General features: G+C 47.4%; 59 protein-coding genes, 1 tRNA gene and 1 pseudogene (1 of these 61 running past the window's edge). 15 read left to right on the top strand and 46 right to left on the bottom strand.

The features are described from left to right. Positions 1 to 238: 238 nt before the first annotated feature. From Q0117_RS09195 to Q0117_RS09165, 7 genes are read right to left on the bottom strand one after another with little or no spacing between them, the layout of a single operon-like run. A complete protein-coding gene (locus tag Q0117_RS09195; RefSeq protein ID WP_005869553.1) occupies positions 239 to 1,456 on the bottom strand; it encodes a PilT/PilU family type 4a pilus ATPase in 1,218 nt (405 codons plus the stop codon). Further along, complete coding sequence (locus Q0117_RS09190) at positions 1,456 to 2,463, bottom strand: transaldolase (RefSeq protein WP_297924803.1); 1,008 nt, start codon at positions 2,461 to 2,463, stop codon at positions 1,456 to 1,458. The genes Q0117_RS09195 and Q0117_RS09190 overlap by 1 nt, the downstream gene beginning before the upstream one ends. After that, complete coding sequence (gene serB, locus Q0117_RS09185; protein WP_297924801.1) at positions 2,456 to 3,079, bottom strand: phosphoserine phosphatase SerB; 624 nt, start codon at positions 3,077 to 3,079, stop codon at positions 2,456 to 2,458. The genes Q0117_RS09190 and serB overlap by 8 nt, the downstream gene beginning before the upstream one ends. Before the next feature lie 31 nt (positions 3,080 to 3,110). Continuing rightward, entirely contained in the window at positions 3,111 to 3,845 is a 735-nt protein-coding gene (locus Q0117_RS09180) for a metallophosphoesterase (protein ID WP_297924799.1), read from the bottom strand. Between the two features lie 43 nt (positions 3,846 to 3,888). After that, positions 3,889 to 4,896, bottom strand: a complete 1,008-nt coding sequence (gene argC, locus Q0117_RS09175) for an N-acetyl-gamma-glutamyl-phosphate reductase (RefSeq protein ID WP_297924797.1) — start codon at positions 4,894 to 4,896, stop codon at positions 3,889 to 3,891. Between the two features lies 1 nt (position 4,897). Next, on the bottom strand, positions 4,898 to 5,389 hold the full coding sequence (greA, locus tag Q0117_RS09170; protein ID WP_177388511.1) for a transcription elongation factor GreA: 492 nt from the start codon (positions 5,387 to 5,389) through the stop codon (positions 4,898 to 4,900). 48 nt (positions 5,390 to 5,437) lie between these two features. Continuing rightward, on the bottom strand, positions 5,438 to 6,625 hold the full coding sequence (locus tag Q0117_RS09165) for a lipid-A-disaccharide synthase (RefSeq protein WP_297924795.1): 1,188 nt from the start codon (positions 6,623 to 6,625) through the stop codon (positions 5,438 to 5,440). Between the two features lie 68 nt (positions 6,626 to 6,693). On the opposite strand from Q0117_RS09165, the gene Q0117_RS09160 reads away from it, so the two are divergent. The 11 genes and pseudogenes from Q0117_RS09160 to Q0117_RS09110 all read left to right on the top strand — a co-directional run bounded on the left by Q0117_RS09160 (position 6,694) and on the right by Q0117_RS09110 (position 16,200). Continuing rightward, a complete protein-coding gene (locus tag Q0117_RS09160; RefSeq protein ID WP_297924791.1) occupies positions 6,694 to 7,194 on the top strand; it encodes a hypothetical protein in 501 nt (166 codons plus the stop codon). 418 nt (positions 7,195 to 7,612) lie between these two features. Further along, positions 7,613 to 8,392 carry a 5'/3'-nucleotidase SurE gene (surE, locus tag Q0117_RS09155; protein ID WP_297924786.1) on the top strand — a complete coding sequence of 260 codons (780 nt, stop codon included), beginning with the start codon at positions 7,613 to 7,615 and terminating at the stop codon, positions 8,390 to 8,392. Continuing rightward, positions 8,385 to 9,053, top strand: a complete 669-nt coding sequence (locus tag Q0117_RS09150) for a tRNA threonylcarbamoyladenosine dehydratase (protein WP_297924780.1) — start codon at positions 8,385 to 8,387, stop codon at positions 9,051 to 9,053. Before surE ends, Q0117_RS09150 begins: the two co-directional genes overlap by 8 nt. 675 nt (positions 9,054 to 9,728) lie before the next feature. Then, on the top strand, positions 9,729 to 10,226 hold the full coding sequence (locus tag Q0117_RS09145) for a nitroreductase family protein (RefSeq protein ID WP_297924775.1): 498 nt from the start codon (positions 9,729 to 9,731) through the stop codon (positions 10,224 to 10,226). A 2-nt stretch (positions 10,227 to 10,228) separates the two neighbouring features. Next, on the top strand, positions 10,229 to 11,080 hold the full coding sequence (gene modD / locus Q0117_RS09140) for a ModD protein (RefSeq protein WP_297924769.1): 852 nt from the start codon (positions 10,229 to 10,231) through the stop codon (positions 11,078 to 11,080). Positions 11,081 to 11,197: 117 nt separating this feature from the next. After that, positions 11,198 to 11,899, top strand: a complete 702-nt coding sequence (modA, locus tag Q0117_RS09135) for a molybdate ABC transporter substrate-binding protein (protein ID WP_297924764.1) — start codon at positions 11,198 to 11,200, stop codon at positions 11,897 to 11,899. Further along, positions 11,896 to 12,564 carry an ABC transporter permease subunit gene (locus tag Q0117_RS09130; protein ID WP_297924759.1) on the top strand — a complete coding sequence of 223 codons (669 nt, stop codon included), beginning with the start codon at positions 11,896 to 11,898 and terminating at the stop codon, positions 12,562 to 12,564. The genes modA and Q0117_RS09130 overlap by 4 nt, the downstream gene beginning before the upstream one ends. Before the next feature lie 65 nt (positions 12,565 to 12,629). After that, on the top strand, positions 12,630 to 13,175 hold the full coding sequence (locus Q0117_RS09125; protein ID WP_297924756.1) for a superoxide dismutase family protein: 546 nt from the start codon (positions 12,630 to 12,632) through the stop codon (positions 13,173 to 13,175). A gap of 391 nt (positions 13,176 to 13,566) precedes the next feature. Further along, a complete protein-coding gene (locus tag Q0117_RS09120; protein WP_297924754.1) occupies positions 13,567 to 13,962 on the top strand; it encodes a DUF1104 domain-containing protein in 396 nt (131 codons plus the stop codon). A gap of 460 nt (positions 13,963 to 14,422) precedes the next feature. Then, positions 14,423 to 15,084: pseudogene (locus Q0117_RS09115) on the top strand (response regulator transcription factor). 18 nt (positions 15,085 to 15,102) lie between these two features. Further along, positions 15,103 to 16,200 (top strand): HAMP domain-containing sensor histidine kinase, encoded by a 1,098-nt coding sequence (locus Q0117_RS09110; RefSeq protein ID WP_297924815.1) that lies wholly within the window; start codon positions 15,103 to 15,105, stop codon positions 16,198 to 16,200. Between the two features lie 665 nt (positions 16,201 to 16,865). Here the strand turns inward: Q0117_RS09110 and Q0117_RS09105 are convergent. From Q0117_RS09105 to Q0117_RS09075, 7 genes are all read right to left on the bottom strand, one after another. After that, positions 16,866 to 17,024, bottom strand: coding sequence for a hypothetical protein (locus tag Q0117_RS09105; protein WP_297924752.1), 159 nt, complete (start codon positions 17,022 to 17,024; stop codon positions 16,866 to 16,868). A 57-nt stretch (positions 17,025 to 17,081) separates the two neighbouring features. Then, positions 17,082 to 17,678, bottom strand: a complete 597-nt coding sequence (locus Q0117_RS09100; RefSeq protein WP_297924750.1) for a phosphoesterase — start codon at positions 17,676 to 17,678, stop codon at positions 17,082 to 17,084. 84 nt (positions 17,679 to 17,762) lie between these two features. Beyond that, positions 17,763 to 19,256 (bottom strand): RNA ligase, encoded by a 1,494-nt coding sequence (locus Q0117_RS09095; protein WP_297924749.1) that lies wholly within the window; start codon positions 19,254 to 19,256, stop codon positions 17,763 to 17,765. A gap of 453 nt (positions 19,257 to 19,709) precedes the next feature. After that, a complete protein-coding gene (locus Q0117_RS09090; RefSeq protein ID WP_297924747.1) occupies positions 19,710 to 20,075 on the bottom strand; it encodes a tetratricopeptide repeat protein in 366 nt (121 codons plus the stop codon). Next, positions 20,059 to 20,418: a hypothetical protein gene (locus tag Q0117_RS09085; RefSeq protein ID WP_297924745.1), complete on the bottom strand. Its 360-nt coding sequence runs from the start codon at positions 20,416 to 20,418 to the stop codon at positions 20,059 to 20,061. The genes Q0117_RS09090 and Q0117_RS09085 overlap by 17 nt, the downstream gene beginning before the upstream one ends. 372 nt (positions 20,419 to 20,790) lie before the next feature. Beyond that, a complete protein-coding gene (locus Q0117_RS09080) occupies positions 20,791 to 21,831 on the bottom strand; it encodes an isoaspartyl peptidase/L-asparaginase family protein (RefSeq protein WP_297924743.1) in 1,041 nt (346 codons plus the stop codon). Positions 21,832 to 22,246: 415 nt separating this feature from the next. Further along, positions 22,247 to 22,864 carry a DUF417 family protein gene (locus Q0117_RS09075; RefSeq protein ID WP_297924741.1) on the bottom strand — a complete coding sequence of 206 codons (618 nt, stop codon included), beginning with the start codon at positions 22,862 to 22,864 and terminating at the stop codon, positions 22,247 to 22,249. 105 nt (positions 22,865 to 22,969) lie between these two features. Between Q0117_RS09075 and Q0117_RS09070 the strand changes: the two genes are divergently transcribed. Further along, positions 22,970 to 24,073, top strand: a complete 1,104-nt coding sequence (locus Q0117_RS09070) for a PQQ-binding-like beta-propeller repeat protein (RefSeq protein WP_297924739.1) — start codon at positions 22,970 to 22,972, stop codon at positions 24,071 to 24,073. 300 nt (positions 24,074 to 24,373) lie between these two features. Here Q0117_RS09070 and Q0117_RS09065 read toward each other — a convergent pair whose 3' ends face one another. Then, positions 24,374 to 25,849, bottom strand: a complete 1,476-nt coding sequence (locus Q0117_RS09065) for a thiamine-phosphate kinase (RefSeq protein WP_297924737.1) — start codon at positions 25,847 to 25,849, stop codon at positions 24,374 to 24,376. A 451-nt stretch (positions 25,850 to 26,300) separates the two neighbouring features. On the opposite strand from Q0117_RS09065, the gene Q0117_RS09060 reads away from it, so the two are divergent. After that, complete coding sequence (locus Q0117_RS09060) at positions 26,301 to 26,771, top strand: hypothetical protein (protein ID WP_297924734.1); 471 nt, start codon at positions 26,301 to 26,303, stop codon at positions 26,769 to 26,771. A gap of 102 nt (positions 26,772 to 26,873) precedes the next feature. On the opposite strand, the gene Q0117_RS09055 is transcribed toward Q0117_RS09060, so the two are convergent. The 27 genes from Q0117_RS09055 to rplU form a co-directional block, all read right to left on the bottom strand. Further along, positions 26,874 to 28,340 (bottom strand): aldehyde dehydrogenase family protein, encoded by a 1,467-nt coding sequence (locus Q0117_RS09055; RefSeq protein WP_297924732.1) that lies wholly within the window; start codon positions 28,338 to 28,340, stop codon positions 26,874 to 26,876. 1,051 nt (positions 28,341 to 29,391) lie between these two features. After that, positions 29,392 to 30,141, bottom strand: a complete 750-nt coding sequence (locus Q0117_RS09050; protein ID WP_297924730.1) for an ATP-binding protein — start codon at positions 30,139 to 30,141, stop codon at positions 29,392 to 29,394. Continuing rightward, positions 30,138 to 30,836 (bottom strand): 5'-methylthioadenosine/adenosylhomocysteine nucleosidase, encoded by a 699-nt coding sequence (locus tag Q0117_RS09045; RefSeq protein ID WP_297924727.1) that lies wholly within the window; start codon positions 30,834 to 30,836, stop codon positions 30,138 to 30,140. Before Q0117_RS09045 ends, Q0117_RS09050 begins: the two co-directional genes overlap by 4 nt. Then, positions 30,833 to 31,777, bottom strand: a complete 945-nt coding sequence (gene fabD / locus Q0117_RS09040) for an ACP S-malonyltransferase (RefSeq protein WP_297924724.1) — start codon at positions 31,775 to 31,777, stop codon at positions 30,833 to 30,835. The genes Q0117_RS09045 and fabD overlap by 4 nt, the downstream gene beginning before the upstream one ends. Positions 31,778 to 31,785: 8 nt before the next feature. Next, the gene (locus tag Q0117_RS09035) at positions 31,786 to 32,436 is read right to left on the bottom strand and encodes an FKBP-type peptidyl-prolyl cis-trans isomerase (protein WP_297924722.1); all 651 of its coding nucleotides are present in this window, start codon (positions 32,434 to 32,436) and stop codon (positions 31,786 to 31,788) included. A 51-nt stretch (positions 32,437 to 32,487) separates the two neighbouring features. Continuing rightward, positions 32,488 to 33,306: a tetratricopeptide repeat protein gene (locus Q0117_RS09030; RefSeq protein WP_297924720.1), complete on the bottom strand. Its 819-nt coding sequence runs from the start codon at positions 33,304 to 33,306 to the stop codon at positions 32,488 to 32,490. Position 33,307: 1 nt separating this feature from the next. After that, positions 33,308 to 33,781 carry an OmpA family protein gene (locus tag Q0117_RS09025; RefSeq protein ID WP_177389412.1) on the bottom strand — a complete coding sequence of 158 codons (474 nt, stop codon included), beginning with the start codon at positions 33,779 to 33,781 and terminating at the stop codon, positions 33,308 to 33,310. A 55-nt stretch (positions 33,782 to 33,836) separates the two neighbouring features. Continuing rightward, positions 33,837 to 35,084, bottom strand: coding sequence for a Tol-Pal system protein TolB (gene tolB / locus Q0117_RS09020; RefSeq protein ID WP_291938295.1), 1,248 nt, complete (start codon positions 35,082 to 35,084; stop codon positions 33,837 to 33,839). Positions 35,085 to 35,099: 15 nt separating this feature from the next. Next, entirely contained in the window at positions 35,100 to 35,492 is a 393-nt protein-coding gene (locus Q0117_RS09015; RefSeq protein WP_297924718.1) for a TonB C-terminal domain-containing protein, read from the bottom strand. An 18-nt stretch (positions 35,493 to 35,510) separates the two neighbouring features. Next, the gene (locus Q0117_RS09010) at positions 35,511 to 36,485 is read right to left on the bottom strand and encodes a TonB C-terminal domain-containing protein (protein WP_297924716.1); all 975 of its coding nucleotides are present in this window, start codon (positions 36,483 to 36,485) and stop codon (positions 35,511 to 35,513) included. Further along, the gene (locus Q0117_RS09005; protein WP_005869629.1) at positions 36,478 to 36,876 is read right to left on the bottom strand and encodes a biopolymer transporter ExbD; all 399 of its coding nucleotides are present in this window, start codon (positions 36,874 to 36,876) and stop codon (positions 36,478 to 36,480) included. Before Q0117_RS09005 ends, Q0117_RS09010 begins: the two co-directional genes overlap by 8 nt. After that, positions 36,876 to 37,451 (bottom strand): MotA/TolQ/ExbB proton channel family protein, encoded by a 576-nt coding sequence (locus tag Q0117_RS09000; protein WP_291938301.1) that lies wholly within the window; start codon positions 37,449 to 37,451, stop codon positions 36,876 to 36,878. Before Q0117_RS09000 ends, Q0117_RS09005 begins: the two co-directional genes overlap by 1 nt. Positions 37,452 to 37,453: 2 nt before the next feature. Next, positions 37,454 to 37,858 carry an ATP synthase F1 subunit epsilon gene (atpC, locus tag Q0117_RS08995; RefSeq protein ID WP_291938303.1) on the bottom strand — a complete coding sequence of 135 codons (405 nt, stop codon included), beginning with the start codon at positions 37,856 to 37,858 and terminating at the stop codon, positions 37,454 to 37,456. Positions 37,859 to 37,868: 10 nt separating this feature from the next. Then, entirely contained in the window at positions 37,869 to 39,266 is a 1,398-nt protein-coding gene (gene atpD, locus Q0117_RS08990) for a F0F1 ATP synthase subunit beta (RefSeq protein ID WP_297924713.1), read from the bottom strand. Between the two features lie 11 nt (positions 39,267 to 39,277). Continuing rightward, the gene (atpG, locus tag Q0117_RS08985) at positions 39,278 to 40,186 is read right to left on the bottom strand and encodes an ATP synthase F1 subunit gamma (protein ID WP_297924711.1); all 909 of its coding nucleotides are present in this window, start codon (positions 40,184 to 40,186) and stop codon (positions 39,278 to 39,280) included. A gap of 12 nt (positions 40,187 to 40,198) precedes the next feature. Next, positions 40,199 to 41,713, bottom strand: a complete 1,515-nt coding sequence (atpA, locus tag Q0117_RS08980) for a F0F1 ATP synthase subunit alpha (RefSeq protein WP_297894466.1) — start codon at positions 41,711 to 41,713, stop codon at positions 40,199 to 40,201. Between the two features lie 11 nt (positions 41,714 to 41,724). After that, positions 41,725 to 42,255, bottom strand: a complete 531-nt coding sequence (locus Q0117_RS08975) for a F0F1 ATP synthase subunit delta (RefSeq protein ID WP_297924709.1) — start codon at positions 42,253 to 42,255, stop codon at positions 41,725 to 41,727. Then, positions 42,255 to 42,770: a F0F1 ATP synthase subunit B gene (locus tag Q0117_RS08970; protein ID WP_297924707.1), complete on the bottom strand. Its 516-nt coding sequence runs from the start codon at positions 42,768 to 42,770 to the stop codon at positions 42,255 to 42,257. The genes Q0117_RS08975 and Q0117_RS08970 overlap by 1 nt, the downstream gene beginning before the upstream one ends. A gap of 10 nt (positions 42,771 to 42,780) precedes the next feature. Then, positions 42,781 to 43,203, bottom strand: a complete 423-nt coding sequence (locus tag Q0117_RS08965) for a F0F1 ATP synthase subunit B' (protein ID WP_297894462.1) — start codon at positions 43,201 to 43,203, stop codon at positions 42,781 to 42,783. A 74-nt stretch (positions 43,204 to 43,277) separates the two neighbouring features. Then, positions 43,278 to 44,141 carry a ParB/RepB/Spo0J family partition protein gene (locus Q0117_RS08960; RefSeq protein ID WP_297924704.1) on the bottom strand — a complete coding sequence of 288 codons (864 nt, stop codon included), beginning with the start codon at positions 44,139 to 44,141 and terminating at the stop codon, positions 43,278 to 43,280. Beyond that, the gene (locus Q0117_RS08955; RefSeq protein WP_177389424.1) at positions 44,129 to 44,920 is read right to left on the bottom strand and encodes an AAA family ATPase; all 792 of its coding nucleotides are present in this window, start codon (positions 44,918 to 44,920) and stop codon (positions 44,129 to 44,131) included. Before Q0117_RS08955 ends, Q0117_RS08960 begins: the two co-directional genes overlap by 13 nt. Continuing rightward, a complete protein-coding gene (locus Q0117_RS08950) occupies positions 44,917 to 45,552 on the bottom strand; it encodes a biotin--[acetyl-CoA-carboxylase] ligase (protein WP_297924702.1) in 636 nt (211 codons plus the stop codon). Before Q0117_RS08950 ends, Q0117_RS08955 begins: the two co-directional genes overlap by 4 nt. Before the next feature lie 532 nt (positions 45,553 to 46,084). Then, the gene (gene fmt / locus Q0117_RS08945; protein ID WP_297924700.1) at positions 46,085 to 47,005 is read right to left on the bottom strand and encodes a methionyl-tRNA formyltransferase; all 921 of its coding nucleotides are present in this window, start codon (positions 47,003 to 47,005) and stop codon (positions 46,085 to 46,087) included. 114 nt (positions 47,006 to 47,119) lie between these two features. Beyond that, positions 47,120 to 47,461 carry a hypothetical protein gene (locus tag Q0117_RS08940; protein ID WP_297924698.1) on the bottom strand — a complete coding sequence of 114 codons (342 nt, stop codon included), beginning with the start codon at positions 47,459 to 47,461 and terminating at the stop codon, positions 47,120 to 47,122. Positions 47,462 to 47,587: 126 nt separating this feature from the next. Further along, positions 47,588 to 48,643, bottom strand: a complete 1,056-nt coding sequence (gene obgE, locus Q0117_RS08935) for a GTPase ObgE (RefSeq protein ID WP_297924696.1) — start codon at positions 48,641 to 48,643, stop codon at positions 47,588 to 47,590. A gap of 110 nt (positions 48,644 to 48,753) precedes the next feature. Continuing rightward, positions 48,754 to 49,011, bottom strand: a complete 258-nt coding sequence (rpmA, locus tag Q0117_RS08930; protein WP_291938329.1) for a 50S ribosomal protein L27 — start codon at positions 49,009 to 49,011, stop codon at positions 48,754 to 48,756. Between the two features lie 10 nt (positions 49,012 to 49,021). Further along, positions 49,022 to 49,330 carry a 50S ribosomal protein L21 gene (rplU, locus tag Q0117_RS08925; protein ID WP_040303368.1) on the bottom strand — a complete coding sequence of 103 codons (309 nt, stop codon included), beginning with the start codon at positions 49,328 to 49,330 and terminating at the stop codon, positions 49,022 to 49,024. Positions 49,331 to 49,550: 220 nt separating this feature from the next. On the opposite strand from rplU, the gene Q0117_RS08920 reads away from it, so the two are divergent. Both Q0117_RS08920 and Q0117_RS08915 read left to right on the top strand, forming a co-directional pair. Further along, complete coding sequence (locus Q0117_RS08920) at positions 49,551 to 49,979, top strand: hypothetical protein (RefSeq protein ID WP_295151029.1); 429 nt, start codon at positions 49,551 to 49,553, stop codon at positions 49,977 to 49,979. Positions 49,980 to 50,138: 159 nt separating this feature from the next. After that, complete coding sequence (locus Q0117_RS08915) at positions 50,139 to 50,600, top strand: DUF411 domain-containing protein (protein WP_297924693.1); 462 nt, start codon at positions 50,139 to 50,141, stop codon at positions 50,598 to 50,600. Positions 50,601 to 50,766: 166 nt separating this feature from the next. On the opposite strand, the gene Q0117_RS08910 is transcribed toward Q0117_RS08915, so the two are convergent. From Q0117_RS08910 to rpsI, 4 genes are all read right to left on the bottom strand, one after another. Beyond that, positions 50,767 to 50,840: transfer RNA gene (locus Q0117_RS08910), tRNA-Gln, on the bottom strand. 916 nt (positions 50,841 to 51,756) lie between these two features. Continuing rightward, a complete protein-coding gene (locus tag Q0117_RS08905) occupies positions 51,757 to 52,815 on the bottom strand; it encodes an HAD family hydrolase (RefSeq protein ID WP_297924691.1) in 1,059 nt (352 codons plus the stop codon). 66 nt (positions 52,816 to 52,881) lie between these two features. After that, the gene (locus Q0117_RS08900) at positions 52,882 to 53,904 is read right to left on the bottom strand and encodes an OmpA family protein (RefSeq protein ID WP_297924689.1); all 1,023 of its coding nucleotides are present in this window, start codon (positions 53,902 to 53,904) and stop codon (positions 52,882 to 52,884) included. A gap of 99 nt (positions 53,905 to 54,003) precedes the next feature. After that, a protein-coding gene (gene rpsI / locus Q0117_RS08895; RefSeq protein WP_005869670.1) for a 30S ribosomal protein S9 crosses the window boundary here: on the bottom strand, positions 54,004 to 54,148 show its 3' end. It continues 245 nt past the right edge of the window; only the last 145 of its 390 coding nucleotides appear in the window; its start codon lies beyond the right edge, outside the window; the stop codon is at positions 54,004 to 54,006.

The following is a 54,148-nucleotide window of genomic DNA, read 5'->3' as shown; positions in this document are numbered from 1 at the left end:
TTTGTGAAAAAATGAAGCGTGATAATAGCTAAATGTTGCTTTAAATCTATTTAAGCGCCGCGATGAAATTTAGAAGTAAAATCGCACGGAATTTAGCCGATTAAATTTACGCTAAATCTTTCAGGCACGACATACTTCTACACAAGAGGATGGACGAATTAAATTCCACCCGCCTAGCGGCAGGCAGAATTCTTTAAAATTTTAAATTGCAAAAATTTAGAATTTTAAAATTTATGACTTAGCGGATCTCTTTTAACTGTACGACTTCGCCGGCGAGCATCTCTTCGGCGCTCTCTCCGGATTCTGCTGCTAAATCCCTTTTTTTGGCAAGATCGACGTTTTTGATCTGTAGATCGAGGTCGTTTCGTTTAGAGGCCTTATCCAGCGCCTCCTCGCGGGTGATGACGCCGTCTCTGTAAAGATCAAGCAGGTGCTGATCGAAGGTCTGCATGCCGTAGGTATTGCGACCGTCGGCGATCGCGTCTGGAATTTCATCGTCGCGCGCATCAAGTATCATATCCTTAATACGGGTGTTTTTGCGTAGAATTTCAACGACGGCTACGCGCTTGCCCTCGATAGTACGAGCAAGGCGCTGAGAGATGACCGCCTCTAGGACGGATGCTAGCGTCATTCGGATACGCTCCTGCTCGGCCTGCTCAAACATCGCAATGATTCGGTTTACCGTCTCTTTTGCGTCAATAGTGTGCACCGTCGAAAATACTAAGTGGCCCGTTTCTGCGGCGTGAAGTGCGGTCTCGATCGTCTCCAAATCGCGCATCTCGCCCACGAATATTACGTCTGGATCCTCTCGCAGCGCGGCGCGAAGCGAATCGGCGAAGTTGTTGCAGTCCTCGCCGATAGCGCGTTGATTGATAATGCATTTATCGTCTTTAAATACGAACTCGACTGGGTCTTCGATTGTAACGACGTGGCTGGTTCTTTGCCTATTTATGCGATTGATCATGCTTGCGATCGTTGTCGTCTTTCCGCTTCCCGTAGGCCCCGTAAGTAGCACGACGCCGCGCATAGCCGTGTCGCAAATATCTTTGATCGAAGGCGGCAAACCTAGATCGTCGATCTCTGGAATTTTAACCGGGATCGTTCGGAAAACCGCGCTGATACCGTCGATTTGAAAGAAAATATTAACGCGGAAACGATAATCTTCGTTTAGCTTATAGGTAAAATCCACGCTCTTTTTCTCGATAAGCTCCGGAAAGCGCGTGATGAGAAGCTCCTTAGCTAGCGTCATCGCATCTTCTTTCAAAAATGGCGTTTTGCTAAATTTTACCAGCTCGCCATGGATACGACCCCTGATAACCGCGCCCGATTTTATATGAAGGTCGCTACCGCCGTTTTGGATTAGAAATTCCAGATATTTATTTAGCCTGTCTCGCTGCTTAAAATCCAGTGTAGAAGCGTCAACTTGATACTGCGAATAATCTATAGAACCCGCCATCATTTCTCCTTTTTAAGTGTTTTTATTATCTCTTTAAATGCCTCTTCAAAAGCCGTTAGTCCGTCATCCAACAACTTTTTATACGCCTTTTTCATATCGATCTTCGCATCCGCTACTCGGGCAAAAAAATGCTCTATCTCTTCATCGCTCGGCGGCATTTTAGGTTTTTGATCGCCGCTTATAAAGGCCTCTATCGTCTCAAGCGGCGCGGTATTTACGCAGCCCGGATACATCAGCTCGCTTACGTAGTAATCCTTCGGCAGATCGTCTCCTTTTACGCCCGTACTCGCAAACAGCGGTTTTACGTAGTTTAAATTTTCTTTAGCGATGATATTGTAGCATTTTGAAGCGTTCATCGTGCCGATTTTGCCGGTAGGAAGGCCCGACGCGGCCATTTTTTCATCCAGTAACCTATCGAAGCGGCTAACGAAGATGCTAATTACGGTTTTTGGTAAATTTGCTTTCGGAAAATAGCGTCGAAAGCCCGCGATACCCTCTTTTATAGCCTCGATACATTTTACGGTCTGCTCAGGCGAAAAAACCAAGGTCGCGTTTACGCTGATCCCCTTTTTCAGTAGATCGCGCATCGCTTCGTAGCCTGCCTTGGTCGCAGGGATTTTGATCATAACGTTTGGCATGCCGATCGTGCCATATAGGTGTTTGCCTTCGCGATACATCGCCTCGGCGTCGTCTGCGAAATATGGATCGACCTCGATGCTCACAAAGCCGTCATCGCCGTTGATAAAATTTTTAAGCAGGCTCTCCGCCGCGCTTCTGATGTCCGCGGTAGCTAAAATTTCATACAGCTTTTTAGGTTCTTTTTTTCTAAATTCCTCTTTGGCCGCATCGTATGCTGGGGAGCTTAGGATCGCGTTTTTAAAGATCGCGGGATTGGAAGTCGCGCCGTTAATTATCCCTTTTTTGATCAGCTCGTCGAAATCTTTATCGATAAAATCGCGCTCCAAAAAGTCGCACCAAAGGCTGAAATTTAGGGCTTTATCATACATATTTCATAATCTCCTTCAAATCCTTTTTTTCAATGCAAACGCTTGCGTGTTCTTTTAAAATTTCATTCGCGCAAAAGGCGATTCTAAGTCCTGCCTCGCGAAACATCGAAACGTCGTTCGCGCCGTCTCCCACGCACATTATCTCGCTAGTATCTAGCCCCATCAGAGATTTAAGCTGCGCAAGCAGCGCGCCTTTTGAGTATCCAAACATCATCTCGCCGCCGAAAAGCCCGGTTAAAATTCCGTCCTTTTCATGCAGATAGTTCGCAAAGCTCGCGTCAAAGCCTAGTTTTTTCTGCGCGGCATCGGTAGCAAGATGAAATCCGCCGCTAAAGACGATCACCTTTATGCCTTTATTTTTCAGATACGCGATGATCTCGCTAGCGCCGCAAACAAAAGGCAGGCTTTCCGCGATAGCTTTGGCATCGCTAAGCTTCATCCCCTTTATAAGCGCCACGCGCTCGCTAAGGCTCTCGAAAAAATCAAGCTCTCCCGCCATCGCGCGCTTCGTAATTTCGCTAACTTGTCGCTGCGTGCCCATTTTAGCGGCGAAAAAACCTATCGTCTCGCCGTCCATCAGCGTAGAATCAAAGTCGAAAACACAAAGCTTTATCATAAATATCCTCGCAAAAATTTAGGAATTATAGCTAATTTAAGTTTAAGTTTTTTGGAATTAGCATAAATTTTTCGCTTTTTGCGACCTCGTAAATTTTGCTCCCAGCCCCGAACGAGCATAAATTTATATATTTTTTCTTGCCGAAATATAAAATCTCATCTTGATGATAGTGCCCCTCGACGATTAAATTTGCCGCGTAAAAATCGATCTTCGGCGCGATTATGGCCTTGAAATCCGGCATTTTTCTGTATAGATTTTTCCCTTTTTGCGATTTTAAGATTATCTTTGAAATTTTAAATTTTAAAGCGCGATCTAGCAGATCCATAAATTTCAGAAAAACTCTATTTCGCAGCGAAAGCAGCGCAAACTGCGTCAGACGCGGCAAAAACAGATCGCCGTGCGCGATCTGCACCGCCTCGTCGCTCTCGTAGATAAATTTAACGGGCTGCGCGGCGTTTGGATAAACTATTGCGCGGGGGAAAATTTCGCGCAGATTAAAATCGTGGTTGCCCTCAAAGTAAAAAATTTCGCATTTTTGCGACAGCTCGTTTATTAGCGCGATCTCCTCTTCGTAGAAGCGCTGCACGTAGGTCGTGTTTGCCAAAAAATCAAACATATCGCCCATCATAAAAATTTGGGGTGGCGGCGTAGGCTCAGCCTTCAGCGCGCGCAGAAATTTCAAAAATTGCGGTCTGCTCGCGCCCGCGTGCGCATCGCCGATAAAGATCGCGCCCGGTTTTATCGCCTGAATTTGATCATTTTGCATCTAGGCTCCCGCGCGTAACGACTTTTGCAAAAAAGTTCATCGCTTAAATTCCGTGTGCGATACGCGGCAACGCCGTAGCTTCGGCGAATCCGCACATTAAATTTGCGTTTGCGACCGCCTGCGACGAGGCCCCGCGCAAAAGATTATCGATCGCCGAGTTGATCCAAATTTTATCGCCCGTAGTTTTTACAAAAATATCGCAAAAGTGCGTCCCTGCGACGTTTTTTATACTCACGGGCTCGCTTCGGACGCGCACGAAAGGCTCATTTGCGTAAAACTCCCGCAGCACCGCCTCTGCATCCACGCTCTTTTGCAGTACGCCAAACGCGCTAACCAGCATTCCGCGCGTAATCGGCAGCAAATTCGGCACGAAAAGCGTGCTAAATTCGCCGCCTTTTAAAATTTGCAGCTGCTCTTTGATCTCGTCTGCGTGGCGATGCGAGATCGGCGAGTAGGCATTTGCGTTTTCGTTCGCGCTTACGAAATGGCTGCTCGTTTTAAGAGCCTTGCCTGCGCCGCTTACTCCGCTTTTTGCGTCGATAAATACGCCGATACCGGGATCGAGTAGCTGCACGAACGGCGCGAGCGCCAAAATGGAGCAGGTGGGATAGCAGCCCGGATTTGCCGTAAGCCGCGCCGCGCGGATCTTCTCGCGATTTAGCTCGGGCAGTCCGTAAACGGCGTGAGATAAATTTTGCGGGTCTAAATGCGTGGTGTAATTCTTCTCGTAAAGCTCGCGGCTTAGGCGGTAATCAGCCGATAGATCGACTACCTTGACGTTTTTAAATTTTAAAATTTCGCGGGCAAATTCCATCGCTTTTTCATGCGGCAACGCTAAAAAAATAAGATCACATCTTTGTGCCGCAACGCGAGCATCCGCGGCTTCTACGCGCATCTCAAACACGCCGCGAAGCTGCGGAAAAATTTCGCTTATCTCGCCCTGCGTAGAGGCGCCCAAATATGAAATTTCAAAGCTCGTATGGGAAAGTAGAATTTTAATCAGTTCAAGCCCGGTATAGCCGCTAACGCCGATGATGCCTACTTTTTTCACGCTAATTCTCAAATTTAATCGGCTTGTATTCGACGCTTAGAATTTCCACGTCGCGCGTGCCTGATGGTAGCTGAAGCACAACCTCATCGCCCTCTGCTTTGCCTAAAAGCTGGCGTGCAAGCGGCGTATTAATATTGATGAGCTTACGCGAGATATCTGCCTCGCTAAGGCCTACGATCGTGTAAACCTCCTCCCGCTCGGTCTCCACGTCCATAAAGGTAACGGTGGAGCCGAATTTTACGCGGTCGTGCTCGTAGGTCGAGGGATCGATGATTTTTGAGCGAGAAACGATATCGCTAAGCTCGGCGATACGCGAGAGCAAAAACGCCTGCTCTTCGCGCGCTGCGTGGTACTCGGCGTTTTCTTTCAGATCGCCGTGTCCGCGCGCGATGTCGATCTGCTGCACGATGTGAGGCAGCTTCACGCTCTGAAGCTCCTTGAGCTCGGAGGTGATCTTTTCATATCCGTAAAGCGTCATTGGTTCGGTCGTCATAATCTTCCTTTCTTTTTATCAAATTATATAAGCTTTAGCCTTAAAATTTTAGCTCGCAGGCTGCGTTAAAATTTTTGCCACGTTTTCGCTGGAGCCGAATTTCAGATAATCTCGCAGCTTCTCGCTCGCAAGTTTAAATTTAGCGGCGTCGCAGCGCTCGTATGCGGCGAGTAGGTTTTGCGCGCTTACCTCGGATTGCAAAAGCTCCTCGTGCAGAGGCTCCTCGCCCAAAAAATCAAAAATAATATTCGCAAGCCCCACGTGCTTTAGCTTTACGAGCTTTCGCGCGAGCCAAACGTCAAACGCGCGAGCCTTGTAGCACAGCACGAACGGAGTGCCGATGAGCGCCGCCTCAAGCGTCGCCGTACCCGAGCAGATAAAGGCAAAATCGCAATCCTTAAGCGTGGCGGGAGTATTGTTTGCGATGCTAAAGCCGTCCAGAGGCCCGTAAATTTCATCTCTTTGATCCATCAGATGCGGCGGGATTATCAGAGCTCGCTTGCTATTTTCAAATTTAGGCGCAAGGGCTCTAAAAATCGGCATCAGCCTTGAAATTTCAGCCCTACGCGAGCCCGGCATAAAGGCGATCTTGCCTTGCTTTTCGTAGCTTTGCTTTCGCAGCGTTATCTCGTCTAATAGCGGATGCCCCACGAAAGAGTACTTTGTGGTTTTGGCGCTTTGCTTGCTTGGGTGCGCGGCATCCTCTTTCGGCGCAGCGTCTTTATCTTTTGTTTCTTGTAGTGCAGAGTCTTTGCTCTCCGCTTCTTGCGGCACGGCGCCTTTATCTCCCTTGCAATCCGTGCCGAAAAATTTCGCCTCAAAAGGCCAGATGGAGAGCAGATTGTCGCAAAACGCCTTCAGCTTCTCCGCTCTGCGCGGCTTCCACGCCCAAACCTGCGGCAGGATATAATATGAAATTTCCGCGCGCGCGCCGCTTTCTTTGATCGCGCGAGCAAGCGGCAGATTAAACGCGGGCGAATCAATCAAAAGCACGCGATCGCACTCCGCCGCAAGCCGCATCATCTGTGCTATCGCGCGCTTGGCTTTTAAAATCAGCGGCAAAATTTCTATAAAGCCCATCGCCGAAAATTCGCTGCTTTTGTATATCGGCGAACCCAGCTTTTCATCGAAAATTCCGCAAATCTCGCAAGCGGGATCGAGCCTTTTAAGATGCACTAGAACCTCTTTAAAATGCAGGTTCGCAGAGGGTTCTAGACAAGAGATTAAATATTTCAAATTTAGCCTTTTAAATTTTTGTTAATTATAGCAAAATGTGCTAAAATTAAGCCGACAAAGGATTTAAGATGAGAAATTTTAAAATTTTAGCGCTATGCGGCGCGTTCGTGATGTTGCTAGGCGGTTGCGGCGCGGCTAAATACCAAAAGCGTCAAGTCACCGAGGATCCCGCAGTAACAGCGCGTTTTGAGGCGCTTAGTAAGTTAGGCTCGCCCGCACTCGTCGCTAAAGCCGCAGCTAGCGAGATCGCAGCGGACGTAGGCGGCACCAAGCCCCACGTTAAGGTCGCGCAGTTTGCCTTCCTCGAAGAAATTAGCGCACAAGGAAGCGATCTGATCTATGCCTACTCGCTAAGCCCCGGCTGGGCGAGCCTGAAAAACTCCGATCGGCAAAAATATCTCAAATTGCTAGCCAAGGATATTACCGAAAATGACTGCAACGCACCTAGTACGCGAGCTTTATTGCGAAGCGGAGTGCGTGAAGTGCACCGATTTTTCTACGATTATCCAAGCTCGCACCTACTTGATTCGCAGGTAAGCGAGGAGATATGCCGCAAAGCAGGGTTATAGATAAGTCTAGCGTAATTTTATGCCGCGGATTTGCATCGGCGCGAAAGCAAAATTTCGTGGTGTAAAATTTTACGATAATTTAAAAGACAAATTTTGCGGCGAGTTGCGGAGTGCGACCACCAAATTTAAGGAATTTCGAAAGCGAAATTTAGGCGATGAAATTACGTAGCAGGCTATAAAAAGCTATAAAAATTTGTAGCGAAAAAAGATAAAATTTCGTAGCAAAAAAGCGGAATTTTTCTATGAATTTTGCGATTTAAGTTCGCATGGAATTTTATTGAAAAATTTGGCGCGACGGAATTTTATGCCACGCAAGCTAAATAGCAATTTTTGCATAGTAAAGAATTAAGCGCTAAAATTTTACAGACAGAATTCCGCTCTGATAGGTCTGTCATGAAATTTTAGCTAAAGAGAGAATATGAAAGAAATTTTAATCACCAACGACGACGGATTCGAAGCGCGCGGGCTTTTAGAGCTCGCAAGCGCGCTAAGAGGGGTCGCAAACGTCACTATCGTAGCGCCGAGCTCGGAGAAATCGGCCTGCTCGCACTCACTCACTCTTACGCGTCCGCTTAGATTTATCAAGCTTGACGACGGATTTTTCAAACTAGATGACGCTACGCCCGCAGACTGCGTGTATTTGGCACTCCGCGCGCTGTATAACCACAAGCCCGATCTGGTGATAAGCGGCATAAATCACGGCGCCAACGTCGCGGAGGACGTGACCTATTCGGGCACGTGCGGAGGCGCGATGGAGGGGGTTTTACAAGGCATTCCTGCGCTTGCGGTGAGCCAGTTTTACGTCGCGGACTCGCTGCAGCGATACGGATTTGATCTAGCGTGCGAGCTCGCGGTGGAATTGGTCGAGAAAATCTTTAAAAAAGGCTTTCCTCTGCCGCCGAAGCAGTTTTTAAATTTAAACGTCCCTGCCGTCTCAAAGCAGGATTTTAAGGGGCTTTCGGTTGCGCCCTGCGGCGAGAAGCTCTACGATACCGACGCGCAGCTAAACCGCAATCCGCGCGGAATAGAGTATTATTGGCTCGGCAAATCTACGCTCAGTTTTGATGCGAGCAGGAACGAAAACAGCGATATTTCGGTGCTGTTTGAGGGGCGAGCGACATTAAGTCCGATCAAGCTAAATTTAACCGCGCACGAGCAGATGAGCGCGCTAGAAAGGTGGATGAAAAACGATGAGTGAGGTCGTAGTAGACCGCTTTTCGCGCTCGCGCCTGCTTTTCGGCGAGGATTTTGCAAGGCTGCAAAGCGCTAAAATTTTAATCTGCGGCTGCGGCGGCGTGGGCGGAGCGGCGATAGAGGCGCTGTACCGCAGCGGCGCGGTGAATCTAAGCGTGATCGATTGCGATCGCTTCGAGATAACCAATCAAAACCGCCAGCTTGGAAGCGAACACGTAGGCGAGCTAAAATGCGAGGTTTTCGCGCGCAAATTTAAAGGCGTGACGCCGATCGCCGCCAGGATCGATGAGGAATTTTTGTCGGAATTCGACCTCGGCAAATTTGATTTCGTAATCGACGCGATAGACGACGTGAGCGCCAAGATCGCTCTTGCGCTACGCTGCAGCGAGGCGGGCGCGGGCTTCATAAGCTCGATGGGCAGCGCAAAGAGGCTCGATCCCGCTAAAATCAAAATCCGATCAATCTGGCAGACGCAAGGCGATCCGCTCGCGCGCAAGATCAGATATGAGCTGCGAAAGCGCGGCTTTGCGGGCGATTTTGACGTCGTCTGCTCGAGCGAGCCGCCGCGCGTCAAATCGATGGGTAGCTTCATGGGCGTGACCGCGAGCTTCGGGCTTTTCATCGCAAGCTACGTCGTGCGCAGGCTGATAGGCGAGCAGGTTTAACGCTTAAATTTCATAGCGTTTCGGCGTGCGGCTCCGGCTAATCGGGCTTTGAGGTTAAATTTTAGATATTTTGAGCTTTTGATCTGAGCGCGCTTTGTATGCGGTACGGCGCGGCAAGTGCTTTGCGGACGCGCATGCGGTTAAAATTCAAAAGCGGCGAAAGCGGAATTTTACCTAGCGACGAAGATAAAATTTACTCGGCGCAAAGGTGAAATTTCATTGCTGCGAAGGATAAAATTTTATCCGCAAAGACCAGCACAGGCTCGGCGCGAGATGAAATTTAAGGACCACGCAAGCTACGCACGTAGGTCAATGTATACGGCGCGCAGTTTTAACAAGCGCATATAGCAAGCCTAGGATTAAAAATCTAAATAGGCGGATCGCAAGCTTGCTCGTGAGCGAAATTTAAGCAAGCCAAGTTTACGCAAATGTTCTTTGCGGCGAATTTTCATAGCAGCGCGATTTGAAATTTTATCGCGACTTTGCGCTTTTTGATGCAAGAAAAGGCGCGCTCAGGCAAGCAAAACCAAATTAGCGCGCATCGGTCGCCGCGTAGCGACTAAGCGTAAAGTGTAAGCAGGGCTCAAGCAAACGCAGCGGCAAGCTTACTTCTAAATTCCATTTTTTACCGCTCGCAAAAAGCGGAATTTAGAAATTTAATTTAAAGGAGCAGCGATGAATGAAATTTTTACACGCACGAGCGTGCGGAATTTTACCGGAAAAATGCCGAGCGACGATCAGATCGAGCTTGTGCTAAAAGCCGCGATGCAAGCCCCTAGTGCGGGCAACCAGCGCTCATGGGAATTTTACGTAGTACGCGACCGCACCACGCTTACGCTACTTAGCAGCGTCGGCACCTACGGCGGCTGCACGAAAGATGCGCCGCTTGCGATCGTGGTCTGCACGCGCAAAAGCGGCTTAAAATTCCAGCCCTACGCTCGCTACGACTGCGCTTGTGCGGCAGAAAATCTTTGGCTGGCGGCGCACCATTTGGGGCTTGGCACCACGTGGCTGGGCGTAGCGCCCGATATTTACGCGATGGAGCGCGTAAGAGAAATTTTGGATCTGCCTGGGCATTTAGAGGCGTTTTGCATTATGCCTTTGGGCTTTCCGTCTCGCGTCACAAAGGCGCATTCACGTTTTGAGCCCGCTAAAATTCACTTCGTAGGCTAGATATGTTTATTTCACAGAGTAAAATCGACGATCTAATCGCTAGCGACGGCGCGTTTTTGGACCTTACGACCGAGCTTTTACAGGACTTCGTGGATTTAAACGCGCCCGCGCGGCTTTCGATCGTAACGAGGCAGGATCTGATCTTTAGCGGCGGAGGAATAGCGCGCGAAGTAGCGGCGCGCTTTGGTTGCGAGACGCAGCATCTAGCGCGCGAGGGAAGCGCATTTAGCGCAGGGGATGAAATTTTTAGCGCGCGAGGGAGCTTCGAGAGCCTCCATAAGGCTTGGAAGATCGTTCAGATCGTGTTTGAGTACTCCTGCAAAATTTCTACTTACGCACACGAGATGGTTGCGCTGATGCGAGAGGCGAATCCGCGCTGCGTGCTGGGTGCGACGCGCAAGAGCCTTCCTTTTGCGAAGGAGCTTTGCGTAAATGCGCTGATTGCGGGCGGCGGGAGCATGCACCGCCTGGGGCTGCACGACAGCATCTTGTTTTTTTCAAACCATATCCGCGCGTTTGCGAGTTTTAGCGAGTTTTGCGCGCAGATCGCTAAATTTAAAGAGCGCGCGCCCGAGCGAAAGATAATGATCGAAGTGGCGAGTGAGCGCGAATTTAGCGAGCTTTTAGGTTATGCACCGGATGCGATAATGTGCGATAAGATGAGCGCTGGCGAGCTTAGAGCCTGCGTTTTGAGACGAGATGAGACGGCGCCGCAGATTAAAATTTGCGCCGCTGGCGGTATAAATAAAAATAACTGCGCAGAGTTTGCGGCTACCGGCGCGGACGTGCTCGTAAGCTCGGCGGTTTGGAATCAGGGCGCGTGCGATCTGGGCGGAAAGATAGAGCTTATCTAAATATTAAATTTTAAATTTTAAGACATAAAAGTCTAAAACAGGGCATAAAAACGCGATTTATTAATAAATAAGAGTATATTTTGTAAAATTCTTAAAATTTCAAAAAAAAGGATTTTCATGAAAAAAATTGCTTTTATTTTAGCGCTTACGGCAAGCGTTTCGTTTTGCGCGGATCAGCTGATAATCGCGGCCGGCGGCGGATACAAAAAGCCCGTCTCGGCCGTGATCGAAAATTTGAAAAAAGAGGGCATGGACGTGGCGGGATCGTTTGCCAACCTCGGCCAGCTCGTCATTCAATCGCGCGAGAATAAAATTTCATTCATCGTGGGCGACGAGGCGTTTTTGAAAAAAAGCGATCTAAATATCACTAAATTTGAGCGTATCGGCCGCGGCACACTAGTTTTAGTAACGCCGAAAAATATCAAAATACAGGGCGTATCGGGGATCGCAAAGTTCGATAAAATCGCGATGCCAGATCCTAAAAAGGCGATTTACGGTATCAGAACGAACGAGTTTTTACAAAACGCCAAGATGGATGGGGTAAAAGATAAAATTTTAGCCGTCGCGGGCGTGCCGCAGGTGGTCGCATACGTCATCAACGGCGAGGTGCAAGCAGGCTTTATCAACAGCACCGAAGCGGTCGCCAAAAAAGATGAGTTCGGCTCGATAATCTACATCGACGAGAGCCTCTACAGCCCCGCATATATCGGCATTGCAAGACTAAGCGCGTGCAGCGAGCAGGCGCTTTGCGAAAAGGTGATGAAGGAATTTCAATCGGATCGCTCAAAAGAGATTTTTTCAAAATTCGGCCTTAAATGAGCGACATAGCTTGGATCGCGCATCCTTTGCTTCTAAGCGTCAAAGCCCTATTTTGCAGCTTTTTGCTGCTGATTTCAATAGGGCTGGCAATTGCGTATTTTTTGGCTTTCAGCAAAGCCAAATTTAAAAAGATCGTCGAAATTTTGGTAATTTTTCCGCTCATCTTCCCGCCGATCGCGACGGGATTTCTGCTTCTTTACATCTTCGGAAAGAGCGGATTTATCGGTTCTGCGTTAAATTTAGACATCGTTTTTAACTTTTCTTCATTGGTAATCGCCGCATTTTTGGTGGGGCTGCCGCTGTTTGTAAAGCCCGTGTGTGCGAGCTTTGAGCTCTTTCCGAAGAGCCTAATCGAAGCCGCGCAAATTTTGGGCAAAAACAGAGCTCAAATTTTCCTCTTCGTAATCCTTCCAAGCTCGCTTAAAACACTCGGCTCCGCGCTTATTTTAGCGCTCTCGCGCGGGCTTGGCGAAGTGGGTATCACGCTGATGTTGGGCGGAAACATCGTGGGCAAAACCGACACGTTAGGCCTTGCGATCATGGGCGCCGTGTATGACGGAGAGAACGAGCGGGCGCTGATTTTAAGCGTTTTGCTCGTAATTTTCAGCTTGATCTTATTCTTCGCGATAAGCCTTTTAGATAAAAAGCAAAATTTATCTAAATAAGAAAAATTATTTTTTAAGTATTTTTGGATAAAATTGCACTCGCATTTTACTTTAAAGGATTTTTCATGAAGAAATTTCTAATTTCATCAATTTTAGTCGCAAGCGCCTTGATCGCTCACGAACACGGCGATATGCAAAATTTCGACCCTAAGTCTGGCAAGCACCTCGTCATCACTATGGAGCAGCTGGGCGAGAAGGGCAACGTAACCGTCGGCGAGGTCGTAGCGGTCGAGACGAACTACGGCGTGGCGTTCTTTCCAAATTTAAAGGGTCTTGCTAGCGGCGTGCACGGCTTTCACGTGCATCAAAACGCTGACTGCGGCGCTACCGAGAAGGGCTTAGGCATGAAAGCTGGCGGTCACTGGGATCCGAGCGATACCAAAAAGCACTCGTTTGCTTGGGACGATAGCGGCCACAAGGGCGATCTGCCTGCACTTTTCGTCGATGCTGAGGGCAATGCGGTCTATCCGGTGCTGGCTCCGAAGATCAAGAGCTTAGATGAGCTAAAGGGCCACTCGCTGATGGTTCACGTAGGCGGCGATAACCACAGCGATCATCCGAAACCGCTCGGCGGCGGCGGCGCTAGAATGGTCTGCGGCGTTATAAAATAAGCCTCGTTGCGGATGAAATTTAATCATCCGCAATCTCTAAGTATGTCCGCTCTGCGGTTAAATTTACGCGATGAAATTTCGCCGTTCGCAGCGCCGAGATACGCCCGCTTTGTCGTTAAATTTACGCATGGCGGGCTTTAATATAATCTATGCAGCGCAAAATTTATGTTAAATTTACGCGCAGCACCCCTCTCCCGCTTAAATTTTAAAATTTTAACTCCGTTTGCGCGCATTACGCTCTGTTTTTGCCGCAGCAGCATCGCAAAATTTTCCAAATTTAATCAAAGTTCTAAATTTACGGCGCCGAGCTATTTTGGCAGCGCGAGCTTCATTTAACTTTTTCTTCACGACTTTTTCCTACAATCACGCTAACTTTCACAAAGGAGAGAGAATGAAAAAGATTGTTTTAGCAAGCGTTTTAGTCGCGGGCGTGCTGTTCGCCGCAGATTTTAGCTCAAGCAGCCCCGAGCAGATCAATGCCGCAGTCGCCGGCGCGGACGCCAAGAGCTTAAGCGAAGCGGCGTTTGAGATCGATAAGCGCGCGGGCGAGCTAAGAGCGCAGGCAAGGGATCTCAAGCGCGGATTTAAGACGGAGTTTAAAAAGAAGCTGGACGCTATGAGCGTCGAGGATCGCGAGAAATTCCTAGACGAGTTTAGAAAAAACTATAACGCCCAGGCGGGCAAGCTAAGCGTTGAGCAGGCGGATAGGCTGGATATCGAGCTTAAAGACCGCGGCAATTTCGGCAAATTTAAAAGGCCCGCTCACGGGTTTGGTCCGCATAGATAGCAGGTGGCTCCCGGCGAATGCGGCCATATGCCGCATAAAGGAATGGGCGGCGGCGCGGGTCTGGCAATGCCGCCAAGAGGCGAGATGCCGTGCAATCAAAACGCGGGCGCCGCTCCGTGTCCTATGACGCAGCAATAGCTGCCCGCGCGCAAGCTACGTAGTTCCGCGCAGCACTTGCGCAGAATTTTATTTTATCGAAATACGGTGCGAGAATTTTAGAATTTTAGCTTGAAATTTATGCGGCGCGAAAATTTTATATCGTAAAATTTTAGCCTCTTGCGCCGCTTTGCTCACTGCGTAAATTAATTACCAGGCGAGCAATCTAAATTTACGAAGCGTGCCTTAGAGCCAAGACGCGCCGTTTTCGCCACGATAAAATTTTGCTGCGAAATTTTGCAATTAAATTTTACGTGGAATTTCACAGGTATAATTTCAAAAATTCTACGCAAGGAGGCGGGCTATGGCAAGGGTTTTGATCGTCGAGGACGAGGGGATGCTGCTAGATATGATGTGCACCTATATGCGCGGCGCGGGGCACGAGGTAAGCGGCAGTAAAAGCTACGACGAGGCGCTTTCATTAGCATACGAAAAGAGCTTCGATCTGTGGATCTTCGACGTCAAAATCATCGGCGGCAACGGCTTTGCGCTACTTCGCGAGCTGCGCGAGGCCGGGCGCGGCGCACCGTGCATTTTCACGACGTCGCTAAACACTCTGCAAGACGTCGAAAGCGGCTTTAGAGGCGGCTGCGACGACTACCTCAAAAAGCCCTTCGAGCTAAAAGAGCTGGCTCTGCGCGCGGATAATCTACTAAAGCGCACCTTCGTCCACAACGCCGCCCTGCGCGAAAATATCGGCGGAGGTTTTAGCTTCGATATGGCTCAGCACACGCTTTATCGCGACGGAAGAGCCGTGCCGATGCCGCAGAAGCAGGCGCGGCTTCTTGCTCTGCTTCTAAAAACCGCGATAAATTCCTTAGCAAAGATGAAATTTTCGCCGCGCTATGGGACTACGACGAGAGTCCGAGCGAGCTTAGCCTGCGCGTTTATATCGCGGAGCTGCGAAAAATTTTAGGCAAAGATCGCATCATAAACGCCTCCAAGCTTGGCTACAAATATATCTAGGAGCGCACCGTGTCCAAAATGCGTCAAATTCTACCTATTTTTTTGCTCTACACGCTTACTAGCGTCCTGTTTTTGGCGCTGGTAAGCAGCGTATTTTACGAGCGGGAGAAGTTTTTTATCGCGGATCGCGATGCCTTTGCGATCAGAGATTTCAAGCACGGCTTAGAGGCCAAGCTCGCGCGCGGCGGGCGCCTAAACGAGGGCGATTTCGACGCCATGCAGGCATACGCGGCGGATCTGAATAGCAGCGATGAGATCGCGCGGGATTTTGAGCCGAAGGATGACGCACCGCGCGTGTATATGGAGGGAAATAGCAGGATCGAGCAGTTTAATCTCACCGGCAAGGACGGCACGGAGTACTACGTAGCGATCAAAACGGATGCGCTTGAGGGCAAGCTAGCCGCACTAAAGCTTAAAATTTTAGCTGCGAGCGCACTTGTTTTGGCGCTTATTTTGCTGATCGCGTATTTTATCATCCGCCTTTCGCTGCGCCCGCTTTACGAAAAGATCGAGTTTTTAAACGGCTTCATCCGCGACACGACGCACGAGATAAAAACCCCGCTTAGCGTGATTTTGATGAGTATCAAGCTTTTCGATACCGATGCGAAAAAATATCTGGGCAATATCAAGGCGGGCGCAAATACGATAAACGCGCTATTTGAGGATCTAACCGCGCTAAGCTTAAACAAAAGCGGCAGCGGGCGAGAGGTAAATTTAGGCGAGCTGCTGCAAAGCCGCATAGAGTATTTCTGCGTCTCTGCGGAGCAAAAGTGCATAAGCTTAAGCGTAGATCTGCGCCCGGTAGCCTTTTGCGCGGATGAGTTTAAGCTACGAAAGATCATCGATAATCTGCTTGGCAACGCGATAAAATATTGTGATGAGCTCGGCTGCGTCGAGGCGAGCTTGAGCGAGCGCTCGCTTCGTATAAAAAACAGCGGCGCGGGCATCGCGCGGCAAAATTTGCCGCATATTTTCGAGCTTTACACCCGATTTGACGAGCGCAACGGCGGTTTTGGCATCGGGCTTTTTATCGTGAAAAAATACTGCGACGAGCTTGGGCTTAAAATTTCGTGCAGAAGCGAGCCGGGCGAGACGGAGTTTCGGCTGGAATTTTAACTTTACCCAAATGAAATTCTGCGCGAATAAAATTTTAGCAAGCGGGCTTGCTAGGCTTAACCGCGTGGGTTTAAATTTAGCTAGCGATTCCATCCACGAAATTTGCGCCAGATTATAATTAATGGCAAAATTCACGCATGCAATTCGGTCGCGTCCATAAAATTTTGCCCGTCGGTTTGCAGAATACACAGCGTAAAATTCTACGGAATTTCGTGAAATTTTATTTGGACGCGAGCAGAATTACGGCGGCTAGGGATAAAATTTGCAGCAGCTTAGATAAAATCGCACGCGACAATTGACTAAATTCCGCGAATTTCGCCCGCGCACCGGTTGGGTTCGCCCGTGCTCTGCTATCTCATACATACCGTATTCATAGCCCGCACAAAAGGCGCGCATTTTGGGTTTTGATACTCGACGGAAGCTATCCCGCCTCCCATTCTTGCCGCTCGGCGAGTTGGCGCGGACTACACGCGGATAAATTTTAAAATTTAGATAAGCTCTGCCCTGCCGAAGCGAAGCTTTATTAAAACGTGCGGCAAATTTTAAAATTTACGCGGGGTCAAAGAGCAAACGAGACAAAAGAGGCTAAATTTGATCATCTCTCGCTGGGCGCTCCTACGACCTTTGCGCTATTCGCCGCCTGCTTAAATTTTATCATTTCTCGCCTAGCGGCAGTAGACGATCGGTTTGGCTCCGAGCCTTGCTTCGCCGTGATACATTCCGAGCTTATCTTTCGTCCACGTAAAGCCCGTGTGTCCGTGCTTGTCGATAAAGATGCTGTCGAGCGCTTTGCCTATCCCCGTATTATGCGGGTGCTTTTGCAAGATATTGCGGCAGGCTGCGCTTAAATCAATGCTGCGGCTGTCCGTGTTTAGCCAGGATCACAAATATCTTGCCGCGATTTGCCTTTGCCCTAAAATTTGCACGATCTCATCTAAGCTTAAAATTTTGCCGTGCGAGTCAAAGCCTACGTTTAGTATGCGCCCCTCTAGGCTGGAAGCGCGGTCGTGCAAGTGTCCGTGAAGCATAAAAGAACCTTTCTGGGCGCGGTTGTGCTCCTCTACAGGATAGTGAAACATACAGATGCTCATACCCGCTTTGCCGTCCTTTATCGCGCCCGCACCGCCGTCAAAATTTAGCTCCTTGTAGTGCAGGATATCGCTAAAAATAGGATTTCCGTCGTCTTTTAGCTCGCGTAGCAGCGCTTCTTTGTTTTGGCTAATGAGCGTATCGTGGTTGCCTAAAATCAGCACATGCGAGCCGTTTAGTCTACGTGCGACGCTTTTTAGATCCTTTAATTTATTACAAAATGCAAAATCGCCCAGATCATAAACCGTATCCTCAGGCCCCACTACGGCATTCCAGAGCGCTATGAGCTTTTCGTTCATCTCGTTTACGTCGTTAAAAGCCCTAAATTTAGGGCAGTATTTCATGATATTGGCGTGATAAAAATGCAAATCGGAGGTAAAAAATATCATCATTTTTCCTTTAAGCTTTAATCGCCGCATCGAATTTACGCTTTACGTAAATTTACGCGGTGCCAAATATTCGCACGATAATCGTTAAACTTTTTCTAAAAATTCTTTTATAAAGCCTAGCTTGCCCTGCTCGTCAAGGGATCTGAATTCTCGCTCATTTGCTTTGATGTGATCAACCAATGGGTGAAATTCCTCATCGAGCTTGGTTTTATCCAGTTTGCCGGAAAGCGCCTCGTTTTTACTGCGAGCGAAAAATTTATTCACGAGATAATAAGGCGTTTTCATCTTAAAACAAAAATCGTTTTGGCTCGGGATATACACCATAAAGCCCTCGAATTTCGCCTCTTTGACTATATTTTTAAGCTCCGCAAAGCTCGTTTTTAGATACTGCTCGTCCTCTTTATAAAAAGGTCTTTTTAGCGCACCAGCGGTGCTTGCTGCGATCTTATCCAGCTCAAATTCGCTCTCTTGCGCGCCGGTTTTAACGTCGATAAGTCCGATAAAAGTCTCTCCAAGCTCCTCTTCTACGATGTGCGGGTCGCTCTCGTCGGTGATCTCAAATAAAAAAGTTTTATTTGGATAGCGTTTGAAAATCTCTTCAAATTTGCAGCAGTGCTCGCGCGCCATCTGTGCAAATCTACTATCGGTCGATCCTGTCGTGGAGTAGATGACGCGGCGGTTAAAGCTAGCGCCGCTTTCGTGGATATCTACGTAGGTGCAACACCCCAAAAAGCCGTTTACCTTTCGCACGGCAAGCACGGGCGTATCGTCTTTGATATCGATAGGATAAAGGCTTTTGCGCGAGGTAAATTCCGAGTAGTTATAGACCTTTTTAAACGGACGCACGATGATATTTAGATTCTCATCCATTATGAGCCCGCGCATCTCAAGCAATGCCTTATCCCAATCGGCTTTGAAAAAGACGCGTTTTGAGTATTTGTAGGTGCGAAGCTCGGGATAAAGCTCGCTTTGACGCGCACTCCAGAGCCTTTTATCCTGCGTGGCGGCGATATATTTTTTCGTTACGTAGGTGTTTTGCGCCGCATCAAAGGGCAGATCGCGCCTGTTTAGAGCCGCCGCGTCTTTAATCTTTTGCGCTACGCTTTGGCTCATAGGATTAACGGGCGGGATCAAAATTTCGCCCTCTATTTTGTTATTTGCGACCTTGATAAACATCGCTATCACGGTATCTTCATCGACGCCGTGCTCGGAGGCGAAGAAATTTTGCATTCTAAAGCACTCGAAAATAAATCCATTCTGGGCGGCTTGCTCTTTTAGGCTTAGCAGCTCTTTGGTGCGCGCACTCACGTTGCTAAGCACGATAATAACGTCTTTAGCTTTGTTTTCCAGGGCAAATTTATACGCCTGCTTTATCTCGCGGGCGACCTTGCGCTTCGCATCCTCCAAAAGCTTTGGCGACCAAGTATAAACCCCCGCCTCATCGGTTAAGAACATATCGTTTTCCAGATGATAAATTTGCGCCTGCGGATATTCGTTTTTAAATTCTTTAATTTTCTCTTTTGCGAAAGTCGTTTTACCAGAGCCCGCGTGTCCGCGAACGACTATAAATTTTCTCATTTTACCGCCTTAATTTTATGTGGCGATATTCTACCTAAAATTTTAGCGCCTTGGTATCAAGAAATATGGATTTTGGTAAAATTAAATTTACAGAGCCGATTTTTGCCACTTAGCTCGCGCAGTTTTGAGCGCGAATGAGGCGGCACGGCTTCGTATCTACGCAGGCTCGCCGCCGATGCGCGCTTTCGGGCACGAAATTGAGCGAGGATAAAATTTGTGGCGAGCCGCCCAGCGACTTAAATTTAAACCTCAAGGCATCAAATTCGTATGCCGTTCGTTTCGCAAGTTGTCTAAGCAGAGGCGGGATTAAGCGAGCGTATCCGCTGCGTCTAAGTCCCGTCTATGTCCAAGCCGTAGTAGGCGCAAATTTTATCAATTCGCCGTTTTATTATTTGCCGATTTCATACATATCGCAGGATTTTTGCCAAATTTCTTTAAACTCCGGCGATAGTTTTATAAGAGAGGCATTTTTTTGTTTTTACCGAGATCACAAGCTTTTTTATAATACTCGGTGGCCTTCTTTTTGTCGTTTGCGATATAGTAATTAAAATTTGCAAAGTTAGAGCAAGATAATAAGGAGTTTAGATCGCAGCCTTTTTTATAATAGACCGCCGCTTTTGTTATGTCCATTTTAACGCCTTTTCCTGCTTGATACATATCCGATAAAAGACCGCACGATAGTTCATGCCCTCCGTTGCAAGCTTTGTCGTAATAGAGGATCGCTTTTGATATGTCCTTTTGTATTTTCTCTCCGTCATTATATAAAGCCCCTAAAAATCCGCAGCTACCCACATCTCCATCGTTACATTTTTTTTTCAAGACGCTCGACTTCCTTTTGGGGATCATCCTGCATCCCCATATTGCTTAACATTATGCAGCCTACTTCATTGCCGTCGTTGCAAGTTTTTTGATAAAGTTCGATGGCTTTTTGGGGATTTTCTTCTAATATTTCGTTGCCTAACATTACGCAGCCCGTTCCATAACCGCCGTCGCAGGATTTTTGAAGCAGTTCGATTTTCTTCGTTCTATCTTCGTATCGTACGGCGGCGCTAGCGCAAGAGTCCATATTGCCGCCATCGCACTCCTTTTCGAATTTCTCAAGCTCGGACGCCGCAAATACAAAAGAGGCGATAAACGCCAACGCAAACAGTGATTTTTTCATTTCATATCCTTTCCGGGTAAAATTTGGTTAATTTTACCCCCCCCTTAGAAATTTATGAAATTCTCCATCTTTTTTATACAACGGCGCCTAAAAGAGGCGAAACAACATTTGATTTTAAAAATTTTTTCACAAAATACGTGAGGCAGCGATGTTTAAATTTGCATCCATAAAAGATAGCAGTGTGTGCGGTTTAAAATTTAATGATAGAAAATTCGCGCTTTGCCGAGGTGCTAAAAGTAAAATTTGACCGAATTTAGCCGCGCCGAGGCGCTTGATCGACGAAGGCGCCAAATTTGATAGACGTGTGATAAAAAGCGTATTATCCTCGCTATTTGATTTAAATTTAGCCCCGCAAAGGGGCTAAATTTACGTTTATTTCTCCCCTAGCGGCCAGTAGACGATCGGTTTGGCTCCGAGTCTTGCTTCGCCGTGATACATACCGAGCTTGTCTTTAGTCCATGCAAAGCCCGTGTGTCCGTGCTTGTCTATCGAGATGATGCCGCCGCTACCACCGAGAGCTTTGACCTGAGCTACCGCTTCTTCGGCTGCTTTTTGCACGTCTTGCGTTTTGTATTTATAAAGAGCCGAGACCTCGTGTGCGGCGTTTACGCGCATATAGATGTCGCCTGTGCCGGTGCAAGAAACCGCCACCGAGTCGTTGTCGGCGTAGGTTCCCGAGCCGATTATAGGGCTATCGCCGATGCGGCCGGTCATTTTATTGGTCATACCGCCGGTACTGGTCGCTGCGGCTAGGTTGCCGTTTTTATCCAGCGCGATCGCGCCTACGGTGCCAAGATACGGACGCTCGTGTAAATTTAGCGACGTCTTTTTCGCCTTTTCGCTATCAAGTAGCAGCTTTTGCTTCTCTTTGGCTTTTTGTAGCGCATCGTATCTAAACTGCGTGAAAAAATACTTCTGATCGACCATCTCTAGGCCGTTTTCTTTGGCGAGCTTGTCGGCTCCCTCGCCCGCAACTAGCGTATGCCACGTCTTATCCATCACGAGTCTGGCGCCTAGGATCGGGTTTTTGATATGCCTCGCCATCGCGACCGCGCCCGCTTTTTTGGTTGAGCCGTCCATGATCGAGGCATCAAGCTCGTTAAATCCGTCGGCGGTAAATACCGCGCCCTTGCCCGCGTTAAAATTCGGATCGTCCTCAAGCACCATTATTGCCGCAGTTACCGCATCCATCGCGCTGCCGCCCCGTTCAAGCACGGCCTGACCTGCTAAAAGCGCTTTTTTCATCGGCTCTTCGCGGATTTTAAATTCCTCCTTGGTTAGATCAAGCCCGCTGGTGCCGCCGTGAATGACGATAACCGGGGAAAATTTCTCCTGCGCATTCGCAGCCGTTAGCCCGAGCAGGACCAAACTCGCCGCCATAAAAACGGCCTTTGAGAGTGAAAAGTGCTTCATATCTCGCCCTTTCGAAAAAATTGCAGAATTTCTAAGAAATGATATAACTTTGCGCTTTTCATTTCGCTTAATCAAATGCGAATTCAGCCGGATATAAATCTAATACTTTGAGATTAGAATTAAGCTTTCGCTGTCAAATTTAACGCGACTCAATTTGTAGCACAATCTGATAGGTCGATTTAAATTTTATAAATTTGGGTTTGAGCGTTGGCAAAATTTAATTACTGCAGCTCGATAAATTTCAACCGCACGTCATAAAATTTTAGCGCGGTCGTATTTTAAACGGCGCTACCCAAGCAAGCAAACTCAAACACGCAACCGCTAGCAAAGCAGGCTTTAAATCAAAACGCCTCAAACTCGCCGTGCGCGATCATTTAGTGTTGCGTCGGAACCGACGCCAATATATTTTGACGGCTCAATCGCAGCTTTTTTCTCCGCGGCAAAGGCGCGCCAGGTCGTATTTTAGCAGCACCAAGCCAAGGCCTAGCAAGAAAAGGTCTTTAAAGATAAAGCCGTCGATCTTACCTAGCTGCGGCAGTAGGCTGAGCGTGCTCAGCGCCATGACGATCACGATGAGATCGCCCACGATGCCCGCCTTCGGCTTGAAAAAGCCCGCGATGAGCGAGAGATAGCCCACGGTCTCCACCACGCCCAAAAAGTAGCTCGCGCCGGCGTCCCCGAGCGCTGAGGGCAAAAACGAAAGCCACGTCTGCGAAAAGAGCGGCTTTAAAGCCTCCACTTCAAACTCAAACCACTTGTAGTTGCCCATCACGGCAAGCACGATGATAACGGAAAGTCTAGCGAATATAATATCCGCGTCGCCTGCGACAAATTTTTTACGATCTCCCTCATACGGCTCCTTTGTAAATTGTGTAGCGGTATGATAGCGAGCTTGCGTGTAGGCTACGTGAAGGGGCGAAATTTCAAATTCCAAATTCCTCGGCTTCACGAAATTCTGTCCCTCCACAAAATTTAGTGGCTCCACAAAATTTAAAATTCCATGCCGCGCGCCGTAAAATTTTAACGTGCGCATCGTATGATTTAACGTGCACGCCGTAAAATTTTAACGCGCATACAAAATTTCAAAATTCGCGCCTAAATTTAAGCTATAATCGCTTCAAATTTTAAGGAGCTGCAAATGCTAAAATCATATCCTCTTGCGATGCAGGGCGTGGAGTTTCGCGGGCACGGCGTGACGGGCATTTACGAGATGGGCGAGCGGATAGCCTTCGTCCATTTTGCTTTCGCGGCTCCTAGCGAACGAAATATCGCCGCAAAGCTAACGCCCGGCTACGTTCTGCTAGATACGTTTTCGCGCGATTTTAGCGAACATAAAAGATCGGTGCTCGCCTACGAGCAGCGCGAAATTTTCTCTGCCGCCTCCGCGCTGTGTTACCCGCAGGACGGTCATTTCGTGCTAAATACGAGATATTACGAGGGCTTCGTCGATTCGCCCGCAAAGCTCATCAAAATACAAGACGGTGAAATGAGCGAGCTTGGCGATGCTCCAACGCCCGTGAAGCAGATCTACAACGATGCGCGAACCTACGAGTTTGACGGCTTTGCCGTGCGGATGAGTTCACCCTTTATGATGGAGTGCATAGCTTCACAGGACGGATCAAATTTATGCGGCGCGGCGGCTGATTTGGGCGGCACGCTAAATTCTAGCGGCTCGGCGGGCGAGAATTTAAAAAATTCCTCCGAAAATGACGATGCGGCGGCTGTTTGCAAAGCGAGCAAAAGCGATAGGTGCGATGAAACCAGCGAGGCAAAAGATAAAATTTTAAAAGACGGCAAACAAACCCGCAAAAAAGCGGCAGCAAAAGGCAAAACGCTTTGGCGGCTGAAGCTCGGCGCGTATCTATATACGCCCGTTTGCCTGCGCGGCGGAGCACTGCATTTTGATGCGCAAGGTAAGCGGCAGGGTCGAGAGACGCTGTATTTCGGCACCGCGGGCAAGGGTGGGCACCTATACGCCGTGGACGCGGCAAGCGGCGAGGTGATCTTTAAGCTTGACACCGGCGGCACCGAGCGTTTCGCGTGGTGCGAGGATAAAATTTTACTCGCAGATCGCCGCGGCAAGCCCGTTTTGATTAGCGCGGGCGACGGCTCGATCTTAAAAGAGGTGGAATTCGGCAAGTTTCAATTCGGCTCGGATCAGATCATGCTCGCTAGCGGCGGGCGCCTCTACGCCGTGGCAAACGATGGAGCCGCGATGCACGCCGTCTGCGCGGATATTTAAATTGGACAGATTAAAATTCGGCTTGTAGTTGTAGATTAAATTTAAACGCAAGGCTTGAGGCGCCGAACATTTTGGATATGAAATTTACCTATTTAAGTCTCATGTTCGCTAGCCGCAGCACCCTTGCGAGTCGTATCCCATCCCATCTCTCGCCCATTCGGCAAATGCCAAAAACCGCAAATTCTTTGGTATAAAGCACGCCGTAGCTCACTTGCTAAGTAAAATTTATTCACCCGGCGCGTCTTTTCAAACTGAAATTCAAACCCCGTGCCTTAAAATTTAAAGCAGCCACGGCAAATTTCAAGGCGCGAAGTGGTGCGAGCTGCCGCGAAATTCCATCGAGCTTTGCGGCGTGCGCGGGCAAACCTCGGCGATGATATTGATCGAGACGCCCGCCTTAGCGGCAATCGCATAAATTTTAGGCAAAAACTTCGGCGCGAAGCTGAACAAAATCTCGTACTCCTCGCCGCTTTGCAGCGCAGCCTCGCTAGGGCGGGCGATCCAGCGCGCACCCACGCCGCTAGCCTCCAACAGGCGGGGCAAATCCTGCGCGAGCCCATCGCTAATGTCCATCGCCGCGCTGATGAACTTCGCCGCCTTGTAAAAAAACTTATCGCGCAAGACGGGCCTGACGAAGCGCGAATTCTTTGAAATTTTTGCGCGTAGATCCTCGCGCAAGCGATATGAGCCACTACCCGGCACAGGATTTTCGCCTGCAGAGCTTTGCGACGTAGAATTTTCGCATGCGAGGCTTTGCGCCGTATAATTCGCTGCGGATTTTTGCGCCATAAAATTTCCGATAGAATTTCCTACGCTCAAATTTTGCGTCGTAAAATTTTGCTCAAAAAACTCCGCGTCCCGATTTTGCGTCGCGGAGCCCTGCAAGTCGTCATACGAAGCGTGAGTATCTAAATTTTGTGTTATAGAGCCCTGCGACACGCTGCGCGCGGTGTAAGCATTCAAATCTTGCGTAGAATTTCCGTTATCAGGGCTCGGCGCAGAAATTTTGCCATCAAAGCTCTGCGTAGAAATTTCGTTGTCGAACTGCGTAGAAATTTTACCGGCAGAGTCGTCATAGCCGCCGCTTTGCAGCCCGCTATCTTGCGCCGTAGGGTTCTTGCGATCGTCTCCGCTCTGCGACACGGAATTTTCTACCGAAATTCCAGCGTCCAGGCTCTGCAGTTTAGCGTGCGTAGGTGAAATTTTATCGTCCGGGCTTCGCACCTCATCGCTTGGGCCTTGCAGCGACGAAATTTTATCGTTTCGGTTTTGCATCTGAGAGCTAGCGGGTAAAATTTCATCTCTTAAAAGCACCGCCAGATCGCGCCCGACGCCGCCTAGCTCGCCCGTATGCGCGATGAGATCGCCCACGCGCGCGCCGCTGCGAAACACGGGGCGCTTGCACTTGCCGATCAGGCTCACGCTAAGCGCGATGCGATCCGAGCCGATCGTGTCGCCGCCGATGATCCGTATGCCCCACTCGCGCGCCGTCTCGCTCACGCCCGCGCACAGCTCGTCGATCTCGCGCGTGCCGATCTCGCGCGGCAGCGCAAGCCCTAGCAGAGCGTATTTGGCGCGCGCATTGGTCGCGATCATATCCGAGATGTTTACAAGCATCGCCTTTGCGCCGATCTCGCGCAGGCTCAGCCAGCCGCGCCGAAAGTGCACGCCCTCGACGAAAAGGTCCTTGCAATACGCCCGCTCACCGATTACGGCGCAATCATCGCCATTAAGCTTCGATCTAAATTTCTCAAAAATATACCGCTCCTTATCCATGCGCCCTCCGTTAAATTAGCGTTACGCCGCAGCCGCGCGAAAGCTAAGAAGCCCGCATTTGCGGGCCTTTGTTTAAATTTCATCGCATACGCGCGGCAGGAGTTCTATGCTCCGCTTTGCAAGATTATAGCGTAAATTTAGATTTTCACCGCGCGAGTTTGGCTGCGGTTCAGTGCGGCTAGATAGCAAAATTGGAAATCGCGTGAGTTTTGAGACTTTGGTGTGGCTCGGTGCGAACGAGGCCCGCGATAAAACAGTACGAGTTTATTTCTTGCATGCACCCGCCTATGCACACTCGCTCAGATGACGGGTCTTTAAAGCGGCGAGCTTGAAATTTTAAAATTTAGCGCAGCCGCAACGAGATTAAATTTAAACGCTGCGTAAGCGTAGCAAAGATAGAATTTAGCACTAAATTTAAAGCCGTAATGCGGCACGCAAGCAAGGAGATAAAATGAGCGATACGAAACCGGACGAGCCACTACTAATCATAAAAAGGGCGAGGCGTTTTTACGGACCTTTTTATGCGGTAGTTAAAATTTTGCAATTTTATCTCGCCATTGTTTTTATAATGCTTGACAAGCCTTATGCGCCTATCGTAGGCTGGGTAATGCTGATCGGGCTTTTTTACGCAGAGATTATCCCGAATTGTTTTAAATTTATTGCATGTTACGATGATCACATAGTCGTGAAATATTTTTTCTGGGAAAGAGATATTCCGTTTGATCAAATCAAGTATTTTTGGATATTTACATATTTTTTAGGGCACAATAAATTTTTTATTAAACTCAAATTTAGCTTTAAAAATTTGGTACTAAATATTTGCTCGATATTTATACCGATGGATTATATAACAAAAGAAGATTTTGAAAAATTAAAAATTTTAATGAGTAACAAAAATATCGAATATAGGGATTTTATCTAAACCGAAGCAGTCTTAAAACTAAATACTCAATCGAGTCAAGCAGAATAAAATTTCGGGCGGCGCAAACCGCCCGAAACGTAGCCCGAGATACCGCGCTAAGCCTTACTGCTCGTAAAAGCCGCTCGGTTTGGAGATCGTGTCGATGTAGATGTTTTTGGTCTGGGTGTAGTGCTCCAGGATCATCTTGTGCGTTTCGCGACCGATGCCCGATTCTTTGTAGCCGCCAAACGGCGCGCCAGCGTGGATCTGGTTGTAGGTATTGACCCACACGCGACCCGTCTCAAGCAGGCGTGCGACCGTGAGCGCTTTTGCGATGTCGCGCGTAAATACGGCGCCGCCTAGTCCGTAGAGGCTGTCGTTTGCCATGCGGACGAGCTCGTCTTGATCTTTAAATTTAATCACGACGCCCACAGGACCGAAGATCTCCTCCTGCGCCACGCGCATGTCGTTGCGTACGTCCACGAGCAGCGTAGGCTCGACGAAAGCCTCTCCCGCGCTATGTCGCTTGCCGCCTACGGCGATCTTAGCGCCCTCTTCTACGCCGATTTTTACGTACTCTAAAATTTTATCGGCTTGCTTTTTGTTGATCTGGCATCCCATCTGGGTGTTTGGATCGAGCGGATCGCCCACCTTGATGCGCTTAAATTTCTCCACGAGCGCCGGTACGAATTTATCGTAGATGCCCTCCTGCACGAAGATCCTACTTCCCGCGCAGCAAACCTGGCCTTGGTTGAAAAGAATTCCCAGCTGCACGCCGTCGATCGCAACGTCGAAGTCGCAATCATCAAAGATGATGTTCGCGCTCTTGCCGCCAAGCTCAAGCGTAGCAGGGATGATCTTTTGCGCCGCGGCTAGCGCGATGCCTCTGCCGACCTCGGTCGAGCCCGTAAATGCGAGCTTATCGAGCCCTTTGTGAGTGCGGACGAACTCGCCTGCCTTGCTTCCCTTGCCGGTTACGACGTTGATGACGCCTTTTGGAAGCAGCGGCGCGATCAGGCGGATGAACTCCAAAATGCTAAGGCTGGTTTCGGAGCTTGGCTTAAACACGCACGTATCGCCCGCGGCAATCAGCGGAGCGAGCTTCCACGCGCCCATCAAAAACGGGAAATTCCACGGCACGATCTGTCCTACTACGCCGATCGGCTCGCGTAAAACGACGGATAGATAGCGCTCTTTTAGCATATTCGCGCTGCCCTCCTCGCCCAAAATCACGCCCGCAAAATAGCGGAAATGCTCGATCGACCACGCTACGTCGACCGCGCGCGTCTCGCGGATCGGCTTGCCATTGTCGATAGTCTCTACGGTGGCGATGAACTCGGCGTTTTGCTCTAGGACGTCGGCGATCTTATTTAGCAGCGCGCTGCGCTCATAAACGCTAGTGCGGCGGAAGCTCTCAAACGCCTTGCGGGCTGCGGCGACCGCTTTATCGACGTCCGCCTTGCTAGCATCTGCGATCTTTGAAATTTTCTCGCCGGTAGCGGGATTAAAAACGTCTAGGCTCGCGCCGCCTTCGGCACCCACAAACTCGCCGTCGATGAAAAGCTTATAGCTTGGTTGGATTGTAGCCATGCTTACTCCTTTGTGAAATATGACATTCGCTATTATATATCCGCGGCGGTTAATGCGGCATAAATTTCGGAGCGAAAATCGGTTAAAATTTTGTAGTGTGTAAATTTGAGAAGTACCGCGGCACCTGCGAAATTTTAAAATTTGATCTGCGTGCGTGACAGCGGAGGGTTTTAAGCAGCTTTAAAGCGGCGCAAAATTTAAGCCCTCGCGAGCGGCAAAATTTCAAAATGTAACGTTTATGAAACGAGAGCGGAAATTTGGCTACGATAAAATTTCAGAATTCGGCTTTGCTAAATTTTAAAATTCGGTTGCTTTGAAATTTTAAAATTTAGCTCCGTCGGAATTTTGAACTCGGCTTCGTTAAAATTTTGAAATTTTGTAAGGTAAAATTTTAGAAACATTTTGCGGAATAAATTTCTAAAACTATCTTTAGCAGAGCGGGTGAGCAGTTTAAATTTACGGCGCACGGCGATCGAGTCCGCACCCGCAGCCCGAAAGGAAGCCTCCGATAAAATTTTAAAATTTTGCGGGATTAAATTTCTAAAACATTTTTTGAGATGAAATTTCTACAACTATCTTTCGCGCAAACTTTGCAAGCCTCCTAAAGCTCGCCCGTAAAACTCGCTTGGACACGGACGACATCCGAGCAAGACGAAAGTGCGGCGCCGAAAGACGGCATTACAATTAATCTCAGGCGTTTCGTAAAAGCATATACAGGCGGTGTAACCCGCCCTACTCGCAGCCCTCGGGCGCAGCGGGCGTAACTACTCTGGTTCGCAGCCTAAATCTCGTGCACACAGTTTCAGACGCAGAAGCCTAACCACTCTAGCGCGCAGTCGGACGTAGGAGGATAGCTATTCGCCGCGGCTCGTACACAACTTAGACTCATAAGCGAATCGCCCGCGCCGCAATTTAAACACAGTGATTCAACCGCTCGCGCTGCGGCTCGCGGTTCGTTTGAGCAAGAAATTAAACTATATGTGCAAAGTTTCTGTCGCGGCAAAAACCATACTCGAGCTTTTCTAGCCGAGAGATCAAATCGCTTAAAATTTTAAAATTTAGGCTCGAAAAAGGTCTCTTCGTGGATATTGGCAAAGGCGGCTTGCAGGCTGATAAAAAACCTCGGATGGGCCTTTTCGTACTGCGCCAAAAGCTCCTTCGTAGCGGCGCGTGCGGTAGGCTCCTTGCCGCCGTATTGCCTCGCGGGGCAAACCTCCTCCTCGCGCATGATCGGAAGCTCGTTATCTCTGGCGCAGGCGGCGATTTGGCGCTCGCGCGTGAGAATGAACGGGCGGATGATCACAAGCCCGTTTTCGGCGACGTAGCGCGGAGCGAGGGTGCGCAGCGCGCCGTTGAAGGTGAAATTCATAAAAAAGCTTTCCGCGGCGTCGTCGAGGTGGTGGGCGATGGCGATCTTATTAAAGCCGTGTTCAAGCGCGTAGGAGTAGATGTATCCGCGCCTCATACGCGAGCAAAAGCTGCAAAACGTGGTGTTTGCGCGGATTTTTTCCTTGCCAAATTCAAAAATTTTAGTATCGATTATCTCGTAGGGGATCTCGTGCTCTTTAAAATGGGCGCTTATCTCGCGCAGGTCCTCGCCGATACCGTAGGTGACGGTAACGGCTTGAAACTCCCAATCTAGCGGACTTACGCTTTGGAAATGCTTCAGCACGTGCGCCAAGCTCATGCTGTCCTTACCGCCGCTAAGAGCTAGTAAAATTTTATCGCCGCGCTCAAACATCTTGTATTTGGCGTTGGTTTGTCCGACCTGTCGCAGTAACTTTTTGGAGAGGTTTATCATAACCTTTCGATCATTTTTAGGACGAAATTTGCGCTCGTTTGCGCGCTTTTTACCATAAACTCGTCAAAGTCAAACTCGGCTTTGTGTCCCGCCTCATCGCTTATCGCGCGCAGCACGCAAAACGGCACGCCTAGCGCGTCGCACACCTGCGCCACGCTCGCTCCCTCCATCTCGACCGCGCTCGCGTCAAACGTCCGCTCGATCCAGCTCTTGCGCTCCTCACCGCTTACGAACTGATCGCCGCTAGCTATGACGCCTGATTTTAGCGTGATGCCTAGCTGCTCGGCGACGCTTTGCGCGATAGAATTTAGCTTCGCATCGGTTTGGACTGAAATTTTACTTCCCGGCACGAATCCGTGCGGATGCCCAAACGCCGTGATATCCAGATCGTGCTGCACGAGCGCGGTAGCGTATAAAATTTCGCCGATCTTAATGCCGCGCTTCAAAGCCCCCGCGACGCCCGTAAAAATGAGCGCGCGCGCGCCGAATTTCTCGATCATAACCGTAGCGGTCAGGGCAGAATTTACCTTACCGATCTTCGAATACGCGATCACGAGATCGTGGCCGTTAAGCTTAGCGGCGTAGAATTTATTATTCGCGTGCTCCACGGCCTCCACGCTCACACTCCGCTCGCGCAGCGCAGACAGTAGTGGCTCGATCTCTTCGGGCATAGCACCCAAGATCGCTACTTTCATCCGTTCTCCTTTGCAAATTTCAGGAACTCATCTAAGCTCGCAAGATCCGTGATGCTGAAGGTCGGCTTCTGCGTGATCTTTTTGTTTATACCTTTTAAAACCGCCGCGCCGAACTCGACGAAGCAGTCCGTCTCGCTCTCATAATTTTTGATGCTTTGCTTGTAAAGCACGGGACCGATAAGCTGGGCTTTAAGCAGCTCCAACGCTTCGGATTTCGCCCTGTATGTTCGCGCCGTGGCATTAGCAACGACGGGGGCGAAGCTCTCTTTTAGCGCGGGGCGTAAAAATTCCAAAAGCTCGTCGCTGGCACTCCCTAGCATCGGGCAGTGGCTTGCGACGCTCATATTCAGTAGCATCGCGCGCTTTGCACCCGCAGCCTTAAACTCGCTCTCAAGCGATGCGAGATCATCTTTTTTGCCAGCGACTACGATCTGCCCGTCGCAGTTATAATTCGCCGCCCACACCTGCTTACCGGCACTTCTCGCATTCGCGCAAATTTTCTCGACCGCCTCGTCGGCAAGAGCCAAGATCACCATCATTCCGGCGCCTTTGCCCTCGCAGGCGCTCTGCATGAGCCTGCCGCGAATATTTACTAATTTTAGCATCCGCTTTGGTTCTATGCCTCCCGCAGCGCTTAGCGCGCTAAACTCACCCAGCGAATGTCCGAGCAAAAACTGCGGAGCGGTGTTAAGCTCTTCTTGATCCAGCCTTTCTTGCAACGCCGCAAGCGCCATCATGGAATTTAATGCAATCGCAGGCTGCGTAAATTCCGAAATGTCAAGCTTGTCGTTAGGCTCAAACAGTAAATTTTTAAAATCGATGCCCGTAAAGTCTGAAGCCTCATCCAAAAGCGCGCACGCAGATGCGGAGTTTTCGTAAAACTCCCTGCCCATGCCTACGCTTTGGCTGCCCTGTCCGGGGAAGATAAAAGCAAATTTCATAAAAAATCCTAATGCTCGTGGTGGTGCCCACCGCAGCACTCGTGATCTTTTCCGTGATCGTGACCCCCGCAGCATTCATGACCGTCTGCATGCCCATGGCCTCCGCAGCACTCGTGATCCTCTGCGCGATCGTGTCCGTGCCCGCCGCAGCACTCGTGCCCCTCGTGATGATGGTTGTGTCCGCAGCCGCAGCTGTGCGCACCCTCCGGCTGTCCGGTAAGAATTTCGTCCGCCGTCGCTTCGCGGTTCTCGACGATTTTTATATTAAATTCCAGCTCCTTGCCCGCAAACGGGTGATTAAAGTCGATAGTGACGTCCTGCTCGCCGACAGCTTTGACGCTCACGCGGGTAGTCGCGCCGTCCTCCGCCTGTCCGAAAAGCTCCATACCGACGACCAGATCGATGCCCGCAAACTGCTCTTTAGGTAGGATCTGCACGGCGTCCTGCTTATACTCGCCGACCCCGTCGCTCGGGCTTATGCGAACCGTTTTGCTCTCGCCCGCTTGTAGATTTAAAATTTCATCTTCCAGCTTTTGGATGATTTGATCCTTGCCGCTAAGAAAGGCAATCGGGTCAGAGTTTAAATTTGACTCTAAAATTTCGCCGGTTTTGCCGTCTTTTAGCTCATAATGCATCTTTATAACTCGGTTGTTAGCCATAGTTTTTCTCCTGTTTAAAATTTTATTTTTGATTTTGTATTTAAATTTAGGTTATCTAGTGGGTGCGGCTTTAGCTTCTTTGGAGTCCGGGTATGAAACCTTTAACGCTTTGTAGAATTTATTTGCGCTGTCTTTATCACCGATCTTATCGAAGCTGATCGCGGTGTGATAGAGGAGCTTTGGGGTGTAGTCTTGGCTCTCGTTGTGCGAGATGCTCTTTTTATAATAGTTTATCGCTTCTGCGTATGAGCCGGAAAAATATGAAATTTCGCCCAGCATGTAATTTGCCTTAGCGGGCTTATAGTTCTTAGATACTAAATAATTATAGCGCTCTTTTGCGCCGGAATAGTCTTTTTTAGCATATAAAGCATCGGCCTCTTTCAACACCGAAGCCTGATCTTTTGATTTAAAATCGGAATCTGTTTTTGTGCTAGCGGGAGCCGGAGCAGTGCCTGCGTCTAATTCAGCGTTTTTTTTTACGCTACCGCCGCTGCCTAATTTTTTATTGATTTCAGCAATTTGGGCTTTTATAGTAGCGATGTCTCGTTTCATCTGATCTAGCTCTCTGTTACCTTGGCTTTTGCCCGTAGTACGAATTTCTAGATCCGCTACCCTGTTTTCCAGGTTCGAAATTTTAGAATTTGTTCCTTCAAGGACGCTTCGCAAACCTTCGACACTCTCGCGTGTATTATCTACACTAGTTTGCATCTCGCTTATACGCTTGCGGTTATCGCGCAATACTTGTTCGTTTTCGGTTAGTCCATAAGAGCTACCTGAATCAATATTGCCAGCATCAAATGCAGAAGTTTCTGCATTTAAAAAAGTGGCGACTCCACAAAGAGCCGCCACCGTGAAATTTTTAAATTTCAAATTAGAATCCAACTTTGAATTCGTCGCGTCTGTTTTGAGCGTCGCACTCTTTAGAATGCTCTGTGCAAGCCATATTGCTCTCGCCGTAGCTTACTACGGAAATTCTGCTCTCATTTACGCCCTGAGCAACCAATGCGTCTTTAGCTGCAGTAGCTCTCTTTAGACCAAGAGCATAGTTGTACTCATCAGAACCCCACTCATCGCAGTTACCCTCAACTTTAACAGTTAGAGACTCTGCGCCTGCTTGATTGAATAGAGCTGCGTTATTATTGATTGTGCCTTGCTGATCGGCTCTAATATTAAATTTATCAAAGTCGAAATAAACAGTGCCAACTTCACTTTGGATCTGAGATGCCAAAGCAGCTAGTCTATCTGCATCACTTGTGCTTGTAGTATCGGCCTCTGGGGTCTTTTTAGAACAACCGCTCAATAATAGAGCAGCAACTGCTATCGAAGATAAAACTAAATGTTTCATTTTCTATCCTTTCAAAAAAAATTGAAGTTATTATATCACGAGATTTTTTAATATTTTACCAATCAACAGACTGAATTTTACCCACTCTTAACGGAAATTGAAAACTTTTATTCTCGTTAACTCTGATAATACCTACCGAGCTTCCGCCGCCGTCTTGCTTGATAAACATAATGCTGCCGCCATCGCTAGAAAATCTAGGAAACATATTTTTGCCACTAGCCGTTAACTGGCGAATCATATCGGTTTGAGTAGAGATTAAATATATATTAAATCCGCCCCCGCCGTCGCGACTAGAGTAAGTAACGTAATTGCCATTTGTGCTAATGGAGTTGTTATTTTTGCCGTGATAGACGAGCTGCTGAACGTTGCCGCCGTTTATGCTAGTGGCAAATACGTTTGGATAACCCAGACGATCGCTCACAAAAGCCACGCGCGAATCGCCGTCGATAAAATTTCCATTTACATCAATGCCAGCGTAATCGGTAATTTGCTTAGCGCTGCCCGAGGCTATATCATACAAATAAATATCGGGTTGATCTTTAGGCGCATTGGTAATTAGAAGCTTTCTGCCGTCGGCACTTACATCCGAAGCTATTGTCATGCCGTGACCGGTAAAAATTTTACTCTTGCTGCCGTTGGATAGATTAAATTTATAGATAGCGGGCGTATTTTTATTGACATAGTAGGTATAATAAAATTCGTTCTGCGCTGCGCTTGCCCATTTAGGGAAGATATTTAATCCGCCGCGAAGCACAACCTGCTGGTAAGTAAGCGTATAGTCAGCCACCATGATCTCGCTCTCACGCGTCGAAGTGTAGCGAGAGAGCAAAATCATCTCCTTCATCCAATCGACGTTTGAGTACCCTAGCTGCTTGACGATCTCAGATACCGCCATGTGTGCCAAAAACGGATACTTTTCGGCATTTGAAAGCGTAAAGCTCTTCTCGTACATCACCCTGCCGCTGTTCGCTTCAAGTACTTTGGCTTTTAGGCTCATCGGCGAGCTTTTATCACTTACCGCGTAGCGCACGATCAGAGCGGCACCGCTAGAGCCTAGATTATCGGAAGCGCCCGCATCATAGCTGCTTTGTAGATACTCGTCGCTGACTTCAAAAGTCGCACCGACCTTTAGATCACCCACCATAAGTTTAAAGAATTTGTTGCCAAATTCTGAATTTGCAAGGTTCGATGCATCCTGAACAACGATTTTAGGTAGATTTACCCCTTCGTTTACGATAGACATAGTCGCATCTGCCGCGAAAATGCTACTACAAAATGCAAGAATCAAAAGTAGTTTCTTCATCTTTTCTCCTTAAATTTAATTTGATTTCGCAATCTCGGTTAATCTTATATTAAGTTTATGAAGTTTATTATCCGGGGATTTTGAAAAATTTTGCTCCGAAAGCCCCTTTAAAAATCTGTCAAGCTTTTGGTTAAATTTTATATCGCGACCTAACTCGATAATTTTATAACCCACCACTCGTCCGTCCGCGCCGAAAGTAACCTCGACCGCTGCGTCATCGTTAGTGGTAGCATCTTGTTTTAGCCACAGATATTCTAGCTTCTTTACAATATCTCCATAATAAGCCCTAAATTCTTTAGAATTTTGAATTTCAGTGTTTAAATTTGAAGAGGTAGAATTTTTAGCAGAATCCACATCTTCTGCAAAAAGCATACAGCAAAAGGCAAAAATACAAAAAAGTCTCTTCACTTTTTTTCCTTACAAATTCTAATTTGTCTTCATCACGTCGGACATCCTAGTCTCGATCTCATGCGACGCTCCGTCCGGAGACTTCGGGAAAGTCTGAGTCGATAGATTATCCAAGAAATCCCGCAGCTTTTGATTAAATTCCGTCTCTCGCCCGAGCTCGATGATTTTATAATCCACGACCCGTCCATCTGCACCGAAAGTTATACTAATCTTCGCATCGTCTTTCGCAGTCACTACGTAGCGGCTCCATAGAACCTGAAGCCTCTTTTCTATAGCGCCGAGGTAGGCGTTAAATTCTCCCGTCCTTTGAGTCCTGCCGCCAAGCTTATCGGATTTGACGACAGCATTTTTAGATGCCGCTTTATCCTTAGCACTAGAGGTGGCGGTTTCTTTATCGGACTTTTTATTGCTCTGAACCGCATCGCTAGCTTTGGCGCTCTCCTCAAGCTTCTTATTGTCCTTAGTCGTATCCGAAAAAAGATCGCTCAAGCTCGGTTTTTCCTCTTTTTTTGGCTCCGGCTTAGCTTCCTCTTTTTTCTCTACTACTTTTTCGGAAGGTTTATCTTCCAACTTAGGCTCTGGCTCCTCTTTTTTGGGCTCGGCCTTAGGCTCGTCCTTTTTAGGTTCCGGCTTCGGCTCTTCCTTCGGCTTTTCGGGCTCTTTCGGCTTCGCCTGCACCGGAGGTGGCGGAACTACTTGCGCCGTAGTCTTAATTTTATCCTCCGGCACATCCTTCACATTCTTATTTTCAAACTCGCCTTGCTTTGTTTCTTTAGCGATTTCAGGCGCGGACGGAAGTTTATCATCTATTTCGAAATCAAAAGTAACATCCATATAATCGTTGGGATTGTCGGTATATTTTTTAAATTTTTCCTGCGGCTTTGAAATTTGATATAAAAGAACAAAAATCACCAGCAGATAGGCAAAAAGGGCAATTAAAAACGATTTAAAATTATCGTATTTAACCCCCGTAAAATTTGAATAATTAGCCATTTGTTTGAAGCGCGACTTTAGTAAAACCCGCTTGCTTTAAGCTCTTTAAGACAAACATTACATCGTCGTAAACGAGTCTTTTATCGGCTTGGATATAGACGGGTTTTTCCAAGCTATACTTGCCGGTGCCTTTAAGCAGTACGAGATTATCCGGGAATTCAGCTAGGCTCATCGAGCTTTTGTCGATATAAACCTTGCGATCTTCGCCGATACGCACAAGCAAGAATTCCGCGGTATTTTCCGAAACCTGTGCTTTTGAGCCGCTAGGCAGTTCGATCTTTTCATCGTAGATAATCGCCGTTTGCGCGACCATTAAAATCGCTAGCAAAACAAGCATAATATCGACGAGCGGAGTGATATTTAACTCTGGATTTTCGTCGAAATTATACATTAAATAGCTTTTCCAGTGTTTGCTTTAAATAGCAAAATATCCGCTGTACGATTTATAATGCTCATAACTTCGTATGCTTTGCGTTTTATAAGTAAGCTAAAGGTGTATGCGGGGATCGCTACAAAAATTCCACATCCTGTGGCAACTAGCGCCTCACTGATCGCAGGAGCGATAGTATCGATGCCGGAATTTCCGCCACCGAGCTTGGAAAATGTGTGAAGTATACTAACGACCGTACCAAATAGCCCGATAAACGGCGAAGTGGAGGCGACGATAGATAGCCAAGTAAGTCCGCTAGTGGAGTCGCGTTCGGCTTTGCCTTTATAAATTTCCAGGGCTTCTTTTGAAATTTTATCGGTATTTACTTTTTGAAAAATAGAGCCCGAAAGCGAAATCCTACCACCCATCAGCAAGGATTCGAGTGCCTTTGCTTCGCGGTGTTGCCACGCACTAAGCCCTACAAATCTGGAGATCAAAATCGTAAAAGTGACGATAAAATAGACGGATAACCAAGAAAGCACGAATATCGTAATAAACGTGCTTCTCGTAAAATAACTTAAAATTAGATCTAGCATATTTAACTTTGCCTTGCGAATTCGTCGACTCTAGCCATAATCGCTGCAGAATTTGCCGCATCGGAGCTAATGGACGCAAGCATATCTTTGGCGCGCTGCAAAGACTTCGCTACGGCGCTTTCGCTATCGCCTCCGATAGCTACGGCTTGAGTGGCTAGGATAGTAGTTTTTTCTTCGGTAACTTCCAAAAATCCGTCGTTTACCAAAACAAGCTGCTTTTTGCCGTCTTTATCTACGATCTCAACGACTCCGCCTTCGCTTTTGTCTTTAAGTCCCGTTAGCAAGCTCGCATGCCCTGGCAAAATACCCATTTCGCCAGTAATGCCGGGGAGCTGGACGGATTTGACCTCACCCGAAAAGACCATCCCTTCGGGCGTAACGATATCTAAAAGCAAAAATTCTTTCATCTTAAAATTCCTATGCTTTCATCTTTTCAGCTTTTGCTACTACCTCGTCGATATTTCCCACCATATAAAAGGCATTCTCCGGCAGATCGTCGTATTTACCCTCTAAAATTCCCTTAAAGCCAGCGATAGTTTCCTCTAGCGAGATATATTTGCCCGGACTTCCGGTAAATACCTCGGCTACGAAAAACGGCTGAGATAGATAGCGCTCGATCTTTCTAGCGCGCTCGACTACGAGCTTATCCTCTTCGCTAAGCTCGTCCATACCCAAAATCGCGATAATGTCTTGCAAATCTTTGTATTTTTGAAGCACTGCCTGGACGCCGCGAGCGACCTTGTAATGCTCCTCGCCGATAATTTGCGGATCAAGCATTCTTGAGGTCGAATCAAGCGGATCGACGGCAGGATAAATTCCTTTCTCAGCGATCGCTCTGTTTAAAACGGTCGTCGCATCAAGGTGCGCGAAAACGGTCGCAGGAGCCGGGTCGGTAAGGTCGTCCGCAGGCACATAAACGGCCTGAACGGAGGTGATGGAGCCCTTCTTGGTCGAAGTGATGCGCTCTTGTAATTTACCCATTTCGCTAGCAAGCGTAGGCTGATAGCCGACCGCAGATGGAATTCGTCCTAAAAGCGCGGACATCTCCGAACCCGACTGCGAGAAGCGGAAGATATTGTCAATAAACATCAAAACGTCAAGCCCAAGCTCGTCGCGGAAATACTCAGCCATCGTAAGGCCGGTTAGCGCGATACGGTTTCTCGCTCCCGGCGGTTCGTTCATCTGACCGTAGGTCAAGGCGACTTTATCCAAAACGCCCGATTCTTTCATCTCGTTATAAAGGTCGTTTCCCTCTCTCGTTCGCTCGCCGACACCCGCAAATACGGAGTAGCCACTGTGTTTGAAAGCGACGTTGTGGATTAGCTCCATAATGATGACGGTCTTGCCGACGCCAGCACCGCCAAATAGTCCTACCTTACCGCCCTTTGCGTAAGGGGCGAGCAGATCGACTACCTTAATGCCGGTTTCAAAAATTTCACTCTTCGTGCTTTGATTTTCAAAGCTAGGCGGATCTCTGTGGATCGACCAGCGGGTTTCAAATTTTTCATCCTCGCCCTCATCGATCAGATCGCCCGTGACGTTAAAAATTCTACCCAAGACCTTCTCGCCCACTGGCACCGTAATAGGCGCGCCGAGAGCGACTGCCTCGAGTCCTCGCTTTAGTCCGTCGCTCATATCCATAGCGATCGTGCGGACGCGGTTGTCTCCAAGGTGCGCGGCTACTTCGAGGACAAGCCTTCTGTGGCTTCCTTCTACGTCAAATTTAACCTCGATAGCTTCGTTGATTTTCGGTAAATAGTCCTTAAAATCGACATCGACTACGGGACCCATTACCTGGGAAATTATTCCTTTCATCCATTCTCCTTTCACTTCATTGATTCCACGCCGCTTATGATCTCGATAAGCTCGGTCGTGATAGAGCCTTGTCTGGCTTTATTGTATGCTAAATTTAGCTGCGATACGCGCTCTTTAGCGTTGTTGGTTGCATTTTCCATAGCGTTCATTCTAGAGCAGTGCTCCGCGGCCAAAGAATCGATCAGCGCGTAATACATGCTGTAGCTAAGATAGCTCTGGATTAAATTTAACATCAATGTTTCTTCATCCTCAGGACTTTCAACTTCTACTTCCAATGTAGATGTTTTTAAAGCATCCTCATTAATCGCAGGCTCACCGATTGGCACCAACGTATTTACCCGCATCTCTTGGGTAATCATATTCAAATAGCCGTTATGGATAAGTATGACTTCATCGGTTTTGCCTTCGTTAAAATCCTTAACTGCGGCTTGGACGATTTCGTTAGCTTTCTCGGACGATGGAGATGAGCTCACGCCGATATATCGCTCCAAAAGCTCAATGCCTTGAAAATCAAAATACTCTATTCCTTTTTTGCCGACGGCGCGAAGGCGAACCTTGATCTTTTTCGCCTTAAGCTCCTCGATCAAAGCTTTGATCTTTTTGATGGTATTGATATTAAAACCACCACAAAGCCCTTTATCTGCGGTGATAAACAGCAGATCAACTACCTTTACCTCTCGAGTGGTATCAAAAATTCTAAGTTTTTCGTCGTTGCCTGAATTATTGCCTACGTAATTTTTAACGCGCGCAGAAATTTCACCCAAGACCTCGTTAATCTTCACCGCATAAGCTCGCGAGCGCATCGCCGCTTCTTTGGTGTTTTTGAGCTTGACGTTGGAGACCAGCTTCATAGCTTTGGTGGTCTTCTCCGTATTTTTAACGCTCTTGATCTGTAGCTTTATATCTTTTAAATTTGCCATAATTTAGCCCTTTTAAGCGGCAAAGGTCGCTTTAAAGTCATTTAGAGCCTTGATTAAATTTTCTTCCAAATCCTTCTCGATGGTCTTTTTACTTCTAATTTCTTCAAAAATTTCAGGATATTTTGCCTCGATATACGGATAGAGCTCAGCTTCGAATTTACCAATTGAGCTCGTAGGCACGTCGTCTAAAAATCCGCGGCTTCCTGCAAAGATTATGACCACTTGATTTTCGACCGGAAGCGGCGAATAAGGAGGCTGTTTTAAAATTTCGACCATTCTTTGTCCGCGATCCAGCTGCTTACGGCTGCTCTCGTCCAAATCGCTCGCAAACTGCGCAAACGCCTGAAGCTCACGGTATTGAGCTAGATCTAGGCGCAAGGTTCCCGAGACCTTTTTGATCGCTTTAATCTGCGCGGAACCGCCGACGCGGCTAACCGAAAGACCTACGTTGATCGCAGGACGAATTCCTGAGTTAAATAGACCAGATTCTAGGAAAATTTGACCGTCGGTGATAGAGATGACATTTGTAGGGATATACGCCGAAACGTCGCCTGCCTGCGTCTCGATAATAGGAAGCGCCGTTAGGCTGCCTGCACCGAGTGCATCGCTTAGTTTGCTAGCGCGCTCAAGCAAACGAGAGTGTAGGTAAAATACGTCGCCAGGATACGCCTCGCGTCCCGGCGGACGACGCAAGATAAGCGACATCTCGCGGTACGCAACCGCGTGTTTGCTAAGATCGTCATAGATGATAAGCGCGTGGCGGGAGTTATCTCTGAAATACTCGCCCATGGTGCAGCCCGAATACGGAGCCAAATACTGAAGCGCAGCCGCCTCGCTAGCACCCGCCGCAACTACGATCGTATAATCCATCGCGCCGTACTCTTCAAGCTTTTTAACGACTTGTGCGACGGTGGATTGTTTCTGACCGATTGCTACATATATGCAGATGACGTCTTGACCCTTTTGATTGATGATGGTATCAACAGCAACGGTGGTTTTTCCTGTTTGGCGGTCGCCGATGATGAGCTCGCGCTGTCCGCGACCGATCGGCACTAGCGCGTCGATCGCCTTAAGGCCGGTTTGAAGTGGCTCGTGAACGGATTTACGAGCCATGATGCCTTTAGCCTTTTCTTCGACAAATCTAGTATCGCTGGTCTCTATCGCGCCTTTGCCGTCAATCGGTTCGCCTAGAGCGTTTACCACGCGACCTATTAGGGCATCACCTACCGGAACGCGCAAAAGCTTACCCAGTCTTTTAACGCTACTACTTTCGTTAATACCGCTAGTATCGCCTAAAATAACGATGCCGACACTGCTCTCCTCTAAATTTAACGCGATACCACGAGCTCCGTTTTCGAATTCGACCATCTCGTTAGCCATTACGTTTTTTAAGCCGTAAACATTAGCAACACCGTCTGCGACCGAAACGACTTTGCCGGTTTCTTCGATATCAACGCTAAGATCGAAATTTTCGATTCGCTCTTTGATTATGCTACTGATTTCGTCTGCCTTAATTTTCGCACCCACGCTTTACTCCTTTAAATTGCTTTTAAAATATATTCGCTCATTTTTTGTTTCAATCTATCAACTGAAAAACTAATCTCAAATCCAAGATCCTCGACTTCGATCTTAATACCCTCAAGCTCGCTTTTAACAGGTTGCAGAGTAATATCTGCATTAAATTTCTTTGAAATTTTAGTCTCTAGCTCTTTTATTTTCGCGGCGTCTATTTCGGTAGCGGAATAAATTTTACCTAAGTATTTATTATCCAGCGCCGCAATATTCTTGCGCAGTTCCTCAACTATCTGCGGGATTAGCGCAATACGCCTATTCTTAGCTAAAAGTTTAATAAAATTTACGATTTTTTCGCTTGGATTTTTTATAAACGACGCAATAAGTTCCACTTTGGATTCCTCTTTTAGCGTCGGAGATTTCACAATATCTTGGAATTTTGGAATTCTAAATGCGCTCGCGACGCTCTCGAGCGTCTGCAAAACAGAGCCTAGTTCATCTTTTTTATAGCTCAGCATCAGGGCGTTTACATATCTTTTTGAGGTGTTATTTATCATCATCCGACCTTTTTCTCTACGATTTTAACCAGTTTGTCTTGACCGAATTTAATGTCATCCGATGCAAAAACGTCATCCAGTATCTCGCTTACGACCTCTTTTTTGATCTTGCGCGCCTCAAAGCTCTTCTGCTCATCGAAAGATTTTTGCAAATTCGCAATCTCTTGCTCGGTCGCATTTTTTATCTTTTCGGCGGCGAACACGATCTCTTTTTTAGCAGTTTCAATTAAAGCTGCGCCTTGAACCTTAGCATCTTGCAAATCTTTTTTAGCTTGTTCCTTGCGAGCTGCAGACTCTTTTAAAATTTTTTGATTAGCCTCAAGTCTAGATGCGATGCCGTTGATTCTACCTTGATATGCTGCTTTTGCGGGACCTTTTAAAAGATAAAACAAAATTCCGAAAAACAAAATGAAATTTATGCTTCGCCACAGCACGTCGTAGTCTTTGACCCCATCGTGCCCACCGCTTGCTAAAACAAGCGCGGGAATTATAAATAAAAATAGATATTTTTTCATACTGAAATCCTCATACTTTAGCCACAGCGCTACTTAGAGCATTTTTAAATTCCGGAATTTTGGCTTGCAAATCATTTTTTAGGTTGCGCTTTTGCTCATCCAAACCGCCTAAGAATTGATCAAAATCCTCCTCCATCGCGGCTTTTTTCTCGGCTATTTCTCTAGCGGCAGCCTGCTTCGCACTATCCATCGCCTCTTGCTTTATTTTAACAGCTTGCAACTTCGCAGCATCCATGATCCTTACGATCTCTGCTTTATCGGCATCTGCATCCTGTGCGTTTTTCATCGCATTTGCCTCATCTTCTTTAATAATAGCTTCTCGCTTTTCCATATGCAAAAGTAGCGGTCTATAAAGCTTGATATTTAAGAAGTAAATCAAAGCTAAAAATACGACGATGGTCGTTATCATGGCGGTCAAACTTACGTCTAGCATCGCACCTCCTCTAGGTTAGTTTTAAACAAAATGCGTATTTTACAATATGAAAAATTAAAATACACTATAAAAAATCATCCGATTTTCTTTAAAAACTCGGAAATTTGTAAAATTTCGCTAAATTCGATCGAAATTTTACGCTCTTTGATACTTATTTTACCAAATTGATCAAGCTTGGCCTTTAGCTTTAAAAGCTCAGGCTTGAAGCTTTGAAATTCCACGCCAAACTTTTTCTCTTTCGGAACGGTTTTATCTTTGAGCTTTTTTACTAAATTTTCGGTATCTCTTACGCTTAGGCGCTGTCCTAAAATGGTATTTAGAGCTAAAATTTGATCCTCTTTTTCGAGTCCAACCATTATCTTGGCGTGCCCTTGCGAAATTTTATCTGCGCTTATGGCGTCTTGCACTTCGGAGCATAAATTTAAAAGCCTTAGCGTATTGGTAATCTGCGTGCGGGACTTTTTGATGATGTCGGCTAACTCCTCTTGCGTAATCATGTATTCGCCGATGAGCTCCTTATAGGACTTAGCAAGCTCGATAGGATTTAGATCCTCGCGCTGGATATTTTCGATGAGGGCAAGCTCTCTTAAATTTTGAGATTTTATGTCCGCGACTACGGCTTTGATTTTACTCTCGCCCAAAAGCTTCGTCGCTCTTAGGCGTCGTTCGCCGGCGATAAGGACGTAAGAATCATCTTTTTGAATAACGATGATAGGCTGAATAAGCCCGTGACGGGCGATGCTTTCGCTCAGCTGCCTAAGTGCCTCCTCATCGAAGCTTTGACGCGGTTGATATGGATTTGGCTCGATTTTATCGACATCGATTTCGATAACTAAACTATCTGCATTTCCGCTTTCTAGCTCCCTGTTATAGGAGCTTTCTACGTCATCTAAAATAGCACCGAGCCCGCGCCCGAGCGCTCTTTTTACCTTGCCCATTTTTGCTCCATTATGGATTTAGCGAGGTCTTGATAGGCGATGGAACCAGCAGATTTTATATCGTATAAAACTACCGGCTTGCCAAAGCTTGGGCTTTCGGCTAGCTTGATATTGCGCGGGATGATGACTAGATCATCACTCTTACCGATACGAAAGAGCTTATCGTCGAAATACTCGCGTAAATTCGCGACCGTTTCTTTGGCGAGGTTGTTTTGCAAGCTGTACATTGTCGGCAAAAATCCGCGAATTTTTAAATTTTTATTGAGCGTTTGCTTGACGACTTTTACGGTATTTAGGATCAACGCGACGCCTTCAAGCGCGTAGAATTCGCACTGAATCGGGATGATGACGCTATCGCTTGCGACCAAGGCATTTACCGTAATGCTACCGAGCGTCGGCGGCGAATCTATGATGATGAAATCATATCTGTCCTTAACCTCGGAAATTTTATTTTTTAGCATTAGTTTGAAGTCTTTCTCTTCACTTACTTCGCGCTCGATGCCTACAAGTCCGATATTTGACGGCACCAGATCCATAAACTCAAGTTCGGTCTTTTGGATCACTTCGGACATGCTCTTACGCCCCGTTAGGACGTGATAAATGTTAAATTCAAAGTCGCTGCGGTTAAAGCCAAGCCCGGTCGTAGCGTTCGCCTGAGGATCTACGTCGATCAGTAGAACCCGCTTTTTCTTTATCGCTAGCGACGCAGCGAGATTAACCGCCGTGGTCGTCTTCCCGACGCCGCCTTTTTGATTTGCTATCGTAATTACTTCACTCATCTTAAAGCATAAACCCTTTCTTCGTTTATTATGATCGATCCGTCTTCGCAAAGTTTAGCCTGCGCGAGCGAAATTTTTTCACCGCCTAGATGAACGCTAAATTTTTGCGATTTTTGGAATTGTAACGAAAAATTTCTAAAAATTTGCTTCCACGGGATTTTATTTTCATATAGCGCAAAAAAGCCCTCTATAGCGTCTTTTGCACTGATTTTTATATCTAAAATTCCCGCATATTCGGGCGCACCGAGTAGGTTCATGCCGATGCCGCAGACGAGGGTATTTTTGATCTTATTCGTCATCGTCCCGCCGATTTTGCGCTCATCTACATAAAAATCGTTGGGCCATTTTAGCCAAAGCTGAGAGCCGAGCGATGCTAGAAGCTCCTGCATAATCATCGCAAAATATATGCTTGCCGACTGCGGAGGCACGTCTGCAGGCAGATCGCTCTGCGTGACACAGAACGAAAATGCGAGATTGCCGCTCGCGCCCTCCCAATCATTGCCGCGCGAGCCGATACCGGCACTTTGGCGATTTGCGGCGATCGCAAAAGGCGGCGTTACCCTGCCTTCGCGCACGGCGTTCACCAAAAACTCCTGCGTGGAGGGCATTTGCTCTACAAATTCTACTTGCAAAACCCGCTCCTTGCGTAAGGTGAAGGGCTCGCCTTGAAATATTGCAAGCGTTTAAATTCCGCGTAGTGATAGAATTTTGAGACAAGATAAAATTTAGCATGATTAAATTTTACGACATAGTAAAATTTTGTGCGATGGAATTTTACGCTCTTGCTAAATTCTTCGGCAATGCGGATTTTCCCAGCGGTATTTCGATAAAATTTTAAAGCTTTATCTCGCAAAAATTCTGTGGCACGATCATAGAATTTTAAATGGTGCGTGTTCGGTGTAGCGCCGTAAAGTCCGCAACCGCCAAAGCGAAATTTAAAGCTCCTGCGAGCGTAAAATTTTAGAGCATAGAAGTAAGATTTTAAAATTTTATAAAGCCTTGGTTTTGGAGCTTCGCTTCGAAATTCCGCACGGCAAAATTTTACTTCACGATCGCGGCGATATCCAAGGCAGAATTTCGCCGCGACGCCAAAAGCGCGGCGCAAATAAAATTCCCGCGTAGCATCAAAAGCGCGGCATAAAACGCGAGAATTTAAAATCCCGCTTAGCATAGTAGATCGCCGATCTTTAGCCGCTTGCCGTTTAGATATGCGCTAGCGTCTACGGGCTTCTTGCCAGGCTCTTGCACCTTTATGATCTTAACCGCGCCCTCGCCGCAAGAAACGCAAAAACTGGGCTTATCAACGCACAGAATTTCACCCGCGCGCTGAAATTTGCGCCCGCAAGATTCGCGCAAAAGCTCTAGTTCTAAAATTTTTAACCCGCTAGCTAGATAGATCCCCGGCCAGGGCGTTAGCGCACGGAATTTATTATAAATTTGCTCTGCGCTTTCCTCAAAGCTAAAAAGCCCGTCAGATTTGCTTATTTTTTTGCAGTGCGTAGCCTGTGCGTCATCTTGCTTAAGGGGCGTCAAATTTGTAAAATTTAGCAACACTCGCACGATCAGCTCGCCCGCTAGATCACCCAGTTCGTCAAACAGCTGCGCCGCCGTTTTATCCTCGCAAGGCGTGTAGGCAAAATCAAGCATATCGCCCGTGTCAAGCCCTGCATCCATCAGCATCGCCGTCACGCCCGTCTGCTTTTCGCCCGCCAAGATCGCGCTTTGAATAGGGCTTGCGCCACGGTATTTGGGCAGGATCGAAGCGTGCAGATTTATACAAGGCGCGATATCAAGCACGGCCTGCGGCAAAATTTTACCGTATGCCGCAACCACGATGAAATCAGGCTTTAGCTCTTTTATCTGCACTGCGACCGCCTCGTCTTTTAAACTCGCAGGCTGAAATATCGGCACGGCGGGCAGATACTGCTGCGCGTAAACTTTGACCTCGCTAGGCGTTAAAATTTGCTTCCTACCGACGGGCTTATCAGGCTGCGTAAATACGGCCGCGATCTCAAATTTCGCCTCCGCAAGCGCGCACAAAATTTTAGCCGCGTATTCGGGCGTACCCATAAAAACTATATTCATTCTTTTCCTTTAAATTTAGCCAAATCAAGGCGCGAGCGATCGCGCGGACGCAATCGTGCTCGAAATAAATTTTACGCAGACCGTGAGGTAAACCTCGGTTCAAGCTCGTGCGCCTTATTTGACGGCGGATTGATTTTTGTCCTCGGATCCGTCTGACCAAGGCCAAAAAGCGCACGGATCTTCGGACCAATAAATCTTTGCAGACGGTTTCGCTCCCAGCTCATCCGGGCTAATCTTGCCGTCATGATTAGCATCGAGCCTCTTAAATTCCGAGCCTGAGCGCAGATTTAACTCTACTTTTAACCCATGCGGCACCTCGCTAGCCGCCCACTCATCCAGGCTTAGCGCACCGTCGCGATCCTTGTCGTTAAAGTCCATAAAATTCGGCACCGGATCGGCGGGATCGCAACCGTATGCGCCGAAGCATAACAACGCAAAAATTAAAATTTTATTCATTTCCACCCCTAAATTTTATCTTTTTGCAGTGTTTGCGAGCGATAAATATAAAATTTACCCGCATATACGGGCACGCTTAAAGCTCGCGTTCGTCAAAGCTCCCTACGGCGCGGCTTTTGGCGCAATCTACAGCTCCTTTTTAAGTAGCTCAAGCAAGTTAAATTTTAGCTCGTTTATATTTTGTCCCGTCGCCGAGGAGATCGGCGTTACAAAAAACGGCTTGGTGGCGTCAAATTCATAAATATCTTGTTTAAATTTCATCTCGCCAGCCGTGCCCACAAGCCCCAAATGCAACAAAAACGCGTCAAATTTTTCCTGCAAATTTTCGGCCGCGTCCGCGCGAGTTAGAGCGATCGCATAGTCTCTTTTCGCAAGCCCCTCTGAAAATTTCGCCGTCTCGGCCCGCAGCGCGTCAAACTGCTCCTCAAGGCTGCGGTAGTTCGCAAGATCTAGCATAAAAAGCAAAATTTTCGTGCGCTCGACGTGTTTTAAAAACTGCACGCCAAGCCCGCGTCCGTCACTCGCCCCCTCGATGATGCCTGGGATATCGGCCATCACAAAGCCGCTATATTCGTCGACCTCGACTAGGCCGAGCTTTGGCGTGAGAGTGGTAAACTCGTAGTTTGCTATCTGTGGTTTGGCGTTTGAGACGGTCGAGATTAGCGTGCTTTTACCGACGTTTGGAAAGCCCACGAGCCCCACGTCGGCGATGAGTTTAAGCTCCAACCGCACCTCTCGCGTCTGCCCCTCTAAGCCTTTTTGCGCGTATTCTGGGGCTTGATTGATCGAGCTTTTAAAATGCACGTTGCCAAGCCCGCCCTTGCCACCTTTTAAAAACAGCTTCGTTTCGCCGTCGTTTAGCATATCAAGCACCAGCTCGCCGCTATCCTCGTCGTAAACGCTGGTGCCCGGAGGCACGATAAGATAGAGATCCTCGCCACTTTTGCCCGTCTTTTTGCGACCCTCGCCGGGCGCGCCGTTTTGCGCTTTAAACTCACGCTTGCCCTTGTAGGATGAGAGGGTGTGGGAGTTTTTATCGACCCTAAAATACACGTCGCCGCCGTCGCCGCCGTCGCCGCCGTCGGGACCGCCTGAGATGACGAATTTTTCGCGGCGGAAGCTGACGCAGCCCGCGCCGCCGTCCCCTGATTTGACACTAAATTTTACGCTGTCTATGAACATAGCTATCCTTAAATTTAAAACGGCAATTATAGCCAAATGAGTTGAAGATATTTTTTAAACGGATGAAATTTTAAAAGAGGGGCTTGCGCCCCCGAAGATTTTAGCGGTAATTACGCAGCGGGATAAACCGATACTTTTTTGCGGTTTTTATCTTTTCGCTCAAATTTTACGACGCCGTCGATCAGCGCGAAAATCGTGTGATCACTACCCATGCCTACGTTGCAGCCCGGGTGCGTCGCAGTGCCTCGTTGGCGGATGATGATGTTGCCCGCGCGAACGAACTCGCCGCCGAATTTTTTAACGCCCAAGCGGCGTCCGATACTATCTCTATTATTTTGGGTTGAGCCTTGACCTTTTTTGTGTGCCATTTCCTATCCTTTATGCGTTAATCGAAACGACTTTGACACGGGTGTATTGGCGTCTGAAGCCGCGTTTTACTTTTGAATCTTTGCGTCTGCGTTTTTTGAAGATAACGACTTTTTTATCCTTGCCCTCGCAAACGACCTCCAAAACCACCTTGGCACCCTTTACAAACGGTGCTCCTACCTTTAACTCGCCGTCGTTTAGCGCTAAAACTTCGCTAAGCTCGAGCTTTGCTTTCGGCTCTGCATTAAAATGGTCTAAATTTAGGTAGTTACCCTCTTCGACCTTATACTGCTTGCCGCCGTGTTTGATGATAGCATACATCAAAAATCCTTTAAAATTTGGTAGCCAAAAAGGCATTTGCCGTGCAAAATTTAAAAGCCCGTTTGGTATGAAAGGTTGCAATATTATCTCAAATTTTATAAATTCCTACTGAAACGCCTCGCAAAATTCCTGCGAAATTTCAAATTTCAAGGGCTCGGATTTATTTTAAACTAAAGATAAATGTGCTACTATCGCAACGAAATTTTTGAAGGAGAATTTTATGAGAAATTTAATAGCTGCGCTCATAGCAGCGGTATTTTTTATCGGTTGTTCCAACTGGAATATATCCAACGAACCAAGCGGAGTACGCAATCAAACAAAATCCCAAAGCAGCAAAACAAATATCGGCGGCGTAAATGATAAAGTCCAAGAGGTCTCCACCGCAGGCACCACTGATATGGTCGAAACGACCTTGCCCGATAGCACAGGTATGACTAATGCGCCGAAAGACCGCAGCGATGCATTTCATATCAATCAAGTAATTTCTGCATGGAATAAACAGCCAGACTCCATCAAAACAACCGAAGACAATGGTAATATCTACACCTGGAAAAACTATAAGCCGGGCTGCGACGTATCACTTACCAGCGACTCGGAAGGCTACGTATCAAAATCCGCTATCAAATCAGCACTCTCTCAGTGCCTATAACTAAGCTTATCCGCGACGCCGAAATTTTAAAATTTCGTAAAATTTCGGCTTACGAGCGGGTCTGCTTCGTCAAATCTAATCTTAAAATCCTACGGTTCACTCTTAAAAATTTACTATTCGTATTGTATAATCGAGGACTTTTAATCACTGGAGTAAAATATGAAGAAAATTTTATTTGCAGGTGCGCTTTTAGCGGCATTAGGAAGCTATGTCGCGGCGGGCGAACACGTCAAGGTATATCACGGCGAGAGCTGCGGCTGTTGTCACAACTGGGCAAAATACATGGAGCAAAACGGATTTGAAGTCGAGATGATTTCGCTGGCTGACGAGCCGCTTATTCAGAAGAAGAATGAGCTCAAACTTCCGCTGGAGCTCGCTAGCTGCCACACCGCGATCATAGATGGGTATGTAGTCGAAGGGCATATGCCAGCAGGTGAGATCCGCACGCTACTAAAAAATAAGCCTAAAGACGTCATCGGCATAGCAGTGCCTGGCATGCCGCTAGAAGCGCCAGGTATGGAGCAAGGCTCACAGCCCGAGGTCTATGATGTGGTAGCGTTTAAAAAGGATGGCTCGTATCAAAGCATCGCCACTTACAAAGGCAAAGAAAAAATCAAATAATCCGCCGCTTCAAAGCGGCAAACTTACTTATTAGTTCGCTAAAATTTTGCATATTTTATGGCTCAACGCAATTTGCTTTAGCCGGCAAATGCTGCCATGATCTGCAAAAATGACGCGCAAATTAATTTCAAACGCTAGCTATGATAAAAGGGATTAAAAATTTAAGTGGATGGGCTAATAGGGGTCGAACCTATATTCACAAATCCAGAGTTTGTTGTCCTGCCATTAGACGATAGCCCATTGCGAAAGCGGTATTTTATAGAATTTTGCTTTAAAAAAGCATAAGAGCGGGCGGAATTTTAAAATTTTGCAAAATTTTAATTAAATTTAAAGCCCTGCTGCGCCTAAACAATAAAATTAAAACGTAAAAGCTAACGCTGCTTTCATAGGCTCCGATAAAAGAATATGGCTGCTCGCCGCGGAGCTAAATTTTAAAATTTGGCTAGTTTATCCTATATTTACGCCTTCGCGAGCTGTTTGTCGCAGGATAAAATTTTAGCATATAAGCCTGTCTTCAAAACATATATGTTTAGTGCTCGCTGGGCGGGCGCGGCCTTAAATGCTATAAATCAAACCGAAAATCCGCAGCGAGCATAATTGCAACAAAACCCGAATACGGCGCTCAAAATAAGCGTCAAATAGGCTTACGACAAGGTTGCGCAATAAGTCCGCCAAATACTCACATCAGACGAAGCATAAGAATTTATCGCGATTAGGCGGGGTCTAAACTAAAATCAAAGCCAAAATTTGAGTGCGAAGCTCACATAAAATTTCTTACAAAAGCCCTTTACGGGCTCAAAAGACATTATGAAATTGCGTAAAATTTGACTGCGGCAAGATTTCCCCATGCATTTTTAATACTGAACATTCGACAAATCAGATCAAGCACGACGAACAGAGTGAAATCTCTCATACATAGTTGATACGGCATAGGCTATTGCTAGACCAGAGCAGAAATATGCGGAATTAACTCCGCCTATCGTTTGAACACCTAGAAAGCACCTTGCTCCCCAGCTAAATAGCGCGGACAAATTTTATATCGCGCGCTGTTTAAAACGCAAAAATTAATTGGAAATTTTAAATTTCGAGCGCGAATTCGCTTAAATATTTGTAAAAATAGCGCATCAAAACTAGGTAAAATTTCGCTCCGTCACGCCTAAAATTTCGATGAAATTTCGCGTATCAGCTCAACCGCCTCTTTTGCGTCCGCGCATACGAACTCGAAATGCGCCCGTAGTTCCGAGGCACTGCCGTAGCCGCAGCTTACGCCCACGCTTCGCACCGCTGCCGACTTTGCCGCGATGGCGTCAAGCGACGTATCACCGATCATAAAGATATTTTGGCTAACAGAAGACAGGATTTCGTCACTGCAAATTTTGTCATAACAAGGAGTGGAATTTAGCTCATGTGCATCATAAATTTTACTGCCGCGCGCTCCGCCTTTATCGCTCTCGCTCTCGATGCCGATACCGCTCTTTTGGCTCTTATCGCCAGCCTCATGTCTATTGCTCTTTGCTTTGCTTAAATTTCTAAACGAAATCCTATCAGAATTTTGACTCGCGATGCTGCTTAAATTTTGCTCGTAAACTTTGCTAGGATCAGGATCAAGCGCAGGAAGGCTCTTTAAATCAGGCGCTAAAATTTCACTCAAAATCGCGCTCCTGCTAGCAGCGCTTGTGTTTTCATCGGCAGTCGCGTCGTGAGTTTTACCGCAAGCCGCATGCGGGCTTTTGCTAGCGGTCACGCCACAAATTCCTAAATTTTCGAGCGCCTTTAAGATCGGTTCGGCGCTTGGTTTGGGATTTTTCACATCCTCTCGTCCGACGATGGTGCCGAAAAATTCCGCGATACCCAGATGCTGCAATAAAATTTTAGAAAATTTCGACGTCTTGGTCGTCACGACGCCTAAATTTGCAAACTCGCTCGCCGTGCGAACCGCCTCGAACGCACCGCTTAGCAGAACGGTCTGATCCAAAAATATCTGCGCGTATCGTTGCTTATAAGCGAGCACGAAATTCTGCACATCGCGCGTCATACCTAGACGCTCAAACATCACCTCTAACGGATGCCCGATAAGCTTTTTAATCGCTTCATCGCTAGGCTCTGCAGCGCCCAAATGCGCAAATGCATAATGAAAACCATCTAATATCGCGGGCGTGGAGTCTATGAGCGTACCATCGAGATCAAAAAGCAGAGTGGTTTGGAATTTTGACATTTTAAAATTTAATTTGGATATAAAAAAAGCGGAGCCGAAGCCCCGCTTATGTGGATCTAGAAAAGATTATTTTCTAAATTTAGCATCTACGCGTCTATTTTGAGCGCGGCCTGCTTTAGTAGCGTTTGTAGCGATAGGCTTAGTCTCGCCGTATCCTACAGTGGTGATTCTGCTAGCATCTACGCCGAAGCTCTTAAGCGCACCTCCAACTGCAGCAGCTCTGCGCTCGGAAAGCTTTTGATTATATGCATTCGAGCCTGTGCTATCGGTGTGACCCTCTAGGATTACTTTGTAATCAGGGTGAGCTACTAGCACGTCGCTTACATTTTTGATCTGGTTCATAAACTCAGGAGAAATTTTTGAGCTATCTGTAGCGAAATTTACGGCCAAATTTAATCTAATAACTTTCTCGCAGCCATATTCATCAACAACTACGTCAGCAGGTGTGCCTGGGCATCTATCGACATTATCGCATACGCCGTCGTTATCTGCGTCTTTGCAGCCTGTAGGAGCCGGAGCGGCAGCTGGAGCTGCATCAGCATATCTCTTGCCAAAATCAACTGCAAAGCCTAGAGTATAGAACAATACGTGGTTGCCGTCGTCAAATCTGATAGCATCGCGTGCTTCAAGTTTTGTAGCGAAATTGTCGGTAATGTAGTATTTTAGACCCAAGCCGTATTGACCGAAGCCGCTATCTTGATCACCATCGTTGTAAACGTCTTTAGTGTAATCCATATAGCCAAGACCTAGTAAGCCGTATAATTTGAAATTATCGGTGAAATTTACCAAGTCTTTTACAGCATTGATGTGGTAGTATCTAGCGCTAGGCTTAGCATTGCCGGCTCTGTAAGCTAGATCCTCTACCCCGATATGACGAGAGTAATCGAAACCTGCCTCTAATTGATCGATGAATGAATTCTGTAGGTTTTTAGCAAGGCGTAGACCGAACATAAAATTCGAATCCAAATCCATATTTCCCTCATGAGTCATTCCGCCAACAGTAGGGGTAATCTCCCAGTGATAATCAGCATCGCTAGCGAGCAACGCACTAGATGCACATAAGCTTAATGCAAGTAGAACTTTCTTCATTAAACATCCTTTCAAATAAAGTTGTAATTCGATATTACCATAAAATTTTTAAAGAATTTACAAATTTGCGACAATTTTGCCACAAATTTGTAAAAAACATTATCTCTTAGAGAACTGCGGACTTCTACGCGCTTTGCGGCGACCGAATTTCTTTCGCTCAACCACGCGGCTATCGCGAGTTAGCAGACCTTTTGGCTTGAGAGCTGCTCTAAAATCCTTATCCATCGCGGCAAGCGCTTTTGAA

Source organism: uncultured Campylobacter sp., from assembly GCF_937997535.1.
In the GTDB taxonomy this organism is placed as follows: Bacteria; Campylobacterota; Campylobacteria; order Campylobacterales; family Campylobacteraceae; genus Campylobacter_B.
The sequence above is the reverse complement of the archived record's forward strand: the minus strand, read 5'-3'. Positions and strand labels throughout refer to the sequence as shown.

Excerpts from the sequence above, each read along its gene's own strand:
- rpmA (WP_291938329.1), bottom strand. The coding sequence starts at position 49,011 with ATGGCACACAAAAAAGGTCAAGGCTCAACCCAAAATAATAGAGATAGT.
- rplU (WP_040303368.1), bottom strand. The coding sequence starts at position 49,330 with ATGTATGCTATCATCAAACACGGCGGCAAGCAGTATAAGGTCGAAGAG.
- atpG (WP_297924711.1), bottom strand. The coding sequence starts at position 40,186 with ATGGCAAATTTAAAAGATATAAAGCTACAGATCAAGAGCGTTAAAAAT.
- Q0117_RS09060 (WP_297924734.1), top strand. The coding sequence starts at position 26,301 with ATGAGCGATACGAAACCGGACGAGCCACTACTAATCATAAAAAGGGCG.
- Q0117_RS09035 (WP_297924722.1), bottom strand. The coding sequence starts at position 32,436 with ATGGCTAACAACCGAGTTATAAAGATGCATTATGAGCTAAAAGACGGC.
- Q0117_RS09010 (WP_297924716.1), bottom strand. The coding sequence starts at position 36,485 with ATGGCTAATTATTCAAATTTTACGGGGGTTAAATACGATAATTTTAAA.
- tolB (WP_291938295.1), bottom strand. The coding sequence starts at position 35,084 with ATGAAGAAACTACTTTTGATTCTTGCATTTTGTAGTAGCATTTTCGCG.
- atpC (WP_291938303.1), bottom strand. The coding sequence starts at position 37,858 with ATGAAAGAATTTTTGCTTTTAGATATCGTTACGCCCGAAGGGATGGTC.
- Q0117_RS09180 (WP_297924799.1), bottom strand. The coding sequence starts at position 3,845 with ATGCAAAATGATCAAATTCAGGCGATAAAACCGGGCGCGATCTTTATC.
- atpD (WP_297924713.1), bottom strand. The coding sequence starts at position 39,266 with ATGAAAGGAATAATTTCCCAGGTAATGGGTCCCGTAGTCGATGTCGAT.
- Q0117_RS09125 (WP_297924756.1), top strand. The coding sequence starts at position 12,630 with ATGAAGAAATTTCTAATTTCATCAATTTTAGTCGCAAGCGCCTTGATC.
- Q0117_RS08965 (WP_297894462.1), bottom strand. The coding sequence starts at position 43,203 with ATGCTAGACGTAAGTTTGACCGCCATGATAACGACCATCGTCGTATTT.
- serB (WP_297924801.1), bottom strand. The coding sequence starts at position 3,079 with ATGATAAAGCTTTGTGTTTTCGACTTTGATTCTACGCTGATGGACGGC.
- modA (WP_297924764.1), top strand. The coding sequence starts at position 11,198 with ATGAAAAAAATTGCTTTTATTTTAGCGCTTACGGCAAGCGTTTCGTTT.
- Q0117_RS08915 (WP_297924693.1), top strand. The coding sequence starts at position 50,139 with ATGAAGAAAATTTTATTTGCAGGTGCGCTTTTAGCGGCATTAGGAAGC.
- greA (WP_177388511.1), bottom strand. The coding sequence starts at position 5,389 with ATGACGACCGAACCAATGACGCTTTACGGATATGAAAAGATCACCTCC.
- Q0117_RS09095 (WP_297924749.1), bottom strand. The coding sequence starts at position 19,256 with ATGAGAAAATTTATAGTCGTTCGCGGACACGCGGGCTCTGGTAAAACG.
- Q0117_RS09150 (WP_297924780.1), top strand. The coding sequence starts at position 8,385 with ATGAGTGAGGTCGTAGTAGACCGCTTTTCGCGCTCGCGCCTGCTTTTC.
- surE (WP_297924786.1), top strand. The coding sequence starts at position 7,613 with ATGAAAGAAATTTTAATCACCAACGACGACGGATTCGAAGCGCGCGGG.
- Q0117_RS09160 (WP_297924791.1), top strand. The coding sequence starts at position 6,694 with ATGAGAAATTTTAAAATTTTAGCGCTATGCGGCGCGTTCGTGATGTTG.
- obgE (WP_297924696.1), bottom strand. The coding sequence starts at position 48,643 with ATGTTCATAGACAGCGTAAAATTTAGTGTCAAATCAGGGGACGGCGGC.
- Q0117_RS09055 (WP_297924732.1), bottom strand. The coding sequence starts at position 28,340 with ATGGCTACAATCCAACCAAGCTATAAGCTTTTCATCGACGGCGAGTTT.
- Q0117_RS09075 (WP_297924741.1), bottom strand. The coding sequence starts at position 22,864 with ATGCGCACGTTAAAATTTTACGGCGCGCGGCATGGAATTTTAAATTTT.
- Q0117_RS09080 (WP_297924743.1), bottom strand. The coding sequence starts at position 21,831 with ATGAAGCACTTTTCACTCTCAAAGGCCGTTTTTATGGCGGCGAGTTTG.
- Q0117_RS08960 (WP_297924704.1), bottom strand. The coding sequence starts at position 44,141 with ATGGGCAAGGTAAAAAGAGCGCTCGGGCGCGGGCTCGGTGCTATTTTA.
- Q0117_RS09070 (WP_297924739.1), top strand. The coding sequence starts at position 22,970 with ATGCTAAAATCATATCCTCTTGCGATGCAGGGCGTGGAGTTTCGCGGG.
- Q0117_RS09000 (WP_291938301.1), bottom strand. The coding sequence starts at position 37,451 with ATGCTAGATCTAATTTTAAGTTATTTTACGAGAAGCACGTTTATTACG.
- Q0117_RS09190 (WP_297924803.1), bottom strand. The coding sequence starts at position 2,463 with ATGTATGATAAAGCCCTAAATTTCAGCCTTTGGTGCGACTTTTTGGAG.
- Q0117_RS09145 (WP_297924775.1), top strand. The coding sequence starts at position 9,729 with ATGAATGAAATTTTTACACGCACGAGCGTGCGGAATTTTACCGGAAAA.
- Q0117_RS09130 (WP_297924759.1), top strand. The coding sequence starts at position 11,896 with ATGAGCGACATAGCTTGGATCGCGCATCCTTTGCTTCTAAGCGTCAAA.
- Q0117_RS08975 (WP_297924709.1), bottom strand. The coding sequence starts at position 42,255 with ATGATAAATAACACCTCAAAAAGATATGTAAACGCCCTGATGCTGAGC.
- Q0117_RS08905 (WP_297924691.1), bottom strand. The coding sequence starts at position 52,815 with ATGTCAAAATTCCAAACCACTCTGCTTTTTGATCTCGATGGTACGCTC.
- Q0117_RS08940 (WP_297924698.1), bottom strand. The coding sequence starts at position 47,461 with ATGAATAAAATTTTAATTTTTGCGTTGTTATGCTTCGGCGCATACGGT.
- Q0117_RS09120 (WP_297924754.1), top strand. The coding sequence starts at position 13,567 with ATGAAAAAGATTGTTTTAGCAAGCGTTTTAGTCGCGGGCGTGCTGTTC.
- Q0117_RS08900 (WP_297924689.1), bottom strand. The coding sequence starts at position 53,904 with ATGAAGAAAGTTCTACTTGCATTAAGCTTATGTGCATCTAGTGCGTTG.
- Q0117_RS08920 (WP_295151029.1), top strand. The coding sequence starts at position 49,551 with ATGAGAAATTTAATAGCTGCGCTCATAGCAGCGGTATTTTTTATCGGT.
- Q0117_RS09050 (WP_297924730.1), bottom strand. The coding sequence starts at position 30,141 with ATGATAAACCTCTCCAAAAAGTTACTGCGACAGGTCGGACAAACCAAC.
- Q0117_RS09100 (WP_297924750.1), bottom strand. The coding sequence starts at position 17,678 with ATGATATTTTTTACCTCCGATTTGCATTTTTATCACGCCAATATCATG.
- Q0117_RS08970 (WP_297924707.1), bottom strand. The coding sequence starts at position 42,770 with ATGAAAAAATATCTATTTTTATTTATAATTCCCGCGCTTGTTTTAGCA.
- Q0117_RS09045 (WP_297924727.1), bottom strand. The coding sequence starts at position 30,836 with ATGAAAGTAGCGATCTTGGGTGCTATGCCCGAAGAGATCGAGCCACTA.
- Q0117_RS09065 (WP_297924737.1), bottom strand. The coding sequence starts at position 25,849 with ATGGATAAGGAGCGGTATATTTTTGAGAAATTTAGATCGAAGCTTAAT.
- fabD (WP_297924724.1), bottom strand. The coding sequence starts at position 31,777 with ATGAAATTTGCTTTTATCTTCCCCGGACAGGGCAGCCAAAGCGTAGGC.
- Q0117_RS09085 (WP_297924745.1), bottom strand. The coding sequence starts at position 20,418 with ATGAAAAAATCACTGTTTGCGTTGGCGTTTATCGCCTCTTTTGTATTT.
- fmt (WP_297924700.1), bottom strand. The coding sequence starts at position 47,005 with ATGAATATAGTTTTTATGGGTACGCCCGAATACGCGGCTAAAATTTTG.
- Q0117_RS09195 (WP_005869553.1), bottom strand. The coding sequence starts at position 1,456 with ATGGCGGGTTCTATAGATTATTCGCAGTATCAAGTTGACGCTTCTACA.
- Q0117_RS09005 (WP_005869629.1), bottom strand. The coding sequence starts at position 36,876 with ATGTATAATTTCGACGAAAATCCAGAGTTAAATATCACTCCGCTCGTC.
- Q0117_RS08955 (WP_177389424.1), bottom strand. The coding sequence starts at position 44,920 with ATGAGTGAAGTAATTACGATAGCAAATCAAAAAGGCGGCGTCGGGAAG.
- Q0117_RS09025 (WP_177389412.1), bottom strand. The coding sequence starts at position 33,781 with ATGAAACATTTAGTTTTATCTTCGATAGCAGTTGCTGCTCTATTATTG.
- modD (WP_297924769.1), top strand. The coding sequence starts at position 10,229 with ATGTTTATTTCACAGAGTAAAATCGACGATCTAATCGCTAGCGACGGC.
- Q0117_RS09110 (WP_297924815.1), top strand. The coding sequence starts at position 15,103 with ATGCGTCAAATTCTACCTATTTTTTTGCTCTACACGCTTACTAGCGTC.